Below are 57,392 nucleotides of genomic sequence, written 5' to 3'. Positions count from 1 at the left end.
TGCGCGGAAGACAAAGCTCATCTTCACGTCGTCGTACGACAACCTGATTCCAATCTGGCCAAAGAGCTTCAAGAAGCTGGCGCAAAATCAGTCACGGTATGGGAAGCAGACCTTTCCACCCGTCAGGGCGTCGAGCATTTACTGAAAAGCTTAGAGGGCACACCGATTGACATTCTTTTTAACAATGCAGGAATGTTGACGGGCGGATTGATTGAAGAGCAACCTTTGGATGACATCTACAAAATGTTTCAGGTGAATGTGAATGCCCTGGTTCATTTGACCCACGGCTTGCTTCCCGGAATGTTGCAACGGAAGCGGGGTAAAATCATCAATAACTCCAGCGTTTCAGCGTACATGCATTTTCCTTGTGCTTCCACTTATGCGGCATCAAAAGCGGCCGTCATGGCTTTTACGGACTGCATTCGTATGGAGCTGAAAGAAACCGGCGTGACGACCTTGTTGTTAGTCACACCAGGAATCAAGACGCGCATGTTTGATGAAATCGAGACTTTGTATTCGAAAAATTTTGCTATTCCGACAGAAAGCATTTCGCCGGCGAAGTACGCACAGATGATTCGTGAAGCTATTTTGCATGATATTGAAGTGCTGGAGCCAAGCGGTCTGACGGGGGTTGGTTTGAAAATCGCGAAGTTTGTAAAACCGCTTTTTGATATCGAAGTGGGTCGCCGTTTTAAACGGTCCTAAGTAAAAAAAGTCCGTCATCGGACGGACTTTTTTCTAAAAAATTTAAGGATTGAAATTAAGAACGCCCGAGCCCACTGCGCCGGTCACAGTCATTTTCATGGGCTTGCCTTCGATCGAGCGCATTGGCACCGGGAAGATCACGGAATAAGGCGTATAAAAGCGGTTGTGATAAGGGTATAGACCCTCGACTTCAACTAACTGCAATTTAATTTTCTTCGCCTTGCCTTCATAGCGTCGACCATCGACATCCAGGAAGATTTTCCAGATCGTGGACGTTTTGGAAAGATCGTCGTTCTTTCTTTCCGGAGTATAAAAACTCAGGAAAACTTCAGCTTCTTTACTAAGACGGTTTTCAAATTTGTTTTTTTCCTCTGCGAAGCGTGTTTCATCCCACTGGTAAAGCATGTTGCTTTGTTCAAGCTGAGCTTTTGCCACCGCTGAAGTTATGACTGTCGCCTGAAAATCCAAAGTGTTGTAAAAGCCGGTGTACTTGCGCACTTGATCCGAATGCTTCTCAATGACTTCCATGTAGTCGTCTTTGGTTTTGATAGTATGTCCTGCGGGCGTGACCTCATAAGTGCTGGCGCAAGCGGATAGAAAAAGACAAAGGCTTAAAAGATACTTCATTATTTTGACTCCAAGAAACCATCCAAGAATTTTTTGATATCGGCAAAAACAGTCGTGCGCATAATATCGTTCACGACTTCGTGCTTCGCCTCGGGATAAATGTAAATGTCCTTTTTCTGGCTGCCTAATTTATCATAGAACTTCTTGGCTTCCAGGCTGCTGACCACAGGGTCATTTTCGGCAATCACAAAAAGAGCCGGCTTTTTAATTTCATTCGCGCGAGGGCGCACATATTCGAAGGATTCCAGGAAACCCAAAAACGCGCCCGGTGAAATTCGATTGTGGCGAAGTGCATCCTGTTCGAATTCACGAATCACATCCGGATCACGCGTCAGCATATCGTTTGTCAGTTCATTACCCATCGTGATCGTCGGCAACAGAGTGTTCAGAAGAACGGCACCCTTTGATTTGTAAGTGGGAACAGGAACGGACACCCCCAAAAGGGGGGAACTGACGACGATGCCGTCACAGCGAAGATCGGGATTGCGAAGCAAGGTTTTTAATTCGATCAAAGCGCCCATCGAGTGACAGAAAAGAATCACAGGCCCTTTTTTTACTTTGTCCTCTTTTAGAACCATGTCCAAAAATATTTTATAGTCTTTGCAGTAGTCATCAAATTGCGCGACATAACCGCGACGACCCTCTGAACGACCATGACCGCGTAAATCCCAACCGTAAAAACTCCACTGATCATTTTCAAATGCTTTAATCAAGCGATGGTAAGACTCAGAGTGTTCTCCCTGACCATGATTGATGATCACAGTGCCACGGGCGTTGGGATTGTCCCAAATTTGAAAGAACAGGTTGATATCCTGATAACCTTTAAAAAAGCCTTCAGATCTTTTGTACATATCCTCTAGATTGCCGCGAGAGCAATCAGGGAGCAAGTCAAATCAGGCCCCGGACCACGATTGTATCGTGCGGTTCCGGACTGGATTCACGATAATCGATATTGAAGTGAATGCCCCGGGATTCATGGCGACGAAGCGCACACTCGACAGAGAGATCCGCAACGATCGCGATGTTGCGAAGTTCTAAGATGTCCGAATGGATTTTCATGTGCGAATAATATTCTTTCGTCTCGGCCAAAATATTTTTTAGGCGATGCTGGGCGCGTTCCAGACGTTTGTTAGAGCGAACAATCCCCATGTAGTTCCACATCAGGCGGCGGATTTCGTCCCACATGTGGTTGATGACGATCATCTCGTCGTCGTTTGCTTCCTCGGGGTGTGTCCAAGGTTTAGGGTCTAGAGGAAAAAATTGATCCGTGTCCCACTGCTGGCGAATCTGTTCCGAGCAGTTGTGGGCCATAGTCAGACATTCTAGAAGAGAATTTGAGGCCAGGCGATTGGCGCCATGAAGACCTGTGCAAGCTGTTTCGCCAACAGCCCAGAGTCCCGGAATGTCGGTGCGACCGTTTAAGTCTGTTAGCACACCCCCGCACAGATAGTGTGCTGCGGGTACGACGGGAATGGGGTCTTGGCTCATATCAATACCGAACTCAAGACACTTGTTGAAGATCGTGGGAAAACGGCTTTTCAGGAAATCACGATCCAACTTCGTCATGTCCAGATAGACACATTCAGCGCCGGTTCTTTTCATCTCTTTGTCAATGGAGCGAGCGACGACGTCGCGAGGCGCGAGTGAACCCAACTTGTGATACTTCTGCATGAAAGGTTGGCCCGCGCTATCGATAAGTTCGCCGCCTTCGCCGCGCAAAGCTTCCGAGATCAAGAAGTTGCGGGATTCGCGATGATACAAACATGTGGGGTGGAATTGCATGAACTCAAGATTGGCAATGCGCGCGCCCACGCGATAAGCCATCGCGATGCCGTCGCCAGTCGCGCCACTCCAGTTCGAGGTGTACAGATAAACTTTTCCAGCGCCCCCCGTGGCGAGAATGGTGTTCTTCGCAAGAAATGTATGCACCTCGCCATCATTTTTGTTTAAAGCGTAGGCACCGACACAGCGAACGGGTGTCATGTCGTCGGGATCGACTTCTTTATTCACAATGAGGTCGATGGCATAGAAGCGTTCAAGAAGAGTGATGTTGGGATTTTCACGGACACGCGCCAAAAGAGTGCGGTGAATTTCTAAACCGGTTTGGTCTTCGAAGTGCAAAATGCGTCGAAAGCTATGCCCGCCCTCGCGCGTCAAATCGATTTCAGTGGTTTCTTCGGAGCCTCTTTTTTTAACGTCAAACTGTACGCCCCAGTTTAGTAAATCATGAATACGTTCAGGGGCTTGTTCAACATAATTACGAACAACAGTTTCTTTGCAAAGACCGGCGCCCGCGGTCAAGGTGTCATGAATGTGGGATTCAAAGCTGTCCTCTTCCGACATCACAGCCGAGATGCCCCCTTGAGCCATGGCAGAGTTCGTACCCCCCGCTGTTTCTTTGGCAAGAACAATCACTTTCCCCAATGAAGAAAGCTTTAAAGCCAGTGCTAATCCTGCAGAGCCAGAACCAATAATCAAAACATCGGGGCGATGAGTACTCATAGTGGCATCTTCTTACCGCTTTTGTTGGCATTTGCAAAGGACTCTTGCTTGATTCTTACCAGTTTCTAAAACTACAATAAAATCAAAGACGTCGAGCGGAAGTGACAAGGCAAGATGCTTTGGGCCCCGCCGGAGGACTGTTACAGGGAAGGAACCGTCTCAATGAAAGTAAAACTCATCGCCGTCCTCGTTGCTGTTGCCGCGATTTTTATTGGCGCTGTCTTGTGGCGAACGGACAGTTTCGTCTACGGTGACAGAATGAGCTGGGTGGAAGCCCAAACGCGCACCCAAGTCGGCGCGATCAATCACTCCTTGGCGACCGAGTTGAAAACTCTGCAACGCGTAGTTGCGACCTTCAATGCGGAAAACTTCCAAAAAGGTAAATTGAACTGGAATGTTCTGGCGCCTTACTATGCGGTGGCGTCTTTCGCTGTCAACGGCGGTCAACTTGAGCCGCAAGTAATCGTGGCCAAAGAAAATTCGAAGGCGGCCAGTTGGACGCCCGAGTTCGTTAAGTCAGCAGTGGGTGATATCGCGAACAGAACTTCGGATCTGCGTTTTTATGTGAAGCCTTTTCAGGATTCACAGCGCGGTCGTTATGTGGCTCTGGTGTTTTTAGAAGGCAATAAAGCCTACGCTCTTTTTGGTTCAGGTGAAATTTTTCAATCAGTGATCGATGCTCAGCGCGGCGCTTTGAGTTCTTTTTCCGTCGTGACCTCGGCGGGACTGACGGTGGGGCATTCTGTGCCCGAATATCTTGGAACCGTGATGCGTGACGATCCGGTTTTCAAAGAGGCGCAAAAAAGTGGGTCCTCTCATGGCAGCAACACTTTCCAGCTGAAGTCGGGTGATCTTTACGGCATGTACGAGATGATTCCGCAAAGTAACTTGCTGGTTTTAAGTTCCGCGCCGTTGAAGGAAACGATGAAAGGCCGCACGGGTCTTTGGTGGCAATTTTTGTTGATGGGGGCGGGCTTGATGACAGTCGCCGCGGCGGCCCTTTTGTGGTTGTCGTCATCAACGGAAAAACAAATTGCGAATCTTGAAGAGGAATTGCAAACGGCCAAGGCTCGTCCTCTGGTACCACCAGTTTCGGAAAAAGTGATCGCGCAAGATCCTGAAGTCGTGCAAAAAGAAAAAGTGCAGGCGTCGATGAAAGTGGCCTCGGCGTTGGCGCACGAAATGCGCGGTCCTTTGGCTTCGATCCTCGGTTATTCGCAAATGATTCTGGCCAAGGCGCCAGAAAGTGAGATCGTGCAAAATACGGAATCCATCTTGCGTGAAACTCGCGCGGCTCGCAGTGTTTTGGATAAGCTTTTAGGTTACGCCGGGGAAGAGGTTCAGGAAAAGAACTCGATGAAGGTGGAAGGTCCGCTCGTGAAAGCCTTGAAGGATCTCGAACCTTTGTTTGCGCAAAAAGGTGTGAAGCTGACCAAGAACTTTCAAGAGACATCGGTTTTGGATTTGCATGTTGATGCGGTCATGCGCGCTTTTACCAATATTCTTCATAACTCTGTGGAAGCTATGGAGCGCATGCCGAAAAAAGAAATCATCGTGGATCTGTTTGAGGACGCCGAAGGCGTTCATTTGGATATCGCGGACACGGGTGAAGGCATTGAAGCTGGTAATGTCGATAAGATCTTCGATCCGTTTTTCACCACACGCTCTTTCCACAATCACATGGGCCTGGGGCTTTCGGTGGCTTTCGGAATTTTGAAAGAGCACAACGCAGAAGTACGGGTCGAGTCACAACGGGGCCAGGGTGCCAAGGTTCGTATCCTGTTTAAAAAAACAACGGCGGCGTCTGTTTTGAAAGCGCCGACGGAAGTTCTTGCAGCAAAGGAAGAGCCACTCGTGATTTCACCGGAATTGCCGAAGTTAACCGAAGAATCTGTTCACCACGAAGAAGCCAAAGCTCACTTCGACGAGGTCAAAGCCAGCGCACCAGCGGCTTCACCTTTGGATATCAACATTGACACCTTGTTGGAACTGCCCGAAGTGGCCGAGGCCGTCCCGGCGACAGCTCCGGATGCAGCCCTGACGACGGATTCGGCAAAACCGAAAATCTCTACACCGATGGTTTCAACTTCGACAGTGAAAAGCACGTCGTCCCCAGCGTCCACGTTGGGCAGTGACGAGTTCAGTTTCATTGATGGATTTTTGGGTGACGAGCCCAAAGCCCCAGCCAAGACCGAGGTTGTCGCGAGTGAGCCTAGCAACACTGTTGCTGTAGAAGTGACGGCCGATGAAGTGGCGACCACCATTGATTCCGCACCGATCAGCGAACCGGCAGCCGCGCCTACGGCCGAAGAGCTGGCCACACTGAATGATGAACTGACGCCGGTCAATCTGGTGATGCCACCGAAAATGACGGCTAAACCCAAAACTTCAAAGCTGGATACTTATCACGTAGAAATTCGTCGACCTGGAAAGAGGCTTTAGTTGAATATTCGCGATTATAGTTCTCAGTTTACGATCTTTGTTTTCACCACGGATGTGGATGCGGGCGCCTCTGCGAAAGTGTATCTTTCGCAGGCGGGCTATGATGCTTATTATTTTCAAGATCCAGAAACCTTGGAGCAAAGATTAAAAGAAAGTCCGCCGCATATTCTAGTTTTTTCTACGGCGGCTTTGGCGGGCTCTTTGAGTGACTTCGTCAAGATCGTTCAGGACATCAACGATGAAATCAAGTTCATTGCGGTGTCCGCCATTTCCCAGTTTGACATTTTAGCGCAGTACAACGGTTTTGGATTTGTCGATGTGATTTCCGATGAATCCGCAGCCCTGGAATCCCGTATTGTCTGGGCGGTCGATCGCGCGTGTGAAAAAATGTATCTGACTTTTCAGAATGAACAGCTTTTTGATGATTTACAATCCACCAAAGCCAAAGTGGAAGAAGTGCACGAAGCGGCCGTAAACAGCTTGAAAAAGGCGGAAACGGAAATTTCAACACCCAAAGTCTCGATGCGAATCACCGACTATCGATCCGCGCAAAGCAAAGAGGATTTGATTCAGAAATACCTGAATCATCTGCCGAACTCTTTGTGCATTTTCTTTAAATTTCTGCCCTCCGTTCGTTCGTTTGTTGCGACCCATGCGCAGGGTATTCCGGCCTCCGATATTCAGGGTGTCGGCGTGCAACTGGAGTCCTCCGATGTGAAGGACCTGACCACACAAATGGCGATGGGACTTTTGCCAGCGCGGTTTAATGAGATGCTGGTTGAGGCATTTCATTTAAGTCCCCCGAAAGCTTTGCCGCTGTATGCCCATCATGCCTTGGAAGGCGTGTTTGTCTATTCGGGAAGCATCAGTGCGGCCGAATCTGCGCAATTGGCCGAAGAGTTCAGTCTGCTTTCGATCTGCTATTCGGCGTTCACTCTGGAAAAGAAAGTAGACTCCTTAGAGGTCCAAGATTTTATCACGGAACTGTATAACCGTAATTTTTATCAAAAAGCTTTGAGCGACGAAGTGTCGCGGGCGCGGCGTTTAAAACAGCCGATTTCCGTCGTTAAAATTGCGATGGATGATTTTTATGAGATTGAATCATCTTTGGGTGAAGCGGTGAGAGACGAGTTGCTTAAATCCGTTGCAACCATCATCACTAAGACCAGTCGTACCAATGATTTGACGTGCAGGACTTCTGCTAACGAAATAGCTATGATATTACCGCATTGTTCAAAAAAGGGAGCGGCTCTGCGTTCAGAAAGACTTCGCCGCATTATCGAGGGGACCTCTTTCATGGACAATGGGATGAAAGTGTCTATCAGTCTGGGAGTGAGTGAGTATCCCTCATTGTGTGATTCTGCCAAAACTCTGGATGAGACATCGACCAAGGCTCTTTTACACATCACGGACAAGGGCGGAAATAAAATTTGTCTGTATAAGGCTCCGGAATCACATCGTCCCGAGTTTGAAGTGGCACCCGATTAGACGAATGGAAAAATAAGTTTGATGGAAATGTATCGACACACCTTTGCGGAAATCAACTTGGATCATCTGGCGCACAACATTCGGTTGTTGCAGTCGTCATTTCCGCAGACTCCTTTTCTTTGTCCCATGGTGAAGGCCAATGCTTACGGCCATGGTGATGTGCAATTGGCACGTTTTTTAGAGTCCTTAGGGGTAAAACATCTGGGTGTGTGTTTGATCGAAGAAGGTCTGTTGCTTAGAAATTTCGGAGTCAAAGCCGAAATTCTGGTCTTTCGCGGTTTCGACCGGGAAGGTGCAGAAAAAATTCTTCAATATCAGATGACCCCTGTCGTGAGTACCTGGGAACATATCGAACATCTGGAAGCTGCGGCCGACCAACCTGTGAATATTCATCTTAAGTTTGATACGGGGATGAATCGTTTGGGTTTTCGCCCGGAAGAGGCGCAAAAAATTTTCGATCGACTTTGGCAGAATAAAAAGATTCGCCTGAAGGCTTTGGTCACACATCTTTATAACGGTGATGATGCTTTGGACACCCAAGGTCAAAGTGCGGAACAATTACGCCAACTGCATGCCGTCAGTCAGATTTTCAAACCTTTTAATATTTTTTGTCATGCTTTGAACAGCGCTGGCATTTTGAATTTGTTATCACTGAAGCAAAAGCCATTGCCTGAAAACCATCCTCTGCTTTTGCAAAACTGGGGTTTACGCCCCGGCTTGATGATTTATGGCTACAATCCTTTAGAGGACAAATCTGTTTGCCAATTGAAACCTGTCATGACTTTTAAGTCCCAAGTGGCTACGTATCGTCGGGTGAAAGCGGGCGAGACAGTTTCTTATGGAGCCACATGGAAGGCGCAGCGGGATTCCGTGATTGCCGTGGTGCCCGTGGGCTACGCCGATGGATTTCATCGTATTTTGTCCAACAAAGCTTCTTTGCTTTTTGCGGGCCACAGAGTTCCTATTGCCGGTACCATCTGCATGGATTATCTGATGCTGGATGTGACGGACGTGGTGGGCACGCAGGATTTAAAAAAATTCAAAGATCAGGAAGTGATCATGTTCGGATACGGAGCGGGAGGAAGTTTTCTTTCTGCTGATGAAATTGGCACCTTGGCCCAAAGTATCACTTGGGAAATGTTAACCAGCGTGGGCGAGCGCGTGCCGCGCGTATACACTGGTGTAGACGCCCGTTTCATCCATGACGAAGTTGGGGGAGAGTAACGTGACCTTAGCGGACAGATTTTATATCATCATCTCGGGCATTGGCGCCTTCACTTTAAAGAAGGTTCGCGATGCTATCGCCGAGACCGGTGAAATCGCGATGTTCTTCAGCGAAAGCGTCCGTCTGATTTTTGCAAAGCCTTCGCGTTTTCCCGAGATCATTCGCCACATGGAGTTTATCGGCAATCAGTCAGTGGGGATCATTTGTTTAACGGGTGTGTTCACAGGGCTGGCACTTTCATTTCAACTTTATTTGGGTTTTAAGCTGTTCAATGCTGTGAATATGGTCGGTCCGACAGTGGCCTTAGGAATCACGCGAGAGTTGGGACCTGTTTTGACAGGGTTGATCGTCGCGGCGCGTGCCGGAGGAGCCATGGCGGCACGTTTGGGAACCATGCGCGTGAATGAGCAGATCGACGCCCTTGATGTGATGGGTGTAAATACGAAGCAATACTTGATTGCCCCACGCTTAGTCGCAGCCGTGATCTGCATGCCTTTATTAGTGGCTGTTTTTGACTTCGTGGCGATGTTGGGAAGTTACTTTCTATGTGTGAAACTGGTTGCTCTTGACGAGGCTGTTTTCTGGCAAAAAATTGCGGACTTTATCGAAGTGAAACATATCAATGAAGGTCTGTTCAAGGGAATGATCTTCGGTGTGTACTTTGCTGTGATCTGCACATTCCGCGGCTTTAACACCAAGGGCGGCGCCAAAGGGGTCGGTGATGCCACCAATCAAGGTGTCGTCCAAAGCATGGTCGGTATCATCATCCTGGATTATTTTGCCACGAACCTGATTCGCTTTTACTACAACGTCATGGGGATTTCATAAATGAAACCAGAATCGGCAGTGTCCTTAAGGGACGTCAAAAAATCCTTTGATGGTGGTAAAGAGTTTGTTCTTAAAGGAATTAATTTGGAAATCCCGAAGGGCAGTTTGACGGCGGTCATCGGTTTTTCGGGGACCGGAAAAAGTGTGATGCTGAAGCATCTTTTGGGATTGTTTAAACCCACCTCTGGCACCATTGAAATTTTGGGAACTGACATTAGCACTCTTTCGCAGGACGAGCTGACAAAGTTTCGCTGTAAGTTCGGTGTGTTGTTTCAGTCCGCCGCACTTTTTGACGATATGACGGTTTTAGAGAATGTTTGTTTTCCTTTGTTTGAACATCGTCGCGACTTGAAAGAAGCCCAGGTCCTTCGTATTGCCGAAGAAAAGTTGCAACAAGTCGGTTTGGAGTCCAAACATTATCACAAGCTTCCCAGCCAAATCAGTGGCGGTATGCAAAAAAGAACGGGTCTAGCTCGGGCTCTCGCCCTAGATCCAGAAATCTTGATCTATGATGAGCCGACCACGGGTTTAGATCCCATTCTGACTGAAATGGTGGATAATTTGATTCTGAGTACTCATAAGTTGAGGGCTGGTGCGACGACGTCTATCATGGTGTCCCACGATTTGTCCGCCGCATTCAGGATTGCCGACTATATTGCGATGTTAGATAGTGGCCGAGTTCTATTATTTGGTACTCCAGAGGATTTCTTCAACACTGATATCGAGCTCGTGAAGAGGTTCGTGACTAAAGGGATGAAACATCAATGAATTGGCTTCGCGCTGCAGAGTTTAAAGTAGGTTTATTAGTTGTCGTGGTGGGATCTTTGATCGCCGTCATGTCGATGCAGGTCAGTGATGATCCTTCCTATCTTGGTCGTTCAAAAAAAGCCTGGTTCTTGTTACCCAATGCCGGCGGATTGGTTAAAAATTCGGCGGTTCGTTCTGCGGGGATTCCAGTCGGTGTCATTAAAAACATTTCTTTACAGGATGGCAAAGCCCGCATTGATATCACCGTGAAATCGGACGTCCCTTTAACGACGTCAGCGTCGATCGAAGTGAAGGCTCAAGGTATTTTGGGTGATAAGCACGTGGAAGTTTATCCGGGTTCGCCGACAGATCCCCCTTTGGAAGACAACGCGCAAATTCTTATCGTGCGTGATGGCGGGTCCTTGGACAATCTGATGACGCAAGTTTCGGAAGTGACGACATCGTTAAAAGAAGTTGCGAAGAATCTACAAGAAGCGACATCCGAAGATGGCACTCGCAAACACGTTTTAGGTCGTATCGTAAAAAACATCGAGACCCTGACGGGTGACTTGGCGCAAATGACAACCGAAAACAAAGACAAGATCGGCGACATTGTGGATGACATCCACGACGTGACCTCTTCTTTGAAGGAAGTTATGAACGACAAAAGCGAAACCGGTCTGAAAGAGACTTGGAAACGCCTGTCAAATTCGGTGAAAAATCTGGACGAGATCACCTCCAAGATCAACAAGGGTGAAGGCGCCATTGGTAAATTGGTCAGCGACGAACAAACGGCGGAAAGTGTTTCGTCGGCGATCGATGGCCTGAGCGGTTTGATGGATTCTGCCAATCGCATCCAAACGGCGTTTGATTTCCGTGGTGAATACTTGAACGAAGTGGGCGCAACGAAGTCTTATATCGGTGTGCAAATCCAACCAGGTCTAGATCGTTATTACTATATTGCTGTGGTCGATGATCCCGCGGGCGTCGTTGAAACAACGGATTACAAAAGAACCGGCACTGGTCCAGAGTCTCCGGCGGATTACACAGAACGGAAAACCTATCATAATCAGATCAAGTTCACGGCTCTTTTCGCGAAGAACTTTTGGGACCTGACTTTGAAGGGTGGTTTGATCGAAAATTCCGGCGGCTTCGGTATCGATTACTTCTTCTTCCGCCGCAAATTGAAGTTCACATTGGAAGCGTTTGATTTTGAAAACACCAACGTTCGCAGTTCTTTGAACTATACTTTGTATCGCGGTATTTATCTGACGGCCGGTGTCAACGATGCCTTCAATCAGAGCGAAAGAAGATCCAGCTATCTAGGAGCCGGTCTTTTCCTGACGAACGACGACTTAAAACTTCTTTTAACGAAAGCACCATTCTAATTTGATATGAGTACAGACAACGTGAACGACAGCGAAAAGAATTGGCTCATTAAATCCTCAACTCGGATTCTGGGACCTTTTACGCTGTCTGAAGTCACGGAGCAGCTTCGTACCAAGCAAGTTTCTATCATCGACGAAGTCCGCCAACCTGAAGGACGTTGGAGTTATATTCGGGAAAACAAAATCTTCATGGATATCGTAAAAAACATCCGGGAAGAGCAAGACTCGGCCTCCGAACAGACGATGACTCAGTCCATCGCGCACCATACAATGACCCGTACGGATGTCATTCCCGTGACGGACGATTTGACGCCGACACCAGTGCCACCGAATTTGGATTTGACGCCGCCTCCAGTACGCGAAGCCGGTTTCAAAGATGTCACTCCGGTACGTGAAACCCCGGTGCCTCGCGCGACCGCAGCCCCTTCGGCGGCAAGAAGTTATGGCGCTTCTGGTGATTCGCGTTTGCAGGGTAAACTTCGTCAGAAATCCAATGTCCTTCGTTGGGTTTTAATCGCGGCCTCCCTGGCCATTGCCGGGGTTGTCGTTGTTGCGCTTTCGCAAAAAGGCAAAAAGAAAAGTCTGGGTTACGAAGAACTGATGGCGCAAGCTGTTCGCTATAAAACGCTGGGTCTTTATGAAAAGTCTTTACAGACTTATCTGAAGGCGACGCAGATTAAAGAACCTGATGCGGAATCTCAGGTGCAGATGGCAGCTGTATTGATTTCTGAAGACCGCCAAAGTTTGCTGGGACGGCGTATTTTAGAAAGAGCCCTCGTGAAAGAAGGCCGCAGTCGGGCCGAGATCGTGGATGCCTATCTGGGGATCGCGGTTTCTTACATGATGGACGGGGATCTTAAGCAAGCCGAGGACACCCTTCAAAAAGCCATCGGTCATGAGCCATTTAATATTTCTGCTCTTTTGAACTTAGCTATCATCCAACAGAAAAAAGGCAACTACGCCGAGGCGATGCGTGATTTCGATACGATTCATCGTAAAAATCCGCAGTCGGTTTTAGCCCTTTTTGGCCGAGCGATGGCGACGGTCGAATACGCCAAAGCCAATTCGGATGCGGGTGCTTTGCAAAATCTGATTCGTGACATCAAAAACAATATTCAGAAGACGGGTTATTTACGCCAGGAACTTCTGCTTTTTAATGTCTATGCGCAAAATCTTTTGGGCGATGTCGACGGCGTCAATCAAGCCGTTGTCCAATTCTTAAGTCAAATGCCTGGTCAGGCCCGCAACTACACGCATCCTTTGCATGTAGAGTGGCGCTTTACCCAATGGGATTACCTGGAAAAGTACTGTGACGAAATTTATCAAAAGCAACCGCCGAATCCAGAGTTGAAAGCTCTACGTGCGGTGTGTTTGATGGAAATCAATCGTGATAGCGATGCTGCCAAACTTCTGCACGAGGCGATGGCGGAAGCGCCCAAGGACGCTTATGTGCTTTCCACTCAGGCTAGTTATATGGCCAAAATCGGCCGATTGCCTGAAGCCACGGCTATTTTAAAAATGCCTGAGTTGGCTTCACTGTCGGTCAAAGATCTGCTGAGCGGTGACATTTGTATTAATACCGGTGACGTCGCGTGCGCGCAAAAGGCCTATACCGAGGCTTACAATAAAGACAAACAAAGTGCTTCCGCACTTTATGGTTTAGCTTGGGTTATGATGAGAAATAATGACCGCTCTTCGGCCTACGATTATGTTCGAGCAGGTCTTCAATCTGAACCTAATTTTCTGCCGTTGCTGGAGTTGAGGGATCAACTGGAGTACGAATGATGACCAAATTCGTCCAGGTATCCATCTTCTGGATGTCAGTAGTTCTTGCGGGTTGCACTTCAGATCCTGCGGGTTATCACGTTTCTGAATATCATGAAGTTAAATTTGAGGATCTTCCCGAGGATATCAAAGTCCCGAATCAAGTGTGGAATTTGCTCGAGTTCAAAGCCACAGAAGCAGCGCATGCAGAAGGTGGCGGTGAACATGGCGCACCGGCGGCGGCCTCTGCCATTGGCAAGAATCTGGTTTTTTCCGAAGTGACTGTATTCCTGGTGCAAAAAAACGATCAGATCATTCGCAATGAGGCGGTTAAGATTTTACTGCCGAAAGGCGGGGGCACCGTGGATTTGTCCCGTTATGTAACCGGCAATCAGGGTTCCTTCTACGTTGGTTTTGATTTTCCTCAGTTTGAGGGCGCGACCGCAAAAAAAGTTATTTTCGTCAGCAAGGCTCGTAAAAGACGCATCGGCTCTCAGGTTTTTGGGGGTGGCTGCAATCAATTCTTTGATATCACAGATCGTTTCTTGAAAGAAGTGGCGGGAGAGGGTATTAAGGTCAACACGACTCAAGAGCGTTATTTGAGTGTGTTGGGCGGAACCTTTTTCTTTGCGGCGCAAAAAGACAACGACGTCCACTTGGCTCAGGTCACTTTCATGCATCCTCAATATTCACCACTTTTCTGTGAGGCCCCCTGATGGAAAGAAAATCTATTCAAAGTCTTCAGGATAAAGATGGCGTGGACATGACCTTCTTGGTGAAGGAAAAGCATGTCGGTGTAGGTAAAAATGGACGGCCATTTATGGGGCTGCAATTAGGCGACGCCTCGGGCAGTCTGGATGCACGCTTGTGGGACCGCGTGGACGAGCTGGCAAAAGAATTCGAAGTCGGTGACATTGTTAAAATCAAAGGGCTTATCCAGATTTTTCAAAACCGCAAACAGCTTGTGGTGCATCGTTTGGAAAGGGTGGACTCGTCCACCGTGAATTTTGAAGAATTTATCCCAAAGTCTTCGCGAAATACGGAAGATATGTTGGTGGAGTTGTTGAACATGGTACGCACCATGAAGAACGATCACCTTCGGCAACTGATTCTCGATACCTTGGAAGACCCTGAGATTCGTCCGAAGATTTTAAAAGCTCCGGCGGCAAAATCCATTCATCATGCGTGGACGGGGGGACTGCTTGAACATGTTCTTTCGATCTGCAAGATCATGGATTTTATGGGATCGCACTATCCCTTCTTGAATCGGGATCTCCTTTTGTTCGGGGCTATTTATCATGACATCGGGAAACTGTGGGAGCTGTCCTATGATAACGGGATTTCCTACACGGATCGTGGTCGCCTGATCGGGCACATGCAGATTGCATGTGAGTTGGTCGATAAAAAGGCCTCTCGCATTTTGGGTTTTAATGAAGAGCTACGGGACATCTGTAAACATATTATTCTCAGTCACCACGGCAAGCTGGAATACGGTTCCCCGAAGCGACCTAAGTTTTTGGAGGCCATGGTGATTGCTATGGTGGACGATTTTGACAGCAAAGTGGCGACACTAAAAACTTTGGTGGATGCGGAAAGAGGTTCTGGCGAAAAGTGGTCTCGCTACAACGAGCTCTTTGATCGCTACTTCTTGCTGGATGATATGAACGAGAAATTAAATGGTTAATGGTATTCTAGAGTTCCTGCGCACGTATAAAAACTATGATCCCGCGGCAAAATCTCTTTGGGAAATTGCGCTGCTTTACCCGGGCCCCAAAGCCTTATTCTTCCATCGCATTGCCCATGCCTGCTATAAGGTTGAATTGTTTTTTTTGGGACGTTTGGTGGCAGAGATTTCAAGATTGCTTACGGGAATCGAGATTCATCCCGGCGCCACGATCGGAAAACGCCTGGTGATCGATCATGGTATGGGGGTCGTCATCGGCGAAACTGCCGTGATCGGCGACGATTGCATCATCTTTCATGGTGTGACTTTAGGAGGTCTGAAGTTTGATCCCGTGAAACGTCACCCCACTGTGGGCAATAAAGTTTTGATTGGCACCGGAGCCAAAGTTCTGGGACCCATTAATGTCGGTGAGGGCGCTTTGATTGGCGCGAATGCCGTCGTCACGAAAGATGTTCCGCCAGGAGCCACGATGGTAGGACCTCTCTCAACTCAAAAGTAGGAGCCGCATGAAATCCCTGAAGCAATGGTTTTCTGAATACGGTGAAAGTCATCAGAATCCAACGAATCAGGTGATTCACAAAATCTGCGTTCCTTTGATTTTCTTTTCCATTATTGGCCTGCTGATCCAGATCCCCTTTGCCTTGGGCCCCACTCGCTTGGGGGAAGTGCTCATTGCTGTGGCGTTGGGATGGTATATGACCCTGGGGGCTTTGCCTTTTTTAGTGATGGTAGTGCAAGTGGTTCTCAGTTACGCACTAACTTATGCAGTGAGTCGTCTAGGAAATCCTGTCTTCATCTTGTCGGCTATATTCGTTCTGGCGTGGCTCGGACAATTCAAGGGTCATCAGATTGAAGGGAAAAAACCTTCATTTTTCAAAGACTTACAATTTTTATTGATCGGCCCTTTATGGGTTGTGAAATCTTTCTTTTGGAAGGGTTAGCATTCTCAAACGGTTTTCATGACCCAAGACTAATATTAAATCCATCGCTTGATGCTCTGCTTCTCTGAGAGAATAAAGGAAGTTCTTAATCTAGACGAAAGGAGTTCGGCTATGAAGCAGACAGAAACAATCCAGACGGTGCCAACTTCGACAACTCATCAAGAGGGCAACGGAACCACAGTTCCCGCGCGCAAAAGAAATCGCCGTCGTCGCCTGACTGGTTGGTAGTCAAAGCGAAGTGAGATGGGAAAAAGGTTTTATAAGAACGACCTTTTTCCCATCTTACTAAATTTCAATTTATTCCGGTTTCTCTTCACAGATCGCAGTTGCAAAGTATGTTTTCTGGCCGACAGCGCCGAAAATCTCCCAGCCCTCTTGTTGGCGAGTCAAATAGCGTTCCGCCGCCTCATCTGAAGGCAGAACAATCCAGCCCTCATTGTAGTCTTCGGAGTCGATAGGAAGTGATACTGTTTCGCCGGATGGAGACGTCAGAACAAGCTCCAAAGTATATTTCTTTGCAGGATTGGCATATGTTTGGACCACCGCAGAGCTGATATCTGGTTGGTCGATGTAAGTGCAGTTTAAAAGGACTTCGGCTGACGCCAAAGTATTGAATCCGAACATTCCAAGTGCAAGCGCTACCACTGATTTCATAAGGCCACCTTTTTGTGGCTCGGGTTCTAACAAAGGCGGCTCAGGGATTCAACTTGTTTTCAGTCTCAACACGCTTTCAATCCGTTTTCTTCCTATTTTCATTGATCAGGAATTTTCAGGAAGTTCTGTTCTTTCTTTACAGAGGCTTTTAAATCTTCTGACGACATTGTGAAGGACAAATAAATGAAAAGAACTGGTAAAACTCCACGATTTAAAAGACAAAGACGTTTACTGACGGAACTTCCCGGTATGGGGAAGGCGGGCGCTTTGGAAAGACGTCCTTATCCACCAGGGCAGCATGGCTTACAACGTCGTAAGTATTCCGAGTTTGCCTTGCAACTCGAGGAAAAACAAAAAATCCGTTTTCATTACGGATTGCGTGAAGAACAATTCCGTCGCATCATCAACAAGGCTCAAAAGTCCGCTTCTACAAACTGGGTAGAGGCCCTTGTCAATCTATTGGAAAAGCGTTTGGACAATGTGGTCTTCCGCTTGGGATTTGCTGCAAGTATTCCAGCAGCGAAGCAGTTGATTTCGCATGGTAAAGTTTTGGTGAATGGTAAAAAAGTGAATATTGCTTCCGCGATCATTCGTGTTGGCGACAAAATCCGTCTGAAAGACGAAGCCTACGAAAACCAAGTTTACTTGCAGGCGAAACAAGCCCCGCGTCTGCCGCTTCCGACGTTCATGGTAAAAGAAGAAGTGGCCGGTAAAGAGGAAGGGCGTCTGACGGATGAACCGAATTTAGAAGCAGTTCCCTTTGCCTTCGAACCGGGTTTGGTCATCGGTTATTACTCGATGAGGGGTTAATGAAAAAAGCAAAATTCGTAAAAGCAGAACAAATTGCTTTCGAAGAAGTTTCTGATTCCTATGCAGCTATAAAATTCGGCGACGAAAAGTTCGTGATCGACATGGATACTTTGTACGATCTGACTTTTCGTGCGGCCGCATTTTTAACTCACCTGGAAGAGCGGGCAGATACGGTCGAAGCAAAGGTTGAAAAATCGCCTGAGTGTGCCTGTAAGCAGGTGCACTAAAAACGCCGTCGACCTTTGGCTTCGGGGGTGCCATCCGCGGGATCTTCGGGCCATTGATGTTTGGGATATTTAATGCGCAATTCTTTTCTAACTTCAGGGTAGCCGTTTTTCCAGAAGCTTTCCAGATTCGCAGTGACCTGGACGGGACGGTAATTCGGCCCTAATAGATGGAATGTCAGCGGGATCTTGCCAAAATACACTTTAGGTGTTTCCATCATGCCGAAGACCTCTTGAATACGCACTTCCAGATAAGGAGCTTTGTCCAAAGGATAATGAACTTTGATGTGGCTGCCGCTGGGAACCTGGATTTTATCGGGAAGCTCTTTTCTTAAAGTCTGAACAACTTTTTCCGGAAAAACATTTTCAAAAAAGAAGACCAAGTCTTTTTCCATTACGGTCTGCATTTTGCTTTCGCCCAGGCTGGCCTGGGTAAAAGCTTCTATCTGCAAATTTTCAAGATCCAGATTTTGGGCCTCTTGATTTTCCAAAAACTGAAGTCGCTGCCACCAATCAGAAAGTTTTTCATTGGTTTTTAAAACCAAATCCATCTTTTCCGCCAAGATCTGCGGAAGTTTGTCTGCGATATCGTCGGCGGAGGCCGGTGTTAAGGTCGGCTCATCCAATGCCAAACCGAACACAGAACGATACTCGCGCGTGAAGAACTGACCTTTATCTTCGATGAAAGTCACATCTTTGACTTTCGTTATGCTGTCCTTAAAGTTTTGCAGAATGAAGTCCTTATCAAAACCGCAGGCCAGACTGACGACGGTTTCCGCATCGGAACTTCCTTCCACGCCATTCAGGGCCACGAAAAATTCGGAAGTTTTAACCAAACTTTCTGCTTGAAGCTTCACCCCTCGTCCGCCGACCATCAAAGCTCGTTCGGATTTTCCACGACGGCGGCAAAGGCGGTCCGCATAGGCTCTTAAAAGAATATTTCTAACGGTGGTGCCATCGCCTGGTGTGCTTCGTCCTGCGGCACTGATGGCGGCATTTTCGCCTTTGCTTGCCAGACGCTTCGCCAGCTCTTCTGTCTGCCGGGCGGACTGGTCGACGGTTTGTAAAGCGAAGAATGCCGCTTCTTTCGGTGCCCGCTTGTTTTTTCTAAATTGGTGAAGAACTTCCAGGCGGGCGGAAAGATCGCATTCTAAGTTGTCTCCCAAAAAAGAATTCGTGGATTCTTTCTTTAAGATGTCACGCTCTTGAAGAAGGGCGGCCATTTCCGAAGCCAGCTCGGTCGCATGCAAATCCATTCCGACCAACATCAGTTTTGCCAGACGAACGGGAAGGGGGAAGTGCAGGATGCGTTTTCCGAGGTCGGTGATTTTGCCGTTCTCGCCCAAAGCGCCTGAAATTTTTAAAAACCTGGTCGCATTTTGGATAGCGACAGTGGCCGGTTTTTCAAACCAGCTAAAAGCTTCAAAGTCCGTCACTCCCTGGGCGCTTAAGAATAACAAACTTTCGGTCAAGTCTACGCGCTGAATCTCGGCGATCTCACTTTTACTAAAAGATAGTTCATCGTGCTTATTCCAAAGCCGATAACAAACGCCGGGAAATTGACGGGCGGCCCGTCCGGCTCGTTGAATCGCACTGGAAAGACTGATGCGTCCTAATTCCAATCGAGAAAAGCCGGTGCGGTGATCCTGCTTCATATTTTTGGCCAAGCCAGAGTCGATCACGGTATTCACACCGTCAATAGTGACCGAGGATTCGGCAATGTTGGTCGAAAGGACGACCCGCTGGCGAGAAGACTTCTGCAAAGCTCTTCTTTGATCCTCAATGTTTAAAGAGCCATGCAGGGGGACAAGTTCGATGTTTTTTGTATCCGCCCAAGCTTGCAGAGTGTTTTGTGCGCGGTCTATTTCTCCGACGCCGGGGAGGAATACCAAAATATCTTTGTCCGTCTGGGTTTGGGCCTCTTTCACAGTTTGCAGAAGCGTGTCGTAAAAATTTGGAAACGTTTGCAGATGTTGCGAAGATTTCTGGTAACGAACCTCTAGTTCAAACAGCTTGCCGGGAACGCTGAAGATGGGACAGTCTCCCAGATAAGACGAGATTTTATCGGCCTCTAGGGTTGCTGACATCACTAAAATTTTGATATCGCGGCCCAGTTCCTGAAGCTCGCGTAAAAGCCCCAAAGCCAGATCGACGTGCATGGATCTTTCATGGAATTCGTCCAGAATGACTAGGTCGACGTCCTGCAACTCAGGGTCCTGAATCATCTGGCGAGCCAAGAGGGCCTCGGTCATAAAAATCAATCGGGTGTCTTTAGAGGTTTTGTTGGCAAAACGCACCTGATAGCCGACTTCGCGACCGATTTGCCAGCCTTGTTCTTCGGCGATGCGGTGAGCGGCGGCAATCGCCGCCATTCTTCGTGGCTCTAGGACGATAACTTTTTTTGTAACCACGTTCAATAAGGCGGGCGGTAAACGCGTTGTTTTACCGGCCCCCGGGGCTGCGGTAATAACAAGATTGTTTTCAGACTTCAGTTTTTCCTGAATGGCGGGGACGAACGAATCGATCGGAAGTGAAAACAGTTGAGCCATCACGGATAAATCAAAAGCATAAATTCGGCCTTTTCAAAAGGCACGGCGGAAATGACTTTGTCGATAGGGCCTTCCAAAACTTTTTCATCATCTTGGGAAAGATTCAAAGTCAGAAGAATCTTACGATTGGCAAAATAGTCTTTCATGTCGTTCAAGGTCTTTTTAAGACGGTAAGGCGTATCCATCACGATGATAGCGCGCTTTTCTTTGGTAAGTTCTTTTAAAGCCCGCTGGCGACTTTCTGTTTCGGCTGGCAGGAAGCCACGAAAAACGAACTCATCAATTCTTTGTCCGCTTAATGACAAGAGTCCCATCAAGGCAGAAGCACCCAGGGCCGATTTCACAGCGATGTTCTTTTGTCGGCAGAGGCGCACCAGATCAGCGCCGGGGTCACAGAAGCCAGGCGTTCCACAATCCGTCACTAGGGCCACATTTTTTTCTGCGCACAAAGGCACCAACGCCGCTTTGTCTTCGGGGGTAGAGTGTTCATCCAAAACTTCATAGGTTTTCCCGGTAATGCCATGCATGCGCAATAATTTCGAAGCTTCTTTGGTGCTTTCGCAGATAACGATGTCGCAGGACTTCAGGATTTCCAAAGCGCGCAAAGTGATTTCGGAGGTATCACCGATCGGAGTGGCGACAAGGTACAACATACTACGAACCCTTCTGGTGAAGCAGGTAATTCATTATGCGCGGCAATTTAGATGGCGCTTCCGCCTTTCCAGAGTGAGTGCTTTCAAAAAAGATCATCTCCACATGAGGACAGAACTGCTCAAGGTGAACCAGATTCACTGGTTCATTTTCAAAGAAATATATTTTTTTAAAGCTCTTATCATTTTCGATAAGCCAGTCGGTTTTAAATTGCGCATCATCCATACTGCGATGAGGTTTGAGCACCAAATGCGCACGCTCGTTCAAAGGGAATCCCCATTGGTGCATGATCTCGGTAGAGCCGACGCCCATACGTTCGACGTCTCGGCCGGTAAGATAAGCGATGTGTGCTCCGGCTTTTTCAACTTCTAAAACAAATTCTAAAGCGCCTTCGTAAAGGCTGTCGAACTGAAGATAGTGATTGGAAAAAAAATGCTTTTGCCAATAAGCGCGCACGGCTTCTTGAAATTCAGGATGAGCTCCATCCAAGCCCGCGCGCTGAAGAGCACCACTAATACCCCAGTCCGTACGTAAAGTTTTAATGTTCTTAAGCAAACGGACTTGTTCGGGAAATTTTTTTTGATTGAAAGGGGAGGCGGCAAAATCCAGAAGAATTCTCTCCACCCGAGGGCTCACATCGAAAAGGGTGGAATCCAAATCAAAAACAACCAGGCTTTTTTCACCTTGTTGAGTGATCGCTCGAATATTATCAAGAATCTGCTCTAACATAAGGGCCATCTAGCCATACAAGTCCAGTGAAATCAAAGACTTTTCTTGCCCTCGCAGAGCGATTTTCTATAATGGCTGTGGAGGCTGCCAGCCATGACAAGACTTCTTACGATAGTCCTGATAATTTCGTTATTCACTTCCGGATGCCATTTGAAAAAAGACGCCTTAGGCACCGAAAAAAATCCTATCAAATTTCATCTTGTGCCAGCGGTTGATGCGAAGGTTCTCGCAGACAATGCAAAAGTTCTGGAAGAATATTTGGAAAAAAACACACCTTATAAATTTGCAATCACAATCCCACAGTCCTTTGTTGCTGTGGTTGAAGCCTTCGGCACGAAGCGCGCGGATGTGGCGGCTATTAATACCTACGGATATTATCTGGCCCACAAACAGTACGGCGTGGAAGCGCGTCTAACAGTGATTCGTTATGGCGTGGCCACTTACCAGTCGCAGTTTCTGGCCCGCGCTGATAGCAAGATCAAATCTTTGAAGGATCTGGCGGGGAAGAAAGTGGCCTTTGTCGATCCCGCTTCTACCTCCGGATATCTTCTGCCTTTAAAAACTTTGCAGGATCTGAAGATCGAACCCAAGGATACAGTCTTTGCGATGAAGCATGACTCGGTCGTGACCATGATTTATCAAAGACAAGTCGACGCCGGTGCCACCTACTACAGCCCACCTCAAAATGGTCACATCGAAGATGCCCGACGATTGGTGAAAACTCAGTATCCCGACGTCGAACAGAAAGTTAAAATAATCGAACTTTCCGAGCCTATTCCGAATGATCCCATTGTCTTTAGAAAAGATATGCCGGAAGAAATGAAAGAAAAAATTGTCGATACGCTTCTGCAGTTCGCAGCTACACCCGAAGGGCTTAAAGCTATTGATCTGATGCTGGGGGCGACAAATTTTAAAAAGTCCACAGACGGGGATTATGACACCGTTCGCGAAATGCTAAAAACTTTGGCGCCGCCCGATGGAAAATAAAGTGAAGACTCCCTTATTGAGTGTGCGAAATCTGACGAAGACCTATCCCAACGGTGTGCGCGCTTTGAAAGGGGTGGATCTGGAAGTCATGCCCGGAGAATTCCTGGTGATTATCGGTCTGAGTGGTTCAGGAAAATCGACTTTGCTTCGCTGTTTGAATAGATTGCATGAGCCCACATCGGGGCAAATCTTTTTTGAGGGCGAAGAGGTGGGATCAATCCAAAAAAGTGAAAGCATTCGTCGACTGCGCAAAAATATTGGCATGATCTTTCAACACTTCAATCTGATCCCGCGGCAAAGTGTTTTGAAGAATGTCCTGATGGCCCGTTTGGCGGGAAAATCCACCTGGCAAAGTCTGTGGGGGCTTTTTTCTGAACAGGATAAGCAAGAGGCATTGCAAAATCTGAAACTTGTGGGGATCGCCGATAAAGCGCTACAGCGCGCGGATCATTTATCCGGCGGGCAGAAGCAGCGGGTAGCAATAGCACGCGCACTGACGCAAAATCCTAAACTCATCCTGGCCGATGAACCCGTTTCCGCTCTGGACCCCGCGACGTCGCATGCGGTGATGGACTATTTGAAAAAAATCAATCAAGAGTTCGGGATCACAGTGATCGCCAATCTGCACTTTCTTTCCCTGGTTCGCAAATACGCTTCGCGGGTCGTGGCTCTTAAAGACGGCCAGATTGTGTTTACTGGAAAGCCTGAAGAGATCACCGAAGAATGGTTTCACAGGATCTACGGAGAGGACGCCCATGATATTTCGTAAAATAGTTTTCGATGGTGTTCTGTTTGGCTTTTTGTTTTCAGTTTTGGCGATTGTCTTCTTTGTATCTTCGGAAGAATCTCTTCTGAACCTTCCGCTGGTGACCGGTTGGGCCTTGGCGTTTTTCGCTGTCGGTTGCGGTTTGAGTGTTTTCCTGAAAATGAGGCACGTCGTGACTTTGGGGGATGTGCTGTTTAAGACCTCGTCACAGACGTTGCAGGATCGTCCCTGGTTCCGTCGTTTTTGGGGTTGGCAGTTGTTGGTCTCTTTCGCTGTGGCCCTTGTTGTCGCCATTTATAAAACCGAGTTTTCGCTCATTGAAATTTTAGATGAGAATGGATTCTCGGGTGCTATGCGGCTTTTTAAAGGTCTGTTAGATCCGAATTGGAATATTCTTCCGCGGGCGGTTTTAAATATCATTGAAACCATCTTCATGGCTTTTTTGGCAACGACGCTGGCGATCCCCGCCGCCTTTGTTCTCAGTTTTCTTTGTGCTAAGAACATCATGCAGGGGCCTTTCGCCAAAACGATCTATTTGCTGCTTCGAACGTTTTTGAATGTCACACGTTCGGTGGAAGCTCTGATCTGGGCCATCATCTTTTCCGTGTGGGTCGGCATTGGCCCCTTTGCGGGAATGTTGGCCTTGATGATTCACTCCATTGCTTCGCTCGCCAAACAATATTCAGAGATGGTGGAGGCCGTCGAAGAAGGGCCGATTGAGGCCATCGAGTCGACGGGGGCCAATAAACTGCAGACCATTTGGTATGCGATTGTTCCTCAAGTGCTTCTGCCGTATATTTCTTTTACCGTCTATCGCTGGGATATCAATGTGCGTATGGCGACCATCATAGGCTTGGTGGGCGGCGGTGGCATCGGCACCATGCTGGTTCAGTACCAGGGGCAAGCGATGTGGCGGGAAGTTGGTTGTATTATCGCGGTGATTGCCGTTGTAGTATGGGCGTTGGATTTGGCCTCTGCGCATATTCGCGAGGCTCTTAAGTAGAGGTTGTATATGTCGGAGTTAAGTCCATTTAAAATCACGATCAAAGAACACCATGTGGACTCATACGGCCACATCAACAACGCAACTTATCTGCAAATTTACGAAGAGGCTCGCTGGGAAATCATTACACCGCGTGGCTTCGGTTTTAACGAGATTCATCAGAAGAAAATGGGGCCGGTGATTCTTGAAGTGAACATCAAGTTTCTAAAAGAGATTCGTCTTCGCGAAACCATCACGATTGTTTCGAAAGTTGTCAGCTATAAAGGCAAGATCGCAACGATGCTTCAGCAAATGGTCAAAGAAGATGGCAGTGTTGCGAACGAGGCGACTTTTGTTTTCGGTCTTTTCGATATGAAAGAGCGCCGTTTAATTGAGCCCACCGCGGAATGGAAAGCGGCTTTGGGGATTGATTAGAGCTTAATCCAGGCGCCAGTGAAGGCGTCCTCTTTTGCAGGAGTTCTTTTCTTCACAATAAAATATTTCGATAGAGAGCTGAGACATATAGATCGCTGTCTCAGCAAAGAGAATCCAGAGTTAAGGCATAACGGAAAGCCACCGCTACCAAGTGCTGATCTGAAGATCAGACTTGGCGTGATGGGCAGCACCAGCAAGTGGTGCCGTTATTAAAAATTATGGATGTAATCGACTAATTCAGGGAAATCGATAAATGGATTGCGGTTTCCCTGAGTTTTCTGAATTTCGTTGTTTCGGTGCATCTCTTCTTCGTCAACAGGATCTTCTAGATGCCATTTGCGAAGGACTTTTTCTTGGTTCGGGCTGATTGGTGTGCTGTAGCGGACAGAGAAGTAGAATAAAGCGCGGGCGACATTTCCTTTGTGACCCGTCGGTGGTTCGAAGATTTCAGCACCGCCGCCTGTACCCTTACCCGTGCGGGAAACTCGGCATTTAAGAACTTTTGAGTCCCGGGAAACTTCACCAAATTCGTTGTTGCCGCGAACAGAGTTCATTTCAGAGTCGGCAGGGTATAAGTGGTGAAGATCGGATTTTTGCATACCTTTATCAAATTTGCCAGTGAAGCGGCTTTGAGGCCAGGTGTGCTCTGTATTTAAAGTCGTGCTATCAGGAATCGTGCGAGGGCCCGGAGGTGTTCCGCGGAACTCATTGCTATATCGGATGTTCGCACAGTAGACATCAGGAAGACCGTAGTTGCCATTTCCTTCGTCGACAAGATAGTAAACGCCCAGAAGGAAGATACGGGCACGGTCATATCCCAACGAGATATGTTGGTAACAACCCTTCGTGCCATTACAGTTATCGGTGATTTCATCCATCTGCCCAGGAATCACACGATGCTGGCTGCGCAACACTGTTTGTAAGCGCGCGACCAGCTCTTCGTTTTGAACACCCGAAGAAAGATCATTATAAAAATCTTCGCCGTAGTATGGAATTTGTTGAGAATATGTCGCTGCAAAAGACGACCCAGAAAAAAGAACGAACAGAACCGACAGAAAACTTGCTGTCATATAAACCCCTCCATAGACAGACATTTTTGGTGCCTTGTAGAAACGCTGTGCCCTATTCACAGCATATACGGAACGTATGAAGTTTAAATATGAAATTAGGCAGCGAAGCAAGTACTTAATAAAATGCGTACTGCGCCACAACAGAAAACTGACATTTAAAACGCGAGGAATTAAGCGACTTTAACAAGAGGCGATGCGACGACCGTCAAGTAAAAGTGCCCTTTGCCGGTCGTGAAGGGAATCATCATACCCGCAGAACCCGGTGCGGAATGGACTGTTTGTCCAGCGCCTAATAACACTTTGGGAACTGTCATTTGCACACCATAATTTGTGATCTCTGCTTTGGCATTACCGAAAATAATATTATTGATCTCACCGACAGCATCTTGATTATCTTTGGTAAGCTCCGTTTGCTCTTCCATCAGCATTGTCGAAACGACTTCAAGATAGCTGCCTTTGTCGAAAGAGATGATCAGATGCCCTTGGAACGACTGACTCTTAATATCGATGACTGAAGAGACTTCGCCCATCAATGGTTCGTGCGGTGATTTCGGACCCGCTTTTCCCATCTCGACGGAAGTCACACCAAATTGCGCAAGCACATTCGTGGTTGCTTTGATCACGGCATTGATAACTCGCACATCGACAGCATATTTTGCTGCGGCTGCGGGAGGGACGACGTCTTTGGCAGCTCCATGGTGCTGAATGTTGAGAATTGAAATCATAGCGTCAATCAAGGCACCAGGAGAAACTGGTTTCTTAAAAAACTTCGAGTCTCGCAAGGAATCGGGAAGGTCTGTGGCTTCTTTTTGTGAGATCACGATAATGTCGGCGTCCTGCGTGTTTTTGTAAGTGTGAATACCATAGACGAAGCCGCCATCCATCAGACGAGGCACTTCCGTATCGATAATCACCATGTCGAATTTTTGATTTTCAGACTTGATCGCAGCTTCCGCGCCGTCTTTAGCCCGAACAAGAATAGGCGACACCGCTGAGTTTTCCAGCTGTTTAAACAGCGGCTCTCTGACGAGCTGTTCTAATTCACAGTTGTTGTCCACGATTAGGATATTTTTTCGAGTCTTCATTTCTTTCTTCTGTACAAAAACCATAAACTATCATCGGTTTAAAATTTAGAAACCTTAGCTGCTAGTAATCTGATCGGGCTTTCCCGAGGAAGGCTTTAACTCTATTTATTGTCGAAAAGTTCGACGAAACATAACGAATTTTCTTTAATAAACTGTCTAATTTCCTACAGTTAAGTCAGGTCTTGTTTGTGCCGATAGACTTCCCAAGGAGTATTCGCACATGGCAAAACAGTACTATTTATCTAACAATGGGACCCACATCGGACCGTACACACATGAGACGGTTTTGAAGAAGATCGAGGCCCAAGAGCATCAGTGGACAGACTACGTTTACGATGAAAACGTTGGCGAATGGATGATGTTGTTAGAACACCCGGAATTTGCAGCGAAGTTGGCGCAAAAGCCCTCGGTTCGTCCAGGTCCTGTGCCCTCTGCAGGAGCGAAAAACTTTAAAGACAAAGAGTGGTTTATCCTTAAAGAGGGAAACAACTACGGTCCGTTTTGTCGTTTAGAGCTTGTGCAAATGCTGCAAGAAAAAACTTTGTTTGAATACGACTACATCTGGCATGCGAAACTTCCGGCATGGAAGCGAGTGGCCGAGGTGGAAGAGTTTTCGGCGCAAAATATCCGCGGCATGAAAGACTCGAAAGACACCGACGTTGCGGAAGTCTTTTTCCGTCGCCGTCATGCGCGGGCTTCTTACGGAGCTTCGTTGATCGTTCATAATAATAAAACCGTGTTCCGCGGTCAGGCATTGGAAATCAGTGCCGGTGGAGCCGGGGTTCTTATCGACACTCCAAATTTACAACCAGGTCAGTCTCTCTTCTTGCACTTTCAACCCGGCGATGGAGTCCCTCCTTTCAATGCTGTTTGCCAGATCGTCAGCAAGCAGTTTGTGAAGGATGCACCCACAGATGCCGAGCCTGTGAAGTACGGCGTAAAATTCACGACACTCAGTCAGTCTGTGCGTGAAAGCATTAAGAACTTTACAACGAAGGCAGCTTAACTTTTTCGGAAGGGCCTGCCAAACCCTTCATCAGGTATAGAGGGACTATGAAAAAAGGATTTTCAGTATTGTTGGTGGGTGTCAGTGCAATGATGCTCCTGGCATGCGCACAGGATGTGAAGTTTGATTTACCAGCGGATTCGAACAACTTCGATCAAAACGTTACTTACAATAATAAAGTGGATATTCTTTGGATCGTCGACAACTCGGCTTCGATGCTGAAACATCAGCAGAATCTTTCTACGCAGATTCCAGATTTAGTGACGAAGCTGAACTCGTTAAAAATGGACTATCACATGGCGGTAGTGACGACGAGCGTAGGTGGCACCAATCCTGATGGCGGCAAATTCATCGGGTCACCAAAATTCGTCACAAAGTCCACTCCGGATTTGGTCAACAGCCTGAAGAATCGTATGATCGTGGGCGAGGCGGGAAGTTCTAATGAGCGAGGCCTGCAATCCATGGAGATTGCTTTATCGCCGTCTTATCTGGCTGGTGAAGGCCAGGGTTTTTTTCGTGAGGACGCTCTTTTAGTTGTCATCGCGCTTTCCAATGAAAATGACAAGAGTCCTGTTTCTAATCCGGTTGCTTACTACGTGAACTTTCTGGATTCTTTAAAGCGTCCCTGGGTCGATGGCAGTCGTTCCTGGGTTTTTAATTTCATCGGTGTTTTGCCAACCAGTACTAACTGTTCAACCTTCAATGATTATTCCGAGTCCGGTTTGACCTTCATTGATATCGCCAAAAATTCCGGCGGCGTCACTGAGTCTATCTGCAGCTCCAGTTTAACGACAGCCGTGACGAATATTCGTTCACGCATTTATCAGATTCTTACCGACTTTAAGCTTTCGAAGAAGCCCTTGGTTGAGACCATCACGGTCAAAATCAACGGAGTTTCTATTCCCCGTAGTAATGTGAATGGCTGGGACTATATTGAGTCCCTGAATGCCATTCGTTTCTATGGTTCCGCAGTCCCTGCCGCTGATGCATCCATCAAGGTGGACTTCAAACCTAAAGAAGCAAACTGATAATACAGACCACGGGCTTTCATCAATTCTGCATGCGAGCCCACTTCTGCAACTTCTCCCTGATTTAAAACGATGATGCGATCGCATTGTTCAATTGTCGAAAGCCGGTGAGCGATAATAATGCTGGTCCGGCCTTTGGTGATCTCTTTGGTGGCTTCCTGGATGATGTGTTCGCTTTCAGAATCAATATTTGCCGTGGCTTCGTCCAGAATAAGAATATCAGGATTGAAGGCCAAAATCCGCGCAAAGGCGATAAGCTGTCTTTCGCCGACGGAAAGATTGGCGCCACGTTCATCGACGGGACTGTAAAGATCGCGGCCTGTGCGCACTAAGAGCGATAAATAGCCGGTTTTTTCACACGCCTTTTGGATCTGTTCTTCTGTGACGCGTGGGTCCCCCAGGCCGATATTATCGCGAATGGTGCCGCGGAAGATGAAATTGTCCTGTTGGACGACGCCGACGTGGTGACGGATCTCGTGCCGGGCGATGCGCTCTAGGGCCACGCCATCGACATAAATGGATTTTTCTGGTGCATCGTAAAACCGTTGCAGCAACGAGATAAATGTCGACTTCCCACTGCCGGTACGGCCCACCAAGGCGATGGATTCCCCGGCTTTGATGTGCAAGGAGATCTTTTTCAAAACGGCAGGAAGTTCGGGCTCGTAGTGAAAGGTCAGATCGCGAATTTCGATTTCACCTTGCACTACTTTCGGACTGTGTAAATTGTCCAGTTCGAACTCTTTCTTTTCATCCATCAAGGTGAAGATACGTTCTGCACTGGTCAGTGAGTTTTGGAACTGTTGATACTTTTCCAGGATTTCACGCAAAGGCGGAATGAAGTCCTGAATATTCATAAGAAACGCCACCAGGGCCCCAATCGCAATGGAATTTTGCGCGCTTAGCAGTCCGCCGAAATAAAGGGCCGAGGTGATGGTCGCCGCATTAAATAAATTCATAATCGGCTGCATCAGCGCATAAGCATGAATGGAGCGCATGTTCGTATCACGATAGTCGATGGAGAGGGCGCCAAAAAGGTCGCGATTGCGCGTCAAACGGTTGTAAAGTTGCACCACTTTGATGCCATTCAGATTTTCAGCCAAAAACGCATTGATCAAAGAAAGTTTCTTCTTTTGTTCGCGCAAAATCTCGCGAATGCGATTGCTAAGATATATCGAAGCCCCGATGAAAAGAGGCGCCAGAATCAGGGATACCAGAGTGAGTTTCCATGAAATTAAAGACAGAGCGATAACCACAGAAATAATCACCACACTTTGCGTGAATACAGCAATGACCCCTTCCGAAAAAAGTTCCCCTAAAGACATCACGTCATTGGTCAGACGAGTGACAATCCTTCCGGTCGGAGTTTTATTGAAAAACTGCAAAGGCAGGCGTTGGACGTGAGACATCAGGTCTTCGCGCAAATGAAAAAGCATGCGGTTGCCGAAGCGCTGAAACAAATAGACGTTTCCAAAAGAAAATACCGAGCGGCAAATCTCTAAGACCAAGTAGGCATAGGCGACGTTGATGAACACGCTATAGTCTTTTTCTTTAACACCGTGGTCGATCGCGTAGCCAACCAGAGCGGGGATCAGGCGGGCCACGGCCGCGCCTCCTGCGACCGCGCCAATGGCGGAAAAGAGCAAAAGTTTTTCTTTTCGGGCATAGGGCCAAAGACGCCGGAACAACTCGGGATAAGTGATTTTAGTTTTAACTAAGTCCTCATGCATGAAGTTTTCACTCATGATGATCCCCCTTGCCCTGAATCTGGACAATTTTTTGGAAGGTCGGGCTTTTCTCTAGAACCTCGTCATAAGTGCCCAGGGCCTCGACTTGCCCGTCCTTTAAAATAAGAAGTTTGTTCACGGCTTTCAGTGATGAAAGACGGTGTGCCACAATAATCCGGCTCATGGTGGAGTGACTTTTGCTCAGCTCTTCTTCAATCGCCTTTTCGGTGCGGGTGTCCACAGCACTCAGCGAGTCGTCCAGAACAAGCACCGGAGTTTTCATAATCAGTCCGCGAGCGATCGTCAGGCGTTGTTTTTGTCCGCCAGATAGGTTCACCCCGCGCTCTCCCAACTGCGATTCGAATTTATGCGGCAGGGATTCGATCTCGGTGGTAAGGTCCACCACTTCAGTCATGCGCATAATTTCTTCGTCAGCCGCTCGGGCTTGCAGCCCGAAACTGACGTTTTCGGAGATGCTTTCGCTAAAGAGGAAGGCTTCTTGGGGCACTAAAAGAAAAGTTTTTCGTAAGGATTCTTGGGTGATGTCCTCGATGGGGATATCGTTGATCAGAATCTGTCCCTCTGCCAAAGGGTGCATGCGGGCTAATAAATTTAGCAAGGTCGTCTTGCCGGCGCCGACGGGGCCCATGATGCCCAGCGATTCCCCGGCGCGCAAAGTGAAGGAAACGTTTTTTAGAACGTAGACAGAGCCGCCTTTGTGTTTATAAGAAACATTTTTAAATTCCAAAGATTTAAATGTCGTTAGTTCGTGCTTTCCGTTATCGGGAATGTCGGTTTCCGTTTGCAGAACGTCTTTAATTCGGTCGAACGAAGCATAACCTTTTTGAAAATATGAAAACCCCATTCCCAGCGCTGTCATCGGCCACACCATTTTTTGAATGTAACGGTGAAAGGCCACAAAAGTTCCAAGGGTCACGGCGCCAGAGTAAATATCATCGCGGGCAACAAAAAGCAGAATCACGCTTCCCGAAGTCACGCCAAATTCCATGACGGGAATAAAGAAGGCATCGACTCGCGCCACTTTGTTGCAGGCTTTCTCGAAGGCCGAGCTGACGCCATTGAAAAGACGGGTGCGATTGTCTTCTTGCGCAAAACTTTTGATAACGCGGATGCCGCCGACAGTTTCTTGTGCGACACCGGTCAGTTCGGAAAAGCGGTCCTGTTGCACTTTGTAGTTGGCATGAATCAAACGCATCACCCGCCAGATCAAAAACGGAACGATGGGTAAAAAGACCAAGGTTTTCCAGGTCCATTCCCAGTTTAAAGAAATCATGATCGGCAGGACCACAGCGATAATGATGATGCCGTCGGCAAGGATCAACAGGCCGGGGCCGATGGCCTGACGAAACGATTGCACATCGTTGGTCAGAAGGCTCATTAGCTCTCCGACCTGATTCTTGTGAAAGAAATTGGGACCGAGCGAGGTGACATGACGGAAAAGTTTTTGACGGATGTGTTCCGCCGCGAAGGTGTGGAACTTACCGAAATGCGCGCGCCAACCATAACGACTGACCGCCAGCCCGGCCATGACAGCAAGAAACATCAGACATGTTTTCGCAATATCGTCCAGCGGGACTTTGGTTTCAATCTGATCAATCGCGGTTTTCATGATGAGGGGATAAATCCCATCCAGCGCGTTTGTGATAATTAAAAAAATCATCCCCAAGCTAAAAGCCCGGGGATTGTTTTTAATATAAAACCAAAGAGGACGATTTAATAAAGAGGAGTTCTCTGTAGTCGACGACATCGAGGGGACTTTAGTTAATCCCACGGAGCTCGGCAAGAGTTTTGGGAGTGTCCTCGATATTGCTCTTGGCGTCGTTCGAAGGCTCTTTGTTCCCAGCCATAAAAGAACGGACGGGAGTTGAATAAACGGTCTATGAAGAATTTGAAGATGGCCATAAAACCTCCTTGCATTGCTGTTTTTAGAATCGGCAAAGTGGTCCTATTATTCAATACCCTTGATAAGAGTATTAATATACGCTACTCTTAGTTTTGGGGGTTGAGATGTCACAGATTGACCAGTTTTTAAACTCACTCAAGCGCGCCTTAAAAGCGAAGAATGTTCTATATCGTGATCTGGCTAAGCCATTGGGTTTGAGTGAATCCAGTGTAAAGCGGATTCTTTCCAATAAAAGTCTAAGTCTGGAGCGTCTGGAAGAGATCTGTCGTGTTGCTGACATCAGCTTTTCAGAGGTGGTGAAAGCCGCCAATCTCGAAGAGGCCAATCAAGCGGTGACCCTTTCAGATGAGCAAGAAAAAGCTTTAGCTGAAAATGCACGATTGCTGCATTATTTTATGATGCTGCAAGAAGGGAAGACGCCGCAAAAAATCGAGCGGGACTATCACATTCCTAGTTCGGAATCCAAAAAGTATCTGTTTCATTTGGACCGCCTGAATCTTATCGAGCTTCATCCTCGCGATAAAGTGAAATTCAAGCGCCAGGGATTCCTGCGTTTCCGTCGGGATGGGCCCGTAGGGAAGGCCTTATTCGATCAGACAAAGAGCAGCTATCTCAGTTATGATTTCAAGAACGAGGACTACATCCGTTTTTCTTTCTTTAAGATCAGTCCGCCGGCTTTAGCGAAATACAAAGCCAAGCTGGAACGCATTCTTTTAGAGATGCAGGAGGAAGCGCGCTTTGAAGGCGAACACCACGTGCCGGTGCAGGACACCGGTGTGCTTTTGGCGTTCCGTCCGTGGCAGTATTCCTATATGGGCGCGATTAAAAAGAAAGAGGGGAAAGAGGAGTAATGGCGTAGTCCTCAGGTCCGAATTGGCTCGGGATTGTCTAATATTTAGACGATCCATCCCTATTTACATTAAGTTCTTGTGTTAGGGGCGGGATTTACGCCCCTTGTGCTATAACCTTCGTATGAAATTCAAGCACACTTTGCTTATCAGTTTAGCGATAGCTCTTTGTGGAAGCCTTGGTTTTGCGGCAACGTCGGGGCGCGCCCGGGCCTGTTTGACAGAGCATATCGACGAAGCTATCGACTTGAATTCAAAACGAGCTCCCTTTTACGAAAAGCTCTCTAGTGGTAAAAGCAAAATCGTCACGAAGAAGCTGATCGCGATGGAAAGACGCTTGCGTCTGGTGGCTCCCGTAGCGGACTTTATGGTTGCGAAATTTCAGAGAGCTGGCATTCCGATGACCTGCGATTATTTTATTTCCATGAACCACACTCCTAAATTCCGCGCGGTGAATCCTGCGGGCCCGGATTCTCTTAAAAATTTTCGTGCTGCCAACGTGGACGTGATCAAAAAATATCTTTTAAAACTCTATAAGCAGCGGGCCTATGGGGACCTAGCGCAATACGCGGACGATCTGGTGATCGAGCTTGAGCGAGAGCCCCGTTATAACTGCATGGTTCGCCACATTCTGGAATCGATCCGCCGTATCGCTTTGGTCATTCCGCATCACGAGAGGCTCGCTCAGGAACGATTGGGTGACTCTTCTTTATTCATGGCCAACCTTATATTGCGATCCCATATCACTCTACTTAACGAGTCCGGAGAGATCGATAATCTGGCGGCGCCGCTGCAAGCCGAAGCTCTGCCTATCGTGTGCCAGGATGTCCCTTACATTCCTGTACTCGGGATTTAAGAATATTCTCGCATTCATCAGAAGAAAAAATATTTTATCATGATACTTTTGCAATGAATCTTCCCCCGAGGGTGATGCTGGTCACGAGGGCTCGTATCAGTTCGGCTCGAAAAGCAAAAAGCAGTTCGTAATTTTTCGAGAACGCTTTAGTAACCGAAGGATACTCCCGAAATAGACTGGGTCTTATAACCCTGGGAGTATGAATGTTGGATCGTATATGGAAGTCGCGCAGCTATCGGTATAAAACCTTGGCCTTGTTGATTATCGCCGTCACACCCCTTTGGGCGATTGTGGCCTTTTACGTACTTCCTTTGGTGCGTGAAAATATGTTTCAGGATCGCAAGATCGCCGTCCATGGGGCTGTTGATACCGCCACCAAATTAATCGAGCACAATTACGACCTCTTTCAAAAGAAGCTCATCACCGAAGACGAGGCCAAAGAGCGTTCGCTGGCCGCCATTCGCGCTCTTCGCTATAACGGCAACGAATACTTTTGGATCAACGATCTTCATCCACGAATGATGATGCATCCGATGAAGCCGGAGCTGGAAGGAAAAGATCTTTCCGATATGAAAGATCCCAACGGCCTAAAGCTCTTCGTCGAGTTTGCGCGCGTCGGGCAGACGGCCGAGGGTGAAGGTTTTGTAAATTACATGTGGCCCAAGCCGGGGTCGCCCAATCCAGAACCTAAAATCAGTTTCGTTCGTCAGTTCAAGCCCTGGCAGTGGATTTTGGGCAGTGGTGTTTACGTCGACGACGTGGAAAAGGCTGTTGGCACTTTCCGCAATAAGGTTCTTTTGGGGTTTTCACTGGCATTCCTTTTGGCATTTGCGGTCTTCTTTGTTTTTTCAAGCCATCTGATGAAGTTCCTGGCGCGCACTGTGACTGATACAAATGCCGCCAGTCAGCAGGTGCTAGAAGCTTCGAATATGCTATCCAACGCGGGCCAGAGCGTGGCCCAAGGCGCGGTTGAGTCTGCGGCTCGCATCGAAGAAACGCTTCGTTCAGTGACTGATTTGAATGAAATTGTTAAAGCCAATCAGGATCGCGCCAAAGCCGCGGCCGAGCTAGCGAAAACGTCTGAAGAAGGCGCCTCGAAAGGGGCGACGGAAGTGAAGCGTCTGATTGAAGCTATTACGGTGATGTCGAAAATCTCTGGAGAAATCACCGCCGCCATGGACATTATCGATGATATTGCTTTTCAGACAAACTTGTTGGCGCTAAACGCGGCCGTGGAAGCGGCGCGAGCGGGCGAGCAAGGAAAAGGTTTTGCGGTTGTCGCCGAAGCGGTGCGGGGCCTGGCGCTGAAGTCCGCTTCAGCCGCGAAAGAAGTCAAGACGGTCATCACCAGCAGTGTCGAACAGACGCGGGTTTCTTTAGAACTTGCCGAGAAAAGCGATAAGGTGCTGGATGGAATTGTGCATTCGGTGCAAAAAGTGACGGTGCTTAATCAAGAAATCGCAGAGACCTCTACACATCAATCCGAAGGGATCAAAGCGATTCATGATGCAATGGGTTCACTAGAGCGGCAGACACAAGCCTTCTCGGCTGCGGCAGAAGAAACCGCCGCGACCTCGGAAGAAATGTCTGCGCAAGCTCACACACTTCAGGGCATGGTGAACAGCATGGCCACGGAAGTGATTGGTAAAAACGTCGCTTAAGTCTCCAGTACTAAAACATCTTCGATAATCCCAGCTCGAGTGATCATCTCTAAGAGCTGGGATATTTTTTCCGTATTCAGGGCATGCGAAAAATCCGCTAAAGCCGTTGTGATCGATTTTCCTTCTTTCAAGTCCAACAATATTTGCGCTTCGATGGCTTCAATTCTTTGCACATAGATCTTTCTTTGCTTTTTATAAAGAAGAAGATGCTCCGGCTGACTCCAGTGAATGTCTTCAAAGTGATAGGAGCGTTCATTGCGCTGCCTCCACACCTCGTAAATCGAATAAGGACTGGCAAAAACGGTCATCGCTTCGATGAAGTGGACTTTAAAATCCTCGCCTTGTAGCAGCTCTTCAATATGCTCTTCCGCCAAAGGCTGCGGCGTGGGCGTGTGATAAATATCTTTAATGATCCACTCAAAGCGCGCCAGTTCGTGCAGAAATGGTATGCTTGCCCCCGCCGATGAGGTTTGCAAAAACGCCGGGAACTCGGCGCCGTGGGCCGCAAGATCGTAGGACAGGGAGGGTTGGGCATTGATGTAGTCCGCCGCCACTTGTTGAAATGAATCTGCGCCCAAAACCCAGAAGATGGATGGATAGGTTTCTTTCAAACTTTCGGTCAGTCGTCGAATATAGCTGTGGTTGTAAACTTTGAAGGCGCGCTCTAGTGACATTTGCCCCACGGCCTTCAGAGTCTTTTGAAAAGCCTGGTCGTTTTCGCCCATAAGGCCTTTTTTAAACAGGTTCTGTGCTTCGTTCAGATTCATGAGAGCCCTCCAGGATGTAAACTGCTTTCATCACTTCGACTTCAAGTTCCTTGAAATCGGGAATATCTTCGTCGCGTTCAATAAGAATCGGCAGATGGCGAATGTGCGGCGCCATTAATTTGAACAGATCCCACACTGGCTGGGGAATGTCCTGCGAATGATTGTCGAAAAGGATGTCTTCGAATTTGCTGGGACCTGACATATGCACCTGGGCCACCCGATCCAGGGGAATGTGATTCAAGAAATAGTGCGGATCGAAGCCGTGATTATAAGAATTCACATAGACATTATTCATATCTAACAGCAAGGCGCAGCCAGAGCGGCGACTGACTTCGGCGACAAAATCCCATTCGCTCATTTCGTTGTTGCGATAGCTGATGTACGTGGAAACATTTTCAAGCACCAGGGGGCGACGTAAAAAGTTTTGCACGAAATCAATATTATTTACCAATGTTTCGATGCTGTCTTCGGTAAAGGGGAGGGGCAATAGGTCATGAAGGTTCTGCTCCGGAGAACCGGTCCAGCAAAGATGGTCTGACACAATAAAGGGTTCGACGTGTTCGATCAACTCTCGCAATTTTTGCAGATAATCCAAGCGCAAACCTTCGGGGCAGCCGATATTCATGGAAAGACCATGCAATGCGACCGGATAGTCTTGGCGAATGAACTTTAGCACTTCTAAAGGGCGACCGCGCGAATTCATGTAAGTTTCGGAAATGGCTTCGAACCAGGCAGCTTCGGTTGGCGGCCGCGTTTCCAAATAGGAATAATGGGGCTGGCGAAGGCCGAGGCCCACTTTGTGTGTTCGTGAAGAGGGATGCATGGCCGCTCCTATTTTTTCGCTGGAGCTGCCGACTTTGCGGCCTTGGCTTCACCATCAAGTTCGATTTCAATTTCGTCACCGACGACCCAGCCACCTTTATCCAGTGCCTTGTTCCAGTTCAGGCCGAAGTCTTTGCGATTCACTTTCGTTTCCGCTTCGAATGAAAGAACGCGGTTGCCCATGGGGTCGTTGACGGCGCCATTGTAGTCGATATCAAAAACGGCGGGCTTCGTGATACCACGAATGGTCAGGTCGCCATGGATTTTGTCGGGCTTACCGTTGTCATAATCCACCTTGGTGCCTTTGAAAGTCATTTCCGGGAATTTATTAACATCGAAGAAATCCGCAGAGCGCAGATGTTTGTCACGGTCCTTTTCGTTGGTGTTCAACGAATTGGTGTAAACTTTGACGAAGACGTTTTCAAGCTTCTGGGTTTTTTCGTCGAAATCAAAAGTACCTTCAAACTTTTCAAAGCGACCTTTGACTTTCGAGACCATCAGGTGCGGAGCTTTGAAGCTGACATCCGTGTGAGCTTTGTCCAGCTCGAATTTTTCAGCAAAAGCAGTCGAGGAAAAGAGACCAGTCGTCAGAAATAAAAAAAGTAGAACGCGCATCTTTGAAATCCTTTCGGTAAGTGCTCGTTCTACTTTTTGAGAGGCGCTTAACTTTTACAAATTAAGTTGGTGAAAGCTTTAGTAATTCATTAAAGCTTTCACGTCCAATTTGCCGTTCGACACAGATTTGCCGTCCAGCGCTTGGATTTTGCGAGCCGATCCCAGAATCGCCGCTTTCACATCTTGCCAAGATTTTTCCGGGTGCGCCGACCAATACAAAGCCGCAGCACCAGCAACGTGAGGGGCCGCCATCGAGGTTCCGTCCCAAGTGGCCTTGAAGCCGAACTTATCAATGACTGTATCTGAGTAGCCTTGGGCGACAACCGTCGAGAACACTTTCACGCCAGGGGCGCCAATGTCGACAGATTTATAACCCCAATTAGAGAATGAACCCAAACGATTGTTAGAGTCCAAAGCTGCTACCGCGATGATGTTGTCGTGAGGATAGGAAGCTGGGTAAGCCGGATTTGGATCGTTGTCGTTGTCATAGCCGACGCCTTTGTGGCCGTTCCCCGCAGCCGCGATGAACAAGACGCCTTTGTCTTGTGCGTATTGAACAGCATCACGCAAAGCCTGATTTTCCGGAGCGCCGGGCTCTTCGCCTTCAGAACCCCAAGAGTTGTTCAGAACTTTAGCGCCATTATCAACGGCATAACGAATCGCTTTGATCGCATCCGCTGTGGTTCCGCCACCAGTCATCCCGATGAAACGCAAAGACATGATTTTTACGTTGGGAGCTACGCCGGCAATACCTTTACCATTATCCCCACGGGCCGCCACGTTGCCTGCACAGTGAGTTCCGTGTCCAGGGTTGCCACCTTTGAACAAGCCGTCCAAAGTATCCACGGCCAGGTCGTAAGGCTTGTTGTCGTTGCCAACAAAGTCCCAACCGATCACGTCATCGACGTAACCATTGCCGTCGTCATCAATGCCGTTGTTAGGAATTTCATTCGTATTTCTCCACAGATTTGGCAGCAAATCTTCGTGAGTATAATCAACACCCGTATCAATCACCGCGACGATCATATCAGGATGGCCTTTGGTTACCTTCCATGCATCTGCGACACCGTTGTCGATCATGCCCCATTGTTTCGCAAACAGCGGATCTGTGCCTGTCGTGGTTTGCGGAGCGTCAGGAATTTCCGGATTGTCCTGGCGAGCAGCAGCGCGAAGTTGTGGATTTCTTGAAAGCATTTTTGCCAAAGCAGCACGGCGCAATGGGTCTTCGATACGGTAGTCCTCAAGCAAGGTCACTTTGTAGTTGGGCTGAATGTATTCAACAGCTGGATTTTTCTCCAGAGATTGAATGCTCATATTGCGAGGAGCTTGAACGCGAACCCAGGATTCGCTCAATTTTTCGACTTTCGCCCCCTGCATTTCGAACTCGACGAAGCCCGGTGCTAGTTTAATGAGCAAATCTTGTCTTTTTGAATTAGCTTGCGCCCCTAAGCTGATCGCAAGCATGGCAGAACTCACGTACAGAGCCATTCTCTTCATGCTGTTTTCCCTTCTCGAGGTCCCCTCGAAGTCCTGCCGGTCAACAACTGGACTTCTCCTCGAATGATGTTAGGTGGAAATTAAAGTTTGAAATGAGACGACTAGAGAATCAATTTCAATTACCCCATTTCGGAATGGTGCGTTGAAGAAATCAGACGCAGCCCCTATAATACTTATCTAGTTGTCAGGATTACGGATTTTCAGTAACTACTTAATGATAGCTAAATGAAATTGCAGAGGTGTATTTATGCACAAAGATCAAGTGCAGGGTTCTGTGTCTGTCTCAGGCGCAAGCGGAACTCAAGCCATAGATGATATGTCACGAGATGTTGCTTTCACATCAAGGCTCGATGCTTTGGTGGCGTGGGGGCAAAAAAATTCTTTGTGGCCAATGCCTTACGGTACTGCTTGTTGCGGTATCGAATTCATGTCCGTGATGGGACCAAAATATGACTTAGCTCGTTTCGGAGCTGAGGTGGCTCGTTTCTCTCCTCGTCAAGCGGACTTGCTTGTCGTTGCTGGAACTATCACAGAAAAAATGGCGCCCGTGATCACGCGTATTTATCAACAGATGCTTGAGCCTAAATACGTGATCTCAATGGGAGCGTGTGCAAGCTCAGGTGGTTTCTACCGCGCTTATCACGTTCTTCAAGGTGTCGACAAAGTCATCCCTGTCGATGTTTACATCCCAGGTTGCCCGCCAACACCGGAAGCGGTGATGGATGGAATCATGGCTTTGCAACGTATGATTGCGACTCGTCAACCACGTCCTTGGAAAGACAACTGGAAAAATCCTTATGAACAAGCTTGAGAATTTAAAACAAAACCTTGCAGGTAAATTCAAAATCGAGAACTACAAGTTCACTCACGCTGTGGGTGATGATGTTCTTGAAGTTCCTAAGGAAGACGTTCCGGCGTTGCTTTTACATCTTCGTGAAAGCGGTCAGTTTGATTTCCTTATGGATATTTGCGGCGTGGATTATCCAAACCGTGAAAAACGTTTTGATGTTGTCTATCACTTATTCTCTTCGAAGGACTCTTCGCGTTTGCGCGTGAAAGCGCAAGTGGGCGAGAACGAATCCATCGGCACGGTTTTGCCGGCATGGAAAGGTGCGGACTGGTTCGAGCGTGAAGCTTACGATATGTTCGGTATCAAGTTCGAGGGTCACCCGAACTTGCGCCGTATTTTGACTCATCACCAATTTGTGGGTCATCCACTTCGCAAAGACTACGATGCGAACTTGCAGCAACCTTGTACCAGTTCTTTGCCGATTCACTTCAACAACGAACCGGGTTCTCCGGGTGACGTGCTGAATGATAAATATGTTCCTTTGAACATCGGTCCTGCACATACAGCGATGCACGGAACTCTTCGTGTGATGGCGGAAATGGACGGCGAGACGATCGTTCGTTGTAACAATGAAATCGGCTATCTGCACCGCTGCTTTGAAAAAATGGCCGAGACTCATCCGTACAACCAAGTCATTCCTTACACCGACCGTTTGAACTACTGCTCGGCACCAATGAACAACATTGGTTACTGTAAAGCCGTAGAGCGTTTGTTGGGTGTGGAAATCCCACCCAAAGCGCAAGCGATGCGCGTGATCCTGGCAGAGCTTTCCCGTATCATCGACCATACAATTGCGATCGGTACTGGGGCGATGGACTTGGGTGCTTTGACGTCTTTCTTCTATATGTTCGGTCTGCGTGAGCAGGTGTACGGCTTGTTTGAAAAACTGTGTGGAGCGCGTTTGACCGTGTCTATGACTCGCGTCGGCGGTATGGCTCAAGATGCGCCTGAAGGCTGGTTCGACGAAGTATTGGCTCTTTGTAAAGAGATCCGCAAAGGCACAGACGAAATGGCCAGCATGGTGGTGGATAATAAAATCTTTATCCAACGTACAAAAGGTGTCTGCCCCGTATCCGCTCAGGATGCGATTCAGTGGGGTTACACCGGACCTTTGCTGCGCGCTTCCGGTGTGAATTTGGATTTGCGTAAAGCGAAACCTTACTACGGTTACGACGCCCTGGACTTTGATATCCCAGTAGGGACATCCGGTGACATCTATGACCGTTACTTGGTTCGTTTCGAAGAAATGCGCCAATCCGTTCGCATCATCGAGCAGGTCTGCAAAAACGTTCCTGGCGGCGATTACACTATTCGCGATAAAGGCATCGTTCTTCCCGAGAAGAAAGATGTTTACGGTAACATCGAAGGTTTGATGAATCACTTCATGTTGATCATCAAGGGTCTTCGTCCGCCTGTGGGTGAAGTTTACGATGCGACCGAAGCCGCTAACGGAGAACTGGGTTTCTATCTGGTCAGCGATGGCTCGGCAAATCCTTACCGTTTGAAAGTTCGTCCACCTTGTTTTGCGATCTACCAATCGTATCCAACGGTGGTTAAAGGCGCGATGTTGGCGGACGCTATCGCAACAGTCGCTTCGATGAATCTTATCGCCGGCGAATTGGATAGATAATTGACCGGGCGGTAGCCCGCAACGTGAAGCAGCTTAGAGTTTTGAAAAATTTAAAGGACAAAGAATGTTTCAACTAAGTGAACAAGGTTTGGCAGAGGTAAAAAAAGAATTGGCTCGCTATGAAGCGAAAGATTCTGCAATCATCCCCAGCCTTTACATCGCACAAAAAGAAAACAACGGTTTCATCACTCCGGAAATGATCACGTATCTTTCCAAGGTGATGGACATCCCTGAAGCACGTATTAACGAAGTTTTTAAGTTTTATACGATGTTCAATCAAAAGCCTGTGGGTAAATATCATGTGCAAGTGTGCACAAATATTTCCTGCGCGTTGGAAGGCGGTCGCGAGATGGCCAGCCACATCTGTCACGAACTGGGTGTGAAATACGGAGAAGTCACTTCAGACGGTCGTTTTACAGTCAGTAAAGTAGAGTGCCTGGGTTCCTGCGGAACTGCGCCAATGATGCAAGTGAATGATACCTACCATGAGAAACTCACTCCGGAATCAGCAATGAATCTGTTACGAGGAATGAAATAATGGCTGAAACAAAACTACTGACAGAATTCTATCACTTGCCAGAGTTTCAAACTTTGGCTGGATACAAAGCTAAAGGCGGATACGAAACTTTGCCGAAAGCTTTGAAGTTACAACCTCAGCAAATCATCGACGAAGTGAAGGCTTCAGGTCTTCGCGGACGTGGCGGTGCGGGTTTCCCAACGGGCATGAAGTGGGGTTTCCTTCCTAAAAACGGAGAACCTCGTTACCTTCTTTGCAATGCCGATGAAGGGGAGCCAGGAACATTCAAAGATCGTATGATGATGGAGCGTGCTCCGCACCAATTGATCGAAGGTATGATCATCTCGGCTTTCGCGATCGGTTCTAATAAAGGTTATATTTACGTTCGTGGTGAATATGTTTACCCGATTGAATGTTTGAATAAGGCAATTAAAGAAGCCTATGCTGCGGGCCTTTTAGGTAAAAACATCTTGGGTTCTGGTTTTGACTTTGACCTAGATGTTTATCGTGGCGCGGGTGCTTACATCTGTGGCGAAGAAACCGGTATGATCTCTTCGTTGGAAGGCTTAAAAGGCCAGCCAAAATTGAAGCCACCATTCCCGGCGGTTCAAGGTTACTTGCGCAAGCCGACGATTGTGAACAACGTGGAAACTTTGGCGGCTGTGACGTACATCATTCGTGATGGCGCCCAGGCTTATCGTAAAAATGGAACAGAAAAATCCGCGGGAACGAAGCTGTTCTCTCTTTCTGGAAACGTGATGACACCCGGGAATTTCGAAGTTCCATTGGGCTATCCTTTGATGGATCTGATCATGAAAGAAGGGGGAGGCATGAAGCCAGGCCGCAAGCTCAAAGCGGTTATTCCTGGTGGTTCCTCCGCTCCTGTTTTAACAGCCGATGAAGTGGCGAAAGCCAATCTGGATTATGAATCACTTGCAGGTCTGGGAACCATGTTGGGTTCTGGTGCGGTGATTGTGATCGACGATTCTCAATGTATGGTGGATATGTTGGGTGTTTTGACTCACTTCTATGCCCACGAATCTTGCGGTCAGTGTACACCTTGCCGTGAAGGCACAGGTTGGTTGAACAAGATTCTTCATTCGATTTTGGAAGGTCGCGGTCGTTTGCAAGACATCGACTTGTTGATCAAAGTGGCTGACAACATGAAAGGGAAAACAATCTGTGCCCTTTCTGATGCCGCCGCTCTTCCTGTGTTGAGCTTTGTGACTAAGTTTAGAGATGAATTTGAATTCTATGTCCGCGAAGGACGTTCGAAAGTAAAAGGAACGACATATGCCGAAATGCACCATTAATGGCAAAGAAGTCGAAGTAAAAGAAGGCACGTCGATCATCGAAGCCATGCAACAGTCTGGCGATCGTATCGCTCACTACTGCTGGCACCCGGGCTTGAGTGTTGCCGGTGTTTGTCGTCTTTGTATGGTGGAGATCGAAGGAAATCCACGTGTACAAATCGCCTGTAACACCATGGTTACGGAAGGCATGAAGATCAATAACACGTCTGAAAAAGTACGTGATGCCGTGAAGTGGGGTCTGGACTTCCACTTGATCAACCATCCTTTGGATTGTCCGATCTGTGACCAGGCCGGTGAGTGTGGTCTTCAAGACCAGTATATGGAATACGGCAAGTACGACCCAGAAATGGCTGAAGCTAAAGTAAAGAAGCACAAAGTGGTCGATCTAGGTCCGACAGTGGTTTTGGATTCAGAAAGATGTATTTTGTGTTCTCGTTGTGTTCGTTTCACTGAAGAAGTGTCTAAAACAAACGAATTGGGTATCTTCAATCGTGGCGATCGTTCTGAAATCGGAACTCACGAAGGTGTTGAGCTTAACAATAAATATTCTTTGAATACTGTTGATATCTGCCCAGTGGGTGCATTGACGTCGAAAGATTTCCGTTTCCGTCAGCGCGTGTGGTATCTCAAAGATGCAGAAACTGTCTGTAACGGTTGCTCTAACGGCTGTAACGTCAAAGTGTACTTCAACAAGGAAGGTTTCTTCCGCGTGAAGCCTGTTTACAATGAAAAAGTGAACGGTTACTGGATGTGCGATGAAGGTCGTGACGTTTATAAGTTCGTGAACAAAGAGACTCGCTTGTTGAAAGCGCAAGTACGCAATGCTTCGGGCTGGACAGAAATGGCTGGCGGAGCGGCGGCGAAGAATGCCCACGAAGTATTGAAAAACACTTCCGGCGATTCTTTGGCTTTGGTTCTGACTGCGCAATACACCGTGGAAGAATTCGACGCGATTGTTTCGACATTCGTGAACGAATTTAAAACGAAGAAGATCTTCTTCTGGATTAACAACAAAGAAACTTTCGACAGCTTCGACGGCCTTCTTCTTCGTGGTGATAAAAACCCGAATACTAAAGGTCTTCTTAAAGTTTTGGAAAAACACGGTATCACGGCAACTTGGGCTGATTTGACTCAAGGACTTGGTAACGGTTCAATCAAAACTGTGGTTGTTGCCGGTCCTGAAAACCAAGCGGTTTTCCCTGACCTCCAAGAACGCGTGAAAGAGCTTTCCAAAGCTCAGAATTTGATCTGGTTGCAAGCGGGTAAAAACGACGCGTTGATGGCTTTGACTGGCAATGTGTGGTTGATCCCGACAAAAACTTTCGTGGAAAAAGATGGCACGTTCATCAACCACGCGGGGCTTGAACAAAAGTTTAAAAAAGTAACGACAGTTGTATCCGAAGCTCTAACTTTGACAGAAGCGGCTTTGTTGCTTGCTGGTAAAAATCTGACGATTCCAACAGCGACCGCGCAACCGTTCATGCCGATGAATCAGCGTGAAGATCAAGTTACCTTGGAAGCTCGCAAGAAGAATGAATTCGTATTTAGAAGAGGCAGCTTATGAGCGTAATGCAAAATAACTCCGAAAAAGCAAAGTGGTACCTGCCAGGGGTCCTGGGTGGCCTGGGCATCACCATGAAGCACTTGCTGGTGAATCTTTTCAACCGCAAGAAAATGATGACGTTGAATTACCCCGAGGAAAAGTATGAATATTCTCCTCGTTTCAAAGGGAATCACGTTTTGACAGTGAAAAAAGACGGATCTCTTCGTTGTACGGCGTGTATGTTGTGCGCGACGAACTGTCCTGCAGAATGTATTAAAATCGTAGCGGCGGAACATAACGACCCTCATGTCGAAAAATTCCCGATCAGCTACGAAATCGACATTCTTCGCTGCGTTTTCTGCGGCTACTGTGAAGAAGCGTGTCCAGTAGATGCCATCCGTTTGGGACCTGAGTGGCAAACTCCAGGCGTGAACGGTGCAAACTTCATTTACGACATCAACCACTTGGCTTATCGTCCAAATCTTAAAGGCGGAATCCAAACACACGTTGATGATGAAGAACGTTTGAAATCTGGTATCTAAGATTTAACGGCGTAACCGTCTTTATATCGAAATTGAAGCAAAAAGGAGTCGTAAGACTCCTTTTTTCTTTCGAAGGCCCTGCCTCTGCAAAGTGGGATTGCCAAATGAGCCCTTGTTCTATTCTGTAGTTTATTCCGTTTTGAAACTGATCCAGTAGTCTGGTTGTAAGCGCGAGGGATTTGGTGTGGAGGAAATACTTTATCGGTGCTCCGTTCAGCACGGCCTCCTGCCTCAGCCACCGCCGGGCTGTCGCCCGGTTCGCGCCATCCAGGCGCCGGTGGAGGCTGAACTCCGACCAATAAAGTATTTCCTCCACACCAAATCTCAGGCTTCGACAAAGTTGACTCGCTTTTCTTGTCCATATTGTGCAGGTTGCTATAACTTGGCACAAAGAGAGAGTTCTTTCTTTCCCCTTAACAAAATCTTTATTGAGGCCTCGCTCGAGGTTCTTAAATCCGCCGAAAGGCCTTCAACCTGGGCTCTGCCCTGTAAAAGCTGGATCTAGAACCAAGACTGCGGACGGTGACGGTTCCTGGTAGGGATTTGCTTCGGAAGATGTTATGGAATAAAAGGGTGGTGAGAAGTTCCACTGGTTTTCGCTATGATAAAGAAAATCAATAAAAGCAATAGGTTAGGTTGAGATGCCCGAGTTGCCCGAAGTCGAAGTTGTGCGCCGAGGTTTGGAAAAGATCCTGAAGGATGAGCCCGTTTTGCAGAAGATCGAGCTAAAAAGGGCGGATCTGCGGGAGCCCATTCCTGCTAAAAAATTAAGCATCTTGGTGGGGGAAAAGCTTTTATCTGTTGAAAGACGAGCCAAATACCTTCTTCTTTGGACTAAAAAAGGCGCGATGCTTTCGCATTTGGGTATGACCGGCACGTGGCGGGTGGCTCCTCCCGGTGACGAGCGTCTGCATGATCATATCTATCTTCATTTTTCCGGAAATCTTCGTCTGGCGTACCGCGATCCACGTCGATTTGGCTACTTTGATTTTGTGCAAAATCCCCTGGAACACCCGAAACTAAAGGGTTTGGGGCCAGAGCCATTGACGAAAAGTTTTACTGGAAAACAGCTTTGGGAAAGTCTGCGTGGTAAAGATGTGGCGATCAAAGTGGCGATTATGGATCAGAAAATCGTGGTCGGCGTTGGGAACATCTATGCCAGTGAAGCCTTATTTGCCGCGGGAATCAGGCCGACGCTGCCAGCGCAAAAACTTTCTCGCGATCGAGCCGAGGTTCTGGCAAACGAGATTAAAAAAATTTTATCTCGCTCGATCGAACTCGGTGGTTCCTCGATCAGCGACTTCGCTCAAACCAGTGGAGAAAGTGGCTACTTTCAGAGGAGTTTTCGAGTCTACGATCGCGCAAAAATGCCTTGTGTGACTTGTGGGCAACAGGTGAAGTCGAAAGTTCTGGGTGGGCGAAACACCTTCTGGTGTTCACGCTGCCAAAAATAATTTTTAAAAATTCGTTTGCTATCAGGCGCCTCTTTTGTGTAATTTGGTCCTTAGTCGAGTTTTAAAACAAAAATGCGGACTTTCTCGAAACGTCAATGAACGTGCTCGAGTGGAATGCACAAATTAATAAACGAAGGGACAACAACAATGAAAGCAATCGTTATCGCTGCTTTGCTAGCACTTTCTTTCACAACTGGTTTCACTTGCTCTAAAAATCAACCTGCTGAGCAAGCACCTGCAACTGAAACAGCTCCTGCTACTACAGAAGCAGCTCCAGCTGAAGGTACACCTGCAGCTACTGAAACAGCTCCTGCGGCTACAGAGACTGCTCCTGCAGCTCCTGCTGGCGAAACTAAGTAATTTAAGCCTTACGGCGAGAATAGCTTAGAGCTACGAACGAAGCCCTCGCAAGAGGGCTTTTGTTTTTTCTCAGTCTTCCTCATGTTTTTTCCATCTCGGATCTATATAGACAAGCGTCCGAACTCCTTGCACATCCTCACATTCCAGAGTCTAATTACTGTGTATCAATTTAAAGGATTAAAGGAGATACATCGTGGATTCTATCAACTCTCTTTATGGGTTTTTCTTAGAGAGCTTCACGTGGGCCTGGGTTTTAGGCTCCGTCGCTCTTTTGTTGTTCGTCGGGTTCTTTGGCAGCCCACTCATCGTTTGGACAATCGCCTTAGCTGCGATTTTGTTCGGTTTCGGAGCTCCCACCTGGTTGTGGATTGTTTTCGCTGTTTTGGCAGTGATCTTCAATATCCCACCAATTCGTACAGCGCTGGTGACTTCGGGCGTATTCGGAATCTTCAAGAAGTTTGAATTCTTGCCGAAGATTTCTGACACTGAAAAAGCCGCGTTGGATGCCGGGGTCGTGTGGATCGAAAAAGATCTGTTCTCGGGAAAACCTGATTTCGGTACGATGATGCAAGAGCCTTACCCTAGCTTGACGGCGGAAGAAAAGGCTTTCATGGACGGACCAGTGAACACTCTGTGTAAGATGATCGATCACTGGCAGATTTATAAGACGAAAGAAATTCCTCAAGATATCTGGGACTACATTCGTAAAGAAAAATTCTTGGGCATGATCGTACCGAAAGAGTACGGTGGTTTAGGATTTTCCGCTCTTTGCCATTCCGAAGTGATCATGAAACTTTCTTCGCGATCTATTTCCGTCGCGATTCAAGTGATGGTGCCAAATTCCTTGGGACCTGCAGAGCTTCTGGCACACTACGGGACTGAAAAACAGAAGACCTACTGGTTGCCTCGTTTGGCCGATGGTCGCGAGATTCCTTGCTTCGGTTTGACCGAGCCTACGGCGGGTTCTGATGCCGGTGCGATCACTTCCTCTGGTATCTTGTTTAAAGATTCTGATGGTAAAATTAAAATCAAATTGAACTGGAACAAACGTTGGATCACGTTGGCGGCGATTTCGTCAGTGATCGGTTTGGCTTTCCGTCTTCGTGACCCTGAAAATCTTTTGGGTAAAGGTGAAGATCTGGGCATCACTTGTGCGTTGATTCCGGCAAGCACACCGGGCGTGGTTTTAGGCCGTCGTCATGATCCATTGAATACACCTTTCTACAACTGTCCGACACAAGGTAAAGACGTCATCGTTGATGCGGAAGACGCCATCGTTGGTGGTATCGGCGGCGCCGGTCGTGGCTGGATGATGTTGATGGAATGTTTGGCGGCAGGTCGCGGTATCTCTTTGCCGGCGCAAGCAACAGGTGGAGCAAAATTGGCGACTCGCGTGACTTCAGCACATGCGGTTGTTCGTCGTCAATTTGGGGTTTCGATTGGTAAATTCGAAGGTGTTGAAGAACCTTTGGCGCGCATCGGAGCGAATACTTACGCTCTGGAAGCTATGCGTATTTTCACATTGGGGGCCTTGGATAAAGGGATTAAGCCCGGTGTGATCACAGCGATGCAGAAATACTATTCTACTGAAATGGGCCGTAAGTCGATCAACGACGCTATGGACATCATGGGTGGAGCGGGTATCTCGATGGGACCTCGCAACGTCTTGGCGGAAATTTATATCGCGACGCCAATCGGTATCACGGTGGAAGGTGCGAATATCATGACGCGCACTTTGATCATCTTCGGTCAAGGGGCTCTTCGTTCACATCCTTTTGCGTATGCGGAAGTGAAAGCCTATGAGGCCAACGACTTGAAAGGATTTGATAGAGCGTTCTTCGGCCATATCGGGCACATCGTGCGCAATACTTGCCGTGCCATTCTTCTTTCCTTGTCACGTGGATACTTGGCATCCGCGCCGGATTGTCATCCGCAAATGAAGATCTATTTCCGTCGTCTTTCGTGGACTTCAGCGACCTACGCGTTGCTTGCTGATATCGCGATGGGCGTTTTGGGTGGCTCTTTGAAAATGAGAGAAAAAATCACCGGTCGTTTCGCCGATATCTTGGCGAATATGTACATCGCGACTTGTATCCTTCGTCGTTTCGAAGCCGAAGGTCGTCGTGAAGAAGATCTAGCTTTTGTGCATTACAACTTGAAACAAAACATGGCTGAAATCCAAAAAGGTTTCGATGGTATCTTTGATAATTTGAAGATCCCCGGTTTGCGTTGGTTCTTTAAAGGCTGGATCGGTGCTTGGTCACGTATCAACTCTATCGGTTCGCAAGCCTCTGACGGTTGGTCACATGCAATTGCCTCTTCTATGATGAAAGAAGGCGGTATCCGCGATCGTCTGACAGACGGCATTTACTTGCCAAAAGAGCGCGGCGAAGCGTTGGGCCGTTTGGAATATGCGATGTCAGTAACTTTGCAATCTGAAGCGGTTGAAAAGAAAATCAAAAAAGCGATCCGTGACGGCGTTCTTCCTAAGAAGAAAGCGCACTTGTTGTTGGACGAAGCCAAGAATAAAAATGTTATCAACGAGGCTGAATACAAACTGATGCAAGAAGCAGAACCAGTTCGTTACGATGCTATCTTGGTGGATGATTTCTCTGAAGAGCAATACCACGCTAATAAAGTTCTTTAATTTGAATGCTTGAATAGAAGACGAAAGCCCCGGCCGCAAGGTACGGGGCTTTTTTTTTAGCGTCGACCGAAAGGTCTGCGGGATTTCGTTGTTAACAAACGCTTGATCAGTCCGTCGTCATCCTCATCGGCAATTTCACCGATGATTTCTTCCAGAATATCTTCCATGGTGATGATGCCCACAACAGTGTCTTTATCGTAAACCAAGGCCATGTGGCTCTTTTTTTCCTGCATCAGTTTGAGGGCTTTTAAGGCGTCATCGCCTTCGTTGACTTTTAGAATCGGTCTGACAATCGAGGGCCAGTTGGTGTCGCCGCTGCCGATATAAGTGATGAACTCTTTCGTGTGCAGCAGCCCCAGGGGGATGCCGGCTTCATTCACAACTGGCAACCGGGTGTGGCCCGAACCGACGGCAAGGTTTAAGACGTCAGAGACAGGAAGATCCACGGAAACCTTCACCGTGTTTTCCCAGTCCACCATCATATCTTCCGCCTGTTTGGCTTCGATATTCACAAGGTTTAAGACAAACTGTCTATGTGTCTTGGAAAGCGAGTCAATACTGATCGAGGTTTCTTCCGCAGCTCCGGGATCATGAAGCGCTCCTCGTGTGGCTTTCTTTTGAAAGACGCGCACAATCGCATGGGTCATGTCTTCTAAAAGATTCACGACAGGTGAAAGAACTTTGTCGAAAGTGAACAAACCTTTAGCCGCCAGAAGGGCAATCTTTTTGGAATTTTTTAAGGCCAGACTTTTTGGAACCAACTCGCCAATCACGACGCTGGCCACGGTGATGGGAATAACCACTATTAAAATAGATAGAGCTTCAGCCAGATCTTCACTGATACCAAAACGCTGTTCAAAGATCGGCGATAAGGATTCTTCAGCCCCCGCACCACCGACCGCCGCAGAAATAGCTCCCACCAGTGTGATACCAATTTGCAGAACAGAAAGCGTTCGTTCTGGCGTCAGGCGCAGTCGCAAAAGCAGACTGGCATTAGAGTCGCCTTTATCGGCAAGCTTGCGTAATTCCACGCGGTTGACGCTGACGAAGGCCATCTCCACAGCAGAAAATAGAGCGTTCAGCGCTAGACAGACTAGCACCACTATAAGTTCGATCATGTGGAGATCTCCGGAATAAAATAAATAGAAAGCTTTGAATTTGAATAGGTCGGATAAGGGTCAGGATCCATAGATTGTTTTTTAAGATATCAAAGAGGCGGGGTGTCTACCTATTTGAATTGCAATGCGTCACCAAAATGTGGACATTCTGTTTGATTTTTTGATGTCCTCTGGGCAGAAGAAGCGGCACAGCAATCAAAGATTCTAATGACTTGAGGGGGCCCATGAAAATCCTGATGTTTGTTTTAGGTCTATTTCTTTCTTCTTCCACTTTCGCAGCTTGGTCTGAGGACTTCGCACAGCTTAAGGATGTCCCGCGCAGTTATGAGGATTCCGGTTCTATTTGCGAAGAAGTGGCGCGCATTGAAATGCAACGCGAGTATGCAAAACCTCAATATGAAGTTCTTGTCGGCATCGCTTACGGCAGTGAGTCCCGTGTGATCGGCGAGTTGGACATTGTCATCTTCGACAACAATTTAAATAAAGTCGTGAAGATCGGTGAGGTGAAGTGCTGGAAAGACATGCGTGGCGGCCTAGAAAAGGCTCAGGAGCAACGTGCTCGTTTCATGAAGGCGATTCGCTCCAGTGCAAGTCTGCGGTTCTTTTCGACGTCGACAAAAGAAAACTTTTCAGCGGAGCAGTTTAAGTTCGTGAAGGAGTTCTTCTCGATGGGACAGAAGGGGACTATCGAAGCCGGATATGATCAAGAGTTGCCTTACACACTTACAGAAATGCGCAACTATCGTTACGAAATGATTCGCTGTCAGAATCGTAAAGAATGCGCCCGTCCCTAATCTGAAGATATGGATGTGGGTGCCCTCCACAATGAAGCAAAGGGCACCTCTCGTCGTTCAATAGGTTTCCCTAAACCGAACGTAAAATAAAATTAAATGAACGCATCATCGAGCTGAAGGCCTGACGCTTGTTAATGAAGCCCATGTACGTGAAGTTACGTACTAAGGGAAGCTCCAGTTCTTCCTCGCTATGACCTGTGTAAATGACGACAGGAATGGGTTTACGCAACTTGTGGACCTTTCTTTCCGTCAAAAGTCGGTCCATCAGAAGAAGCGTATCGCGGCCTCCCATTTGTGGCATTTGCCAGTCTAAAACCACCAAATCAAAATGTCTGTTCACAAGAAGAGGAATGGCATCTTGTCCGTCAAACGCCATCGTCACATCGCATTTGTAGTGATCCAAGATGTGTGACATGAGTTTTACAGAGTCTAAGCTATCATCTATGACCAACACGCGTTGAGCGTGCTGCTTTTCTAAGGATGTTTCGATCACCATGAAATTCTCCCTTGCTACCCCTTTATTTGAACCTAAAGTGGGTCGGAGAATCTTCTAAAACGAGAAAGATGATAGGGTTTTAATAAAAGGTCTGTTGTTAAACAAAAAGAACTCGCGTTTTATGCGAGTTCTTTCCTTGTTTGTTCTGTCACAACGGTTTCGCGAACAACCACCACCTTGATTTGTCCAGGGTAGTTGCATTCCTCTTCGATGCGCGCGGCAATCTTTTTAGAAAGATCCAACGCTTGAGAATCATCCACTTTCTTTCCATTCACAAGAACGCGACACTCGCGTCCACCGCTCAGGACGAAGCAGTCCGTAACGCCAGGGAAAGAACGCGCGATGTCTTGAAGTTCCGACACCTTTTGATTGTAGGATTCAATCGTTGAGCGGCGCGCTCCGGGGCGCGCTCCGGAAACCGCATCGGCGGCAATTACTAAAAAGGCATGATCTGTCGAAGGTTGCTCGTCAAAGTGATGGGCCTTCACGGCATGAACCACATCCGGCGCCTCGCCACGGGCTGCGATAAAGTCAGCGCCGATGACGGCATGGCCGCCTTCCATGACGTGATCCATGGATTTACCGATATCGTGCAGCATGCCCACTCGGCGCGCTTTTTTGATATCCAGGCCCAGCTCTGCGGCCATCAAGCCCGCCAGCCAGCCAACTTCGCCACAGTGGAAATATTGGTTCTGTGTAAACGAGTAGCGGTAACGCAAGGAACCCATCATTTGACGAACTTCCGCATTCAAACCGTCTAGTTTGAGTTCCTTCGCCAAAGCATCACCATCGTGTTTGATGTTTTTGAAAAGTTCTTTCTTCTGATTTTCGGCAATTTTTTTAATGAAATCAGGATTGATATTTTTCTTCTCTTTAAAAATACGCTCTAAAGTTCGGCGAGTCAGTTCACGACGAACAGGATCGAACCCGGCCACGCCGACCATGTCCATGCCTTCTTCAACAATGATGTCGCAACCGCAAGCATCCTGAACGGCTTTAATATTATTGCCATTGGGGTCGCAGAAAAGTTTACGGATGTGATTGTCGGGGAAATTCACGGCACCGATCCCGCGTTCTGCACAGTAAGGACGGGCAAAACGGTCGATGACTAGGCTCAGGATTTTTTTCGCGCGTTGTTCGGCGTGTTCTTTCAAGTCCTCTTCGGATTCCTGAATGAAGCGGGCGGCGCGACGGCGGGAATCTTCTTCCATTTGGGTCTTCAACTGATTTTTGAATTCTTCTGCCGAGGTTCCCAGTCTTTCCGTAAGCTTTAGAACAAGATCTTTATTGAGACCTTTTTGGGTCTCTTTCAGTTTATTCAGTTCAGCTTCCTGGCCACGCAAGGCTTGTTCCTGGCTCTTCACCTCGGACTCGCGCTCTTGCAGTTTCTTTTTTTCTTCTTGAACAATCGAATCGGCTTTGGCTTTTTTTTCGTTGGCGAGCTCTTGCAGTTCTTCGATGCGACCTTCAACCTTCAGCATATCCGGTTCAACTTTGGTCCACATTTCCATTTCAATTTCTTGAACGCGCTCTTTTTCTTCCAGAGCTTTTAGTTCCGCAACTTCTTTGGCTTCGCCCACGATATCAGCGGCTTCTTCGCGCGCATGACGCAAAGTGCGTGCGTTCAAGATTTTGTGCAAGGCCCAGCCTGCGCCACCACCGGCGATCAAAGCAAATAGAGCTGTAGCAATCATTGCAATCATAAAGGTACTCCTAACCCTCTTAGTCTACCGTCCCTTATGTTCCAACGCAAATGATCCCCTCATGTGAGCATTGCTTTACTTCTGGCGTTATGAATTGTAGCCTTTTTTAAAGAGTCCGGAGGAAGAATGGGGCTTATGGAGTGTCAAACAAAATGGATCGGCAAACTGGGCTTTGAGGCCAGGGTTCGGCATCACAAATTTCTTATCGACGGGAAGCCCGAAGATGGCGGTCAGGACCAGGCGGCCACGCCCAAGGAAATCATGCTTACGGCCATTTGCACCTGTTCGGGAATGGACGTTGTCTCAATTCTGCAGAAAATGCGACTGAATCTTCAGTCTTGTGATGTTCTGGCGCAAACCGCTACCACCGAGACGCATCCGAAAATTTTTAAAGAAGTGAAGCTCCAATATCAGATTGTCGGCCCGGATATCAAACCTGAACAAGCACTCAAAGCCGTGCGCCTGTCCATGACGAAATACTGCGGCGTCAGTGCCATGGTCGCGAAGGCGTCGCCCATTCACTATGAAGTTTTCGTGAACGCAGTCAAAGTCGGAGAGGCGTTTGCGGATTTCACGCCACCGCCGGATACAAAATGATTTCTATTCAGATTCCATTCGCCGAAATGGATTTCACTTACGCCCGTTCCCGTGGGCCGGGAGGCCAGAATGTGAATCGCACCAATTCCGCCGCCATTTTGCGGTGGAATTTATGGGCCTCCACCTCCTTGAATGCAGAGCTCAAGGAACGTCTGAGTCTGAAATTGCACGGCAAGTTGACAGAAAGTGGCGATCTCATCATTCGCAGTGATGTGCATCGCGATCAAGATCAGAATCGCTCGGAATGCATTCGTCGCCTGCACGAAACCCTTCGTAAGGCTTTATTTGTGCCGAAAAAAAGAGTGGCGACGAAGCCGACAAAAAGTTCTCAGCGCAAAAGACTGGAAAGCAAAAAACAGCATTCTGAAATCAAGTCTTTGCGCCAAAAAGTGCGCTCGGAGTCTTAGACGACCGGCTCGGCCAAATGCGCATCCGCAGATTTGTTTGGCGCACTTTCGACCGCCTGAATTTTCTTAGAAAGATAAATCGCCACGAAGGTAAAGGCCACGGCTACGTAGCCGACGACGTTGTAATTTTCCAAACGACCGGCGCTGTTTGTCGTCACAATCCAACCGGCGATATAACTTGAAACAGCCGAAGATAATTGCTGCACACAGCTGACGATACTCATGAAGCTTCCGCGGTTTTGCGGCTGCGCCGTCCCTGAAACAAGAGCTGTCGCCGGAATCATGCGTCCCCCAGACGAGACGAAGAAGAAAGCGCAGATGGCAAGGATCAACCATAAAGGTGTCGTGCTAAGATGCGTGATCACCCAATAAGGCAGCAGTGTGATCAAGGCGCCCCAGAGGAAAACCTTGTGCTTACCATAGCGGTCTGCCAGACGCCCGATGTAAGGGGAACTGAAGATCGTAAAAAGACCTCCGGTCATGTACATAAAGGGAAGCTCGGCTTCAGTCATTCCGGCATTGGCGACCAGGGAAGGCGATAAAAAAGGGATGATGGCGAAGTGCCCAAACATCACCGCAGACATGAACAGCAAGGCGCGCCGCTGATTTTTGTTGTGCAGAATGCGGGTGATAACTCGGTGAATGGGCTCTTTCGGGCGTGCCTCCATCAAATGCAATCGCAGAGGTGGGACGCGAAGATAGATCACTACACAAAGAGCTAAGGAAATGGCACCCAGAAATAAAAACGGGGCGTGCCAGGAAAACTGATTGGCTAAGAAAAGACTGAACGGGACACCCAGGACCGAGGCCATAGAAAAAGAAGTCATGATCACGCCCATGGCGCTACCCCGACGTTCGTAAGAAATCGCATCACTGACAATGGAAAGGACCAGAGAGCTTAAAACGCCGCCGAAAATTCCCGTCAATCCTCGTGCGAAAAGCAAAGTTTCATAATTCGGCGAAAGTCCGCAAGCCACCGTGCCTAAAGAGAATCCGACAAAGAAAAAGAGCAGGCTCAGTTTGCGATCGAACTTGTCCATGAAGAAAGAGGCGAAAAAGCCACTCAAACCCGCACTGAAAGTATAAGATGACACAAGGAGTCCGAACTGATGCGGATTGATCGAGAACATGCGCATCAGTTGCGGCCCCAGCGGCATCATGATCATGAAGTCGACGATAGAGCTGAATTGAATAGAAGCCAGAATGCCTAGGAGAATCTTTTCTTGTTTAGAAAACACGGCGGGGGTCCTTTTTGTTGACGCCATCTAAAGTAACCGATAATTCATTTCTATGGCAACAGTTTGGAAGTTTACAAAATTTGTGTTGGGTCTGGTCATCGTCATGGCTCTTCTGTGGGTGGTTGTGGCGAATTACAGTGTTATTTTTTCTA

Annotated in this window: 55 protein-coding genes and 1 riboswitch (1 of these 56 running past the window's edge); of the genes, 35 read left to right on the top strand and 20 right to left on the bottom strand. The window is 47.8% G+C overall.

The features are described from left to right. On the top strand, positions 1–705 hold the 3' portion of the coding sequence (locus OM95_RS03015) for an SDR family NAD(P)-dependent oxidoreductase (protein WP_041870162.1). It extends 72 nt beyond the left edge of the window; 705 of the gene's 777 nt are visible here — the last part of the coding sequence; its start codon lies off the left edge, out of view; its stop codon occupies positions 703–705. 42 nt (positions 706–747) lie between these two features. Here the strand turns inward: OM95_RS03015 and OM95_RS03010 are convergent, their stop codons facing one another. Genes OM95_RS03010 through nadB form a run of 3 tightly spaced genes read right to left on the bottom strand, consistent with a single transcriptional unit; the run spans position 748 to position 3,834 of the window. Further along, positions 748–1,332, bottom strand: coding sequence for a hypothetical protein (locus tag OM95_RS03010; RefSeq protein WP_041870160.1), 585 nt, complete (start codon positions 1,330–1,332; stop codon positions 748–750). Then, the gene (locus OM95_RS03005; protein ID WP_041870158.1) at positions 1,332–2,183 is read right to left on the bottom strand and encodes an alpha/beta hydrolase; all 852 of its coding nucleotides are present in this window, start codon (positions 2,181–2,183) and stop codon (positions 1,332–1,334) included. Before OM95_RS03005 ends, OM95_RS03010 begins: the two co-directional genes overlap by 1 nt. Before the next feature lie 37 nt (positions 2,184–2,220). Further along, positions 2,221–3,834, bottom strand: a complete 1,614-nt coding sequence (gene nadB / locus OM95_RS03000) for an L-aspartate oxidase (protein ID WP_041870156.1) — start codon at positions 3,832–3,834, stop codon at positions 2,221–2,223. Positions 3,835–3,996: 162 nt separating this feature from the next. Here nadB and OM95_RS02995 point away from each other — a divergent pair, with 162 nt between their 5' ends. Genes OM95_RS02995 through OM95_RS02945 form a run of 11 tightly spaced genes read left to right on the top strand, consistent with a single transcriptional unit; the run spans position 3,997 to position 16,341 of the window. Then, a complete protein-coding gene (locus OM95_RS02995; RefSeq protein ID WP_041870154.1) occupies positions 3,997–6,276 on the top strand; it encodes a HAMP domain-containing sensor histidine kinase in 2,280 nt (759 codons plus the stop codon). After that, on the top strand, positions 6,277–7,764 hold the full coding sequence (locus tag OM95_RS02990) for a diguanylate cyclase (protein WP_041870153.1): 1,488 nt from the start codon (positions 6,277–6,279) through the stop codon (positions 7,762–7,764). It abuts the gene before it with no gap. Between the two features lie 21 nt (positions 7,765–7,785). Further along, the gene (alr, locus tag OM95_RS02985; RefSeq protein ID WP_041870151.1) at positions 7,786–8,988 is read left to right on the top strand and encodes an alanine racemase; all 1,203 of its coding nucleotides are present in this window, start codon (positions 7,786–7,788) and stop codon (positions 8,986–8,988) included. A gap of 1 nt (position 8,989) precedes the next feature. Then, positions 8,990–9,817 (top strand): ABC transporter permease, encoded by an 828-nt coding sequence (locus OM95_RS02980; protein ID WP_041870150.1) that lies wholly within the window; start codon positions 8,990–8,992, stop codon positions 9,815–9,817. Beyond that, positions 9,818–10,585, top strand: a complete 768-nt coding sequence (locus OM95_RS02975) for an ABC transporter ATP-binding protein (protein WP_041870148.1) — start codon at positions 9,818–9,820, stop codon at positions 10,583–10,585. Beyond that, a complete protein-coding gene (locus tag OM95_RS02970) occupies positions 10,582–11,952 on the top strand; it encodes an MlaD family protein (protein ID WP_041870146.1) in 1,371 nt (456 codons plus the stop codon). Before OM95_RS02975 ends, OM95_RS02970 begins: the two co-directional genes overlap by 4 nt. 6 nt (positions 11,953–11,958) lie before the next feature. Next, positions 11,959–13,737 carry a tetratricopeptide repeat protein gene (locus OM95_RS02965; protein WP_041870145.1) on the top strand — a complete coding sequence of 593 codons (1,779 nt, stop codon included), beginning with the start codon at positions 11,959–11,961 and terminating at the stop codon, positions 13,735–13,737. Then, entirely contained in the window at positions 13,734–14,432 is a 699-nt protein-coding gene (locus tag OM95_RS02960; RefSeq protein WP_041870143.1) for a hypothetical protein, read from the top strand. Before OM95_RS02965 ends, OM95_RS02960 begins: the two co-directional genes overlap by 4 nt. Next, on the top strand, positions 14,432–15,400 hold the full coding sequence (locus OM95_RS02955; protein WP_041870141.1) for an HD domain-containing protein: 969 nt from the start codon (positions 14,432–14,434) through the stop codon (positions 15,398–15,400). Before OM95_RS02960 ends, OM95_RS02955 begins: the two co-directional genes overlap by 1 nt. Beyond that, positions 15,393–15,899: a serine O-acetyltransferase EpsC gene (gene epsC, locus OM95_RS02950; protein WP_041870139.1), complete on the top strand. Its 507-nt coding sequence runs from the start codon at positions 15,393–15,395 to the stop codon at positions 15,897–15,899. The genes OM95_RS02955 and epsC overlap by 8 nt, the downstream gene beginning before the upstream one ends. 7 nt (positions 15,900–15,906) lie before the next feature. After that, complete coding sequence (locus tag OM95_RS02945) at positions 15,907–16,341, top strand: Mpo1-like protein (RefSeq protein WP_041870138.1); 435 nt, start codon at positions 15,907–15,909, stop codon at positions 16,339–16,341. Between the two features lie 297 nt (positions 16,342–16,638). Here the strand turns inward: OM95_RS02945 and OM95_RS02940 are convergent, their stop codons facing one another. After that, positions 16,639–16,995, bottom strand: a complete 357-nt coding sequence (locus tag OM95_RS02940) for a hypothetical protein (protein ID WP_041870136.1) — start codon at positions 16,993–16,995, stop codon at positions 16,639–16,641. Positions 16,996–17,178: 183 nt separating this feature from the next. Here OM95_RS02940 and rpsD point away from each other — a divergent pair, with 183 nt between their 5' ends. Further along, positions 17,179–17,805 (top strand): 30S ribosomal protein S4, encoded by a 627-nt coding sequence (gene rpsD, locus OM95_RS02935; protein ID WP_041870134.1) that lies wholly within the window; start codon positions 17,179–17,181, stop codon positions 17,803–17,805. Further along, the gene (locus OM95_RS02930) at positions 17,805–18,032 is read left to right on the top strand and encodes a hypothetical protein (protein WP_041870132.1); all 228 of its coding nucleotides are present in this window, start codon (positions 17,805–17,807) and stop codon (positions 18,030–18,032) included. The genes rpsD and OM95_RS02930 overlap by 1 nt, the downstream gene beginning before the upstream one ends. On the opposite strand, the gene hrpB is transcribed toward OM95_RS02930, so the two are convergent. The 3 genes from hrpB to OM95_RS02915 are packed head-to-tail and all read right to left on the bottom strand — an operon-like array spanning position 18,029 to position 21,958. Then, entirely contained in the window at positions 18,029–20,578 is a 2,550-nt protein-coding gene (gene hrpB / locus OM95_RS02925) for an ATP-dependent helicase HrpB (protein WP_041870130.1), read from the bottom strand. The two genes, OM95_RS02930 and hrpB, sit on opposite strands and share 4 nt — an antisense overlap. Continuing rightward, positions 20,578–21,231, bottom strand: a complete 654-nt coding sequence (gene rsmI / locus OM95_RS02920; RefSeq protein WP_041870127.1) for a 16S rRNA (cytidine(1402)-2'-O)-methyltransferase — start codon at positions 21,229–21,231, stop codon at positions 20,578–20,580. Before rsmI ends, hrpB begins: the two co-directional genes overlap by 1 nt. Position 21,232: 1 nt before the next feature. Then, complete coding sequence (locus OM95_RS02915; RefSeq protein ID WP_291515487.1) at positions 21,233–21,958, bottom strand: HAD family hydrolase; 726 nt, start codon at positions 21,956–21,958, stop codon at positions 21,233–21,235. A gap of 93 nt (positions 21,959–22,051) precedes the next feature. Between OM95_RS02915 and OM95_RS02910 the strand changes: the two genes are divergently transcribed. The 4 genes from OM95_RS02910 to OM95_RS02895 are packed head-to-tail and all read left to right on the top strand — an operon-like array spanning position 22,052 to position 25,128. Further along, the gene (locus OM95_RS02910; protein WP_041870124.1) at positions 22,052–22,945 is read left to right on the top strand and encodes a phosphate/phosphite/phosphonate ABC transporter substrate-binding protein; all 894 of its coding nucleotides are present in this window, start codon (positions 22,052–22,054) and stop codon (positions 22,943–22,945) included. Then, a complete protein-coding gene (gene phnC, locus OM95_RS02905) occupies positions 22,935–23,714 on the top strand; it encodes a phosphonate ABC transporter ATP-binding protein (RefSeq protein WP_041870123.1) in 780 nt (259 codons plus the stop codon). The genes OM95_RS02910 and phnC overlap by 11 nt, the downstream gene beginning before the upstream one ends. Next, entirely contained in the window at positions 23,701–24,714 is a 1,014-nt protein-coding gene (gene phnE, locus OM95_RS02900) for a phosphonate ABC transporter, permease protein PhnE (protein WP_291515485.1), read from the top strand. The genes phnC and phnE overlap by 14 nt, the downstream gene beginning before the upstream one ends. Positions 24,715–24,723: 9 nt before the next feature. Beyond that, on the top strand, positions 24,724–25,128 hold the full coding sequence (locus OM95_RS02895; RefSeq protein WP_041870121.1) for an acyl-CoA thioesterase: 405 nt from the start codon (positions 24,724–24,726) through the stop codon (positions 25,126–25,128). Positions 25,129–25,337: 209 nt separating this feature from the next. On the opposite strand, the gene OM95_RS02890 is transcribed toward OM95_RS02895, so the two are convergent. Both OM95_RS02890 and OM95_RS02885 read right to left on the bottom strand, forming a co-directional pair. Then, the gene (locus OM95_RS02890) at positions 25,338–26,198 is read right to left on the bottom strand and encodes an endonuclease (RefSeq protein WP_291515484.1); all 861 of its coding nucleotides are present in this window, start codon (positions 26,196–26,198) and stop codon (positions 25,338–25,340) included. Beyond that, positions 26,192–26,289, bottom strand: a riboswitch (purine riboswitch). (Overlaps the previous gene by 7 nt.) Positions 26,290–26,368: 79 nt before the next feature. After that, the gene (locus OM95_RS02885; RefSeq protein WP_291515483.1) at positions 26,369–27,283 is read right to left on the bottom strand and encodes a chemotaxis protein CheX; all 915 of its coding nucleotides are present in this window, start codon (positions 27,281–27,283) and stop codon (positions 26,369–26,371) included. A gap of 220 nt (positions 27,284–27,503) precedes the next feature. Here OM95_RS02885 and OM95_RS02880 point away from each other — a divergent pair, with 220 nt between their 5' ends. Continuing rightward, entirely contained in the window at positions 27,504–28,289 is a 786-nt protein-coding gene (locus tag OM95_RS02880; protein ID WP_041870115.1) for a GYF domain-containing protein, read from the top strand. Positions 28,290–28,336: 47 nt separating this feature from the next. Next, on the top strand, positions 28,337–29,317 hold the full coding sequence (locus tag OM95_RS02875; protein WP_041870113.1) for a hypothetical protein: 981 nt from the start codon (positions 28,337–28,339) through the stop codon (positions 29,315–29,317). Here the strand turns inward: OM95_RS02875 and OM95_RS02870 are convergent. From OM95_RS02870 to OM95_RS17045, 3 genes are read right to left on the bottom strand one after another with little or no spacing between them, the layout of a single operon-like run. After that, complete coding sequence (locus tag OM95_RS02870) at positions 29,248–31,059, bottom strand: ABC transporter ATP-binding protein (protein WP_291515482.1); 1,812 nt, start codon at positions 31,057–31,059, stop codon at positions 29,248–29,250. The two genes, OM95_RS02875 and OM95_RS02870, sit on opposite strands and share 70 nt — an antisense overlap. After that, positions 31,052–32,809 carry an ABC transporter ATP-binding protein gene (locus OM95_RS02865; RefSeq protein WP_041870111.1) on the bottom strand — a complete coding sequence of 586 codons (1,758 nt, stop codon included), beginning with the start codon at positions 32,807–32,809 and terminating at the stop codon, positions 31,052–31,054. The genes OM95_RS02870 and OM95_RS02865 overlap by 8 nt, the downstream gene beginning before the upstream one ends. 14 nt (positions 32,810–32,823) lie before the next feature. Next, positions 32,824–32,964 carry a hypothetical protein gene (locus tag OM95_RS17045; protein WP_291515481.1) on the bottom strand — a complete coding sequence of 47 codons (141 nt, stop codon included), beginning with the start codon at positions 32,962–32,964 and terminating at the stop codon, positions 32,824–32,826. A gap of 105 nt (positions 32,965–33,069) precedes the next feature. On the opposite strand from OM95_RS17045, the gene OM95_RS02860 reads away from it, so the two are divergent. From OM95_RS02860 to OM95_RS02850, 3 genes are all read left to right on the top strand, one after another. Next, positions 33,070–33,816: a helix-turn-helix transcriptional regulator gene (locus OM95_RS02860; protein WP_041870109.1), complete on the top strand. Its 747-nt coding sequence runs from the start codon at positions 33,070–33,072 to the stop codon at positions 33,814–33,816. Between the two features lie 121 nt (positions 33,817–33,937). Next, entirely contained in the window at positions 33,938–34,669 is a 732-nt protein-coding gene (locus OM95_RS02855) for a hypothetical protein (RefSeq protein ID WP_041870107.1), read from the top strand. Positions 34,670–34,872: 203 nt separating this feature from the next. After that, positions 34,873–36,330 carry a cache domain-containing protein gene (locus tag OM95_RS02850; protein WP_041870106.1) on the top strand — a complete coding sequence of 486 codons (1,458 nt, stop codon included), beginning with the start codon at positions 34,873–34,875 and terminating at the stop codon, positions 36,328–36,330. On the opposite strand, the gene OM95_RS02845 is transcribed toward OM95_RS02850, so the two are convergent. The 4 genes from OM95_RS02845 to OM95_RS02830 form a co-directional block, all read right to left on the bottom strand. Further along, positions 36,327–37,097 carry a DNA-binding domain-containing protein gene (locus OM95_RS02845; protein WP_041870105.1) on the bottom strand — a complete coding sequence of 257 codons (771 nt, stop codon included), beginning with the start codon at positions 37,095–37,097 and terminating at the stop codon, positions 36,327–36,329. The genes OM95_RS02850 and OM95_RS02845 overlap by 4 nt on opposite strands. After that, positions 37,066–37,920 carry a DUF692 domain-containing protein gene (locus OM95_RS02840; RefSeq protein WP_041870104.1) on the bottom strand — a complete coding sequence of 285 codons (855 nt, stop codon included), beginning with the start codon at positions 37,918–37,920 and terminating at the stop codon, positions 37,066–37,068. Before OM95_RS02840 ends, OM95_RS02845 begins: the two co-directional genes overlap by 32 nt. A gap of 8 nt (positions 37,921–37,928) precedes the next feature. Beyond that, positions 37,929–38,534 (bottom strand): YceI family protein, encoded by a 606-nt coding sequence (locus OM95_RS02835; protein ID WP_041870102.1) that lies wholly within the window; start codon positions 38,532–38,534, stop codon positions 37,929–37,931. Between the two features lie 78 nt (positions 38,535–38,612). Then, a complete protein-coding gene (locus tag OM95_RS02830; protein WP_041870100.1) occupies positions 38,613–40,031 on the bottom strand; it encodes a S8 family peptidase in 1,419 nt (472 codons plus the stop codon). Between the two features lie 316 nt (positions 40,032–40,347). Here OM95_RS02830 and OM95_RS02825 point away from each other — a divergent pair, with 316 nt between their 5' ends. The 9 genes from OM95_RS02825 (at position 40,348) to OM95_RS02780 (ending at position 50,887) form a co-directional block, all read left to right on the top strand. Beyond that, a complete protein-coding gene (locus OM95_RS02825) occupies positions 40,348–40,842 on the top strand; it encodes an NADH-quinone oxidoreductase subunit B (RefSeq protein ID WP_291515489.1) in 495 nt (164 codons plus the stop codon). Beyond that, positions 40,829–42,511, top strand: coding sequence for an NADH dehydrogenase (quinone) subunit D (gene nuoD / locus OM95_RS02820; RefSeq protein WP_041870098.1), 1,683 nt, complete (start codon positions 40,829–40,831; stop codon positions 42,509–42,511). Before OM95_RS02825 ends, nuoD begins: the two co-directional genes overlap by 14 nt. A gap of 64 nt (positions 42,512–42,575) precedes the next feature. Continuing rightward, complete coding sequence (locus OM95_RS02815) at positions 42,576–43,049, top strand: NAD(P)H-dependent oxidoreductase subunit E (protein WP_041870096.1); 474 nt, start codon at positions 42,576–42,578, stop codon at positions 43,047–43,049. Then, positions 43,049–44,341 (top strand): NADH-quinone oxidoreductase subunit NuoF, encoded by a 1,293-nt coding sequence (gene nuoF, locus OM95_RS02810; protein ID WP_041870095.1) that lies wholly within the window; start codon positions 43,049–43,051, stop codon positions 44,339–44,341. The genes OM95_RS02815 and nuoF overlap by 1 nt, the downstream gene beginning before the upstream one ends. Further along, positions 44,322–45,905, top strand: a complete 1,584-nt coding sequence (locus OM95_RS02805; RefSeq protein ID WP_041870093.1) for a 2Fe-2S iron-sulfur cluster-binding protein — start codon at positions 44,322–44,324, stop codon at positions 45,903–45,905. Before nuoF ends, OM95_RS02805 begins: the two co-directional genes overlap by 20 nt. Further along, entirely contained in the window at positions 45,902–46,426 is a 525-nt protein-coding gene (locus OM95_RS02800) for an NADH-quinone oxidoreductase subunit I (protein ID WP_041870091.1), read from the top strand. The genes OM95_RS02805 and OM95_RS02800 overlap by 4 nt, the downstream gene beginning before the upstream one ends. 641 nt (positions 46,427–47,067) lie before the next feature. Continuing rightward, positions 47,068–47,880 carry a bifunctional DNA-formamidopyrimidine glycosylase/DNA-(apurinic or apyrimidinic site) lyase gene (gene mutM / locus OM95_RS02790; RefSeq protein ID WP_041870087.1) on the top strand — a complete coding sequence of 271 codons (813 nt, stop codon included), beginning with the start codon at positions 47,068–47,070 and terminating at the stop codon, positions 47,878–47,880. A 147-nt stretch (positions 47,881–48,027) separates the two neighbouring features. Continuing rightward, complete coding sequence (locus tag OM95_RS02785) at positions 48,028–48,240, top strand: hypothetical protein (protein WP_041870086.1); 213 nt, start codon at positions 48,028–48,030, stop codon at positions 48,238–48,240. 193 nt (positions 48,241–48,433) lie between these two features. Further along, entirely contained in the window at positions 48,434–50,887 is a 2,454-nt protein-coding gene (locus tag OM95_RS02780; protein WP_041870084.1) for an acyl-CoA dehydrogenase, read from the top strand. Between the two features lie 56 nt (positions 50,888–50,943). Here the strand turns inward: OM95_RS02780 and OM95_RS02775 are convergent, their stop codons facing one another. Then, complete coding sequence (locus tag OM95_RS02775) at positions 50,944–52,005, bottom strand: hemolysin family protein (protein ID WP_041870082.1); 1,062 nt, start codon at positions 52,003–52,005, stop codon at positions 50,944–50,946. 224 nt (positions 52,006–52,229) lie between these two features. Here OM95_RS02775 and OM95_RS02770 point away from each other — a divergent pair, with 224 nt between their 5' ends. Next, entirely contained in the window at positions 52,230–52,799 is a 570-nt protein-coding gene (locus tag OM95_RS02770; RefSeq protein WP_041870081.1) for a hypothetical protein, read from the top strand. 70 nt (positions 52,800–52,869) lie between these two features. Here OM95_RS02770 and OM95_RS02765 read toward each other — a convergent pair whose 3' ends face one another. After that, positions 52,870–53,295, bottom strand: coding sequence for a response regulator (locus tag OM95_RS02765; RefSeq protein ID WP_041870079.1), 426 nt, complete (start codon positions 53,293–53,295; stop codon positions 52,870–52,872). A gap of 119 nt (positions 53,296–53,414) precedes the next feature. Continuing rightward, positions 53,415–54,998 (bottom strand): Rnase Y domain-containing protein, encoded by a 1,584-nt coding sequence (locus tag OM95_RS02760; protein WP_041870077.1) that lies wholly within the window; start codon positions 54,996–54,998, stop codon positions 53,415–53,417. Positions 54,999–55,133: 135 nt separating this feature from the next. Here OM95_RS02760 and OM95_RS02755 point away from each other — a divergent pair, with 135 nt between their 5' ends. Then, positions 55,134–55,595, top strand: a complete 462-nt coding sequence (locus tag OM95_RS02755; RefSeq protein ID WP_291515480.1) for an OsmC family protein — start codon at positions 55,134–55,136, stop codon at positions 55,593–55,595. Then, positions 55,592–56,002 carry an alternative ribosome rescue aminoacyl-tRNA hydrolase ArfB gene (gene arfB, locus OM95_RS02750; RefSeq protein ID WP_041870074.1) on the top strand — a complete coding sequence of 137 codons (411 nt, stop codon included), beginning with the start codon at positions 55,592–55,594 and terminating at the stop codon, positions 56,000–56,002. The genes OM95_RS02755 and arfB overlap by 4 nt, the downstream gene beginning before the upstream one ends. On the opposite strand, the gene OM95_RS02745 is transcribed toward arfB, so the two are convergent. After that, complete coding sequence (locus OM95_RS02745; protein WP_041870073.1) at positions 55,999–57,240, bottom strand: MFS transporter; 1,242 nt, start codon at positions 57,238–57,240, stop codon at positions 55,999–56,001. The two genes, arfB and OM95_RS02745, sit on opposite strands and share 4 nt — an antisense overlap. Between the last annotated feature and the right edge of the window lie 152 nt (positions 57,241–57,392).

This window comes from Bdellovibrio sp. ArHS, from assembly GCF_000786105.1.
Lineage (GTDB): Bacteria > Bdellovibrionota > Bdellovibrionia > Bdellovibrionales > Bdellovibrionaceae > Bdellovibrio.
This window is presented reverse-complemented; position numbering and strand designations above follow the sequence as displayed.

Coding starts and splice junctions, on each gene's coding strand:
- mutM (WP_041870087.1), top strand. CDS start 47,068: ATGCCCGAGTTGCCCGAAGTCGAAGTTGTGCGCCGAGGTTTGGAAAAG.
- OM95_RS02875 (WP_041870113.1), top strand. CDS start 28,337: ATGAAAAAAGGATTTTCAGTATTGTTGGTGGGTGTCAGTGCAATGATG.
- nuoF (WP_041870095.1), top strand. CDS start 43,049: ATGGCTGAAACAAAACTACTGACAGAATTCTATCACTTGCCAGAGTTT.
- OM95_RS02850 (WP_041870106.1), top strand. CDS start 34,873: ATGTTGGATCGTATATGGAAGTCGCGCAGCTATCGGTATAAAACCTTG.
- OM95_RS02825 (WP_291515489.1), top strand. CDS start 40,348: ATGTCACGAGATGTTGCTTTCACATCAAGGCTCGATGCTTTGGTGGCG.
- OM95_RS02915 (WP_291515487.1), bottom strand. CDS start 21,958: ATGTTAGAGCAGATTCTTGATAATATTCGAGCGATCACTCAACAAGGT.
- OM95_RS02895 (WP_041870121.1), top strand. CDS start 24,724: ATGTCGGAGTTAAGTCCATTTAAAATCACGATCAAAGAACACCATGTG.
- OM95_RS02860 (WP_041870109.1), top strand. CDS start 33,070: ATGTCACAGATTGACCAGTTTTTAAACTCACTCAAGCGCGCCTTAAAA.
- OM95_RS02945 (WP_041870138.1), top strand. CDS start 15,907: ATGAAATCCCTGAAGCAATGGTTTTCTGAATACGGTGAAAGTCATCAG.
- OM95_RS02765 (WP_041870079.1), bottom strand. CDS start 53,295: ATGGTGATCGAAACATCCTTAGAAAAGCAGCACGCTCAACGCGTGTTG.
- hrpB (WP_041870130.1), bottom strand. CDS start 20,578: ATGGCTCAACTGTTTTCACTTCCGATCGATTCGTTCGTCCCCGCCATT.
- OM95_RS17045 (WP_291515481.1), bottom strand. CDS start 32,964: ATGGCCATCTTCAAATTCTTCATAGACCGTTTATTCAACTCCCGTCCG.
- OM95_RS02775 (WP_041870082.1), bottom strand. CDS start 52,005: ATGATCGAACTTATAGTGGTGCTAGTCTGTCTAGCGCTGAACGCTCTA.
- phnC (WP_041870123.1), top strand. CDS start 22,935: ATGGAAAATAAAGTGAAGACTCCCTTATTGAGTGTGCGAAATCTGACG.
- OM95_RS02870 (WP_291515482.1), bottom strand. CDS start 31,059: ATGAGTGAAAACTTCATGCATGAGGACTTAGTTAAAACTAAAATCACT.
- OM95_RS02910 (WP_041870124.1), top strand. CDS start 22,052: ATGACAAGACTTCTTACGATAGTCCTGATAATTTCGTTATTCACTTCC.
- OM95_RS02840 (WP_041870104.1), bottom strand. CDS start 37,920: ATGCATCCCTCTTCACGAACACACAAAGTGGGCCTCGGCCTTCGCCAG.
- OM95_RS02800 (WP_041870091.1), top strand. CDS start 45,902: ATGAGCGTAATGCAAAATAACTCCGAAAAAGCAAAGTGGTACCTGCCA.
- OM95_RS02845 (WP_041870105.1), bottom strand. CDS start 37,097: ATGAATCTGAACGAAGCACAGAACCTGTTTAAAAAAGGCCTTATGGGC.
- OM95_RS02770 (WP_041870081.1), top strand. CDS start 52,230: ATGAAAATCCTGATGTTTGTTTTAGGTCTATTTCTTTCTTCTTCCACT.
- OM95_RS02755 (WP_291515480.1), top strand. CDS start 55,134: ATGGAGTGTCAAACAAAATGGATCGGCAAACTGGGCTTTGAGGCCAGG.
- OM95_RS02835 (WP_041870102.1), bottom strand. CDS start 38,534: ATGCGCGTTCTACTTTTTTTATTTCTGACGACTGGTCTCTTTTCCTCG.
- OM95_RS02940 (WP_041870136.1), bottom strand. CDS start 16,995: ATGAAATCAGTGGTAGCGCTTGCACTTGGAATGTTCGGATTCAATACT.
- epsC (WP_041870139.1), top strand. CDS start 15,393: ATGGTTAATGGTATTCTAGAGTTCCTGCGCACGTATAAAAACTATGAT.
- OM95_RS02960 (WP_041870143.1), top strand. CDS start 13,734: ATGATGACCAAATTCGTCCAGGTATCCATCTTCTGGATGTCAGTAGTT.
- OM95_RS02995 (WP_041870154.1), top strand. CDS start 3,997: ATGAAAGTAAAACTCATCGCCGTCCTCGTTGCTGTTGCCGCGATTTTT.
- OM95_RS03010 (WP_041870160.1), bottom strand. CDS start 1,332: ATGAAGTATCTTTTAAGCCTTTGTCTTTTTCTATCCGCTTGCGCCAGC.
- OM95_RS02865 (WP_041870111.1), bottom strand. CDS start 32,809: ATGTCGTCGACTACAGAGAACTCCTCTTTATTAAATCGTCCTCTTTGG.
- arfB (WP_041870074.1), top strand. CDS start 55,592: ATGATTTCTATTCAGATTCCATTCGCCGAAATGGATTTCACTTACGCC.
- OM95_RS02970 (WP_041870146.1), top strand. CDS start 10,582: ATGAATTGGCTTCGCGCTGCAGAGTTTAAAGTAGGTTTATTAGTTGTC.
- OM95_RS02785 (WP_041870086.1), top strand. CDS start 48,028: ATGAAAGCAATCGTTATCGCTGCTTTGCTAGCACTTTCTTTCACAACT.
- OM95_RS02760 (WP_041870077.1), bottom strand. CDS start 54,998: ATGATTGCAATGATTGCTACAGCTCTATTTGCTTTGATCGCCGGTGGT.
- OM95_RS02955 (WP_041870141.1), top strand. CDS start 14,432: ATGGAAAGAAAATCTATTCAAAGTCTTCAGGATAAAGATGGCGTGGAC.
- OM95_RS02885 (WP_291515483.1), bottom strand. CDS start 27,283: ATGAAGACTCGAAAAAATATCCTAATCGTGGACAACAACTGTGAATTA.
- OM95_RS02805 (WP_041870093.1), top strand. CDS start 44,322: ATGCCGAAATGCACCATTAATGGCAAAGAAGTCGAAGTAAAAGAAGGC.
- OM95_RS02880 (WP_041870115.1), top strand. CDS start 27,504: ATGGCAAAACAGTACTATTTATCTAACAATGGGACCCACATCGGACCG.
- nadB (WP_041870156.1), bottom strand. CDS start 3,834: ATGAGTACTCATCGCCCCGATGTTTTGATTATTGGTTCTGGCTCTGCA.
- OM95_RS02855 (WP_041870107.1), top strand. CDS start 33,938: ATGAAATTCAAGCACACTTTGCTTATCAGTTTAGCGATAGCTCTTTGT.
- OM95_RS02890 (WP_291515484.1), bottom strand. CDS start 26,198: ATGACAGCAAGTTTTCTGTCGGTTCTGTTCGTTCTTTTTTCTGGGTCG.
- rsmI (WP_041870127.1), bottom strand. CDS start 21,231: ATGTTGTACCTTGTCGCCACTCCGATCGGTGATACCTCCGAAATCACT.
- nuoD (WP_041870098.1), top strand. CDS start 40,829: ATGAACAAGCTTGAGAATTTAAAACAAAACCTTGCAGGTAAATTCAAA.
- OM95_RS02965 (WP_041870145.1), top strand. CDS start 11,959: ATGAGTACAGACAACGTGAACGACAGCGAAAAGAATTGGCTCATTAAA.
- OM95_RS02975 (WP_041870148.1), top strand. CDS start 9,818: ATGAAACCAGAATCGGCAGTGTCCTTAAGGGACGTCAAAAAATCCTTT.
- OM95_RS02930 (WP_041870132.1), top strand. CDS start 17,805: ATGAAAAAAGCAAAATTCGTAAAAGCAGAACAAATTGCTTTCGAAGAA.
- OM95_RS02830 (WP_041870100.1), bottom strand. CDS start 40,031: ATGAAGAGAATGGCTCTGTACGTGAGTTCTGCCATGCTTGCGATCAGC.
- OM95_RS02815 (WP_041870096.1), top strand. CDS start 42,576: ATGTTTCAACTAAGTGAACAAGGTTTGGCAGAGGTAAAAAAAGAATTG.
- phnE (WP_291515485.1), top strand. CDS start 23,701: ATGATATTTCGTAAAATAGTTTTCGATGGTGTTCTGTTTGGCTTTTTG.
- rpsD (WP_041870134.1), top strand. CDS start 17,179: ATGAAAAGAACTGGTAAAACTCCACGATTTAAAAGACAAAGACGTTTA.
- OM95_RS03005 (WP_041870158.1), bottom strand. CDS start 2,183: ATGTACAAAAGATCTGAAGGCTTTTTTAAAGGTTATCAGGATATCAAC.
- alr (WP_041870151.1), top strand. CDS start 7,786: ATGGAAATGTATCGACACACCTTTGCGGAAATCAACTTGGATCATCTG.